Annotated in this window: 49 protein-coding genes, 1 rRNA gene and 1 pseudogene (1 of these 51 only partly in view); 38 read left to right on the forward strand and 13 right to left on the reverse strand. The window is 74.1% G+C overall.

Translation table 11 applies throughout. The features are described from left to right. The 3 genes and pseudogenes from rrf to ACZ501_RS21320 all read left to right on the forward strand — a co-directional run. Positions 1-91: ribosomal RNA gene (gene rrf / locus ACZ501_RS21310) — 5S ribosomal RNA — on the forward strand; the annotation flags it as partial. Between the two features lie 166 nt (positions 92-257). Next, a pseudogene (locus ACZ501_RS21315) lies at positions 258-1,637 on the forward strand (hypothetical protein); the annotation flags it as partial. Positions 1,638-1,736: 99 nt separating this feature from the next. Further along, positions 1,737-2,567 (forward strand): tetratricopeptide repeat protein, encoded by an 831-nt coding sequence (locus ACZ501_RS21320; protein WP_361611428.1) that lies wholly within the window; start codon positions 1,737-1,739, stop codon positions 2,565-2,567. 81 nt (positions 2,568-2,648) lie between these two features. On the opposite strand, the gene ACZ501_RS21325 is transcribed toward ACZ501_RS21320, so the two are convergent. Beyond that, on the reverse strand, positions 2,649-3,920 hold the full coding sequence (locus tag ACZ501_RS21325) for a DUF1015 domain-containing protein (protein ID WP_468797328.1): 1,272 nt from the start codon (positions 3,918-3,920) through the stop codon (positions 2,649-2,651). Between the two features lie 133 nt (positions 3,921-4,053). On the opposite strand from ACZ501_RS21325, the gene ACZ501_RS21330 reads away from it, so the two are divergent. From ACZ501_RS21330 to ACZ501_RS21345, 4 genes are read left to right on the forward strand one after another with little or no spacing between them, the layout of a single operon-like run. Further along, on the forward strand, positions 4,054-5,103 hold the full coding sequence (locus ACZ501_RS21330; RefSeq protein ID WP_361603753.1) for an HAD hydrolase-like protein: 1,050 nt from the start codon (positions 4,054-4,056) through the stop codon (positions 5,101-5,103). Between the two features lie 58 nt (positions 5,104-5,161). Next, the gene (locus tag ACZ501_RS21335) at positions 5,162-6,211 is read left to right on the forward strand and encodes a FecCD family ABC transporter permease (RefSeq protein WP_468797330.1); all 1,050 of its coding nucleotides are present in this window, start codon (positions 5,162-5,164) and stop codon (positions 6,209-6,211) included. Then, positions 6,208-7,269 carry a FecCD family ABC transporter permease gene (locus ACZ501_RS21340; RefSeq protein ID WP_468797332.1) on the forward strand — a complete coding sequence of 354 codons (1,062 nt, stop codon included), beginning with the start codon at positions 6,208-6,210 and terminating at the stop codon, positions 7,267-7,269. Before ACZ501_RS21335 ends, ACZ501_RS21340 begins: the two co-directional genes overlap by 4 nt. After that, complete coding sequence (locus ACZ501_RS21345; RefSeq protein ID WP_468797334.1) at positions 7,266-8,102, forward strand: ABC transporter ATP-binding protein; 837 nt, start codon at positions 7,266-7,268, stop codon at positions 8,100-8,102. The genes ACZ501_RS21340 and ACZ501_RS21345 overlap by 4 nt, the downstream gene beginning before the upstream one ends. 209 nt (positions 8,103-8,311) lie before the next feature. On the opposite strand, the gene ACZ501_RS21350 is transcribed toward ACZ501_RS21345, so the two are convergent. Next, a complete protein-coding gene (locus ACZ501_RS21350) occupies positions 8,312-8,659 on the reverse strand; it encodes an SCP2 sterol-binding domain-containing protein (RefSeq protein ID WP_361603741.1) in 348 nt (115 codons plus the stop codon). A 65-nt stretch (positions 8,660-8,724) separates the two neighbouring features. On the opposite strand from ACZ501_RS21350, the gene ACZ501_RS21355 reads away from it, so the two are divergent. From ACZ501_RS21355 to ACZ501_RS21375, 5 genes are all read left to right on the forward strand, one after another. Next, positions 8,725-9,003, forward strand: a complete 279-nt coding sequence (locus tag ACZ501_RS21355; protein ID WP_361603738.1) for a hypothetical protein — start codon at positions 8,725-8,727, stop codon at positions 9,001-9,003. 7 nt (positions 9,004-9,010) lie between these two features. Beyond that, positions 9,011-9,826 (forward strand): TlyA family RNA methyltransferase, encoded by an 816-nt coding sequence (locus ACZ501_RS21360; RefSeq protein WP_361603735.1) that lies wholly within the window; start codon positions 9,011-9,013, stop codon positions 9,824-9,826. Between the two features lie 38 nt (positions 9,827-9,864). Next, entirely contained in the window at positions 9,865-10,788 is a 924-nt protein-coding gene (locus ACZ501_RS21365; protein ID WP_468797336.1) for an NAD kinase, read from the forward strand. Positions 10,789-10,881: 93 nt separating this feature from the next. Then, complete coding sequence (recN, locus tag ACZ501_RS21370; RefSeq protein WP_361603758.1) at positions 10,882-12,600, forward strand: DNA repair protein RecN; 1,719 nt, start codon at positions 10,882-10,884, stop codon at positions 12,598-12,600. A gap of 161 nt (positions 12,601-12,761) precedes the next feature. Beyond that, positions 12,762-13,871 (forward strand): glycosyltransferase family 4 protein, encoded by a 1,110-nt coding sequence (locus tag ACZ501_RS21375; RefSeq protein WP_468797338.1) that lies wholly within the window; start codon positions 12,762-12,764, stop codon positions 13,869-13,871. 689 nt (positions 13,872-14,560) lie between these two features. On the opposite strand, the gene ACZ501_RS21380 is transcribed toward ACZ501_RS21375, so the two are convergent. Then, positions 14,561-16,183, reverse strand: coding sequence for a PucR family transcriptional regulator (locus ACZ501_RS21380; protein ID WP_361605856.1), 1,623 nt, complete (start codon positions 16,181-16,183; stop codon positions 14,561-14,563). Positions 16,184-16,376: 193 nt separating this feature from the next. Between ACZ501_RS21380 and ACZ501_RS21385 the strand changes: the two genes are divergently transcribed. Next, entirely contained in the window at positions 16,377-17,933 is a 1,557-nt protein-coding gene (locus tag ACZ501_RS21385; RefSeq protein ID WP_468797340.1) for an APC family permease, read from the forward strand. Between the two features lie 12 nt (positions 17,934-17,945). Continuing rightward, positions 17,946-19,580, forward strand: coding sequence for a flavin monoamine oxidase family protein (locus ACZ501_RS21390; RefSeq protein ID WP_468797342.1), 1,635 nt, complete (start codon positions 17,946-17,948; stop codon positions 19,578-19,580). A gap of 22 nt (positions 19,581-19,602) precedes the next feature. Here the strand turns inward: ACZ501_RS21390 and ACZ501_RS21395 are convergent, their stop codons facing one another. Together ACZ501_RS21395 and ACZ501_RS21400 are read right to left on the reverse strand one after the other, a co-directional pair. Beyond that, entirely contained in the window at positions 19,603-20,985 is a 1,383-nt protein-coding gene (locus ACZ501_RS21395) for an FAD-binding oxidoreductase (RefSeq protein WP_361605865.1), read from the reverse strand. 69 nt (positions 20,986-21,054) lie between these two features. After that, positions 21,055-22,884, reverse strand: coding sequence for a glycoside hydrolase family 15 protein (locus tag ACZ501_RS21400; protein WP_361605868.1), 1,830 nt, complete (start codon positions 22,882-22,884; stop codon positions 21,055-21,057). Between the two features lie 423 nt (positions 22,885-23,307). On the opposite strand from ACZ501_RS21400, the gene ACZ501_RS21405 reads away from it, so the two are divergent. From ACZ501_RS21405 to ACZ501_RS21465, 13 genes are all read left to right on the forward strand, one after another. Beyond that, positions 23,308-24,954, forward strand: a complete 1,647-nt coding sequence (locus tag ACZ501_RS21405) for a CTP synthase (protein WP_362462349.1) — start codon at positions 23,308-23,310, stop codon at positions 24,952-24,954. Between the two features lie 72 nt (positions 24,955-25,026). Then, positions 25,027-25,665 (forward strand): NUDIX hydrolase, encoded by a 639-nt coding sequence (locus ACZ501_RS21410; RefSeq protein WP_361605874.1) that lies wholly within the window; start codon positions 25,027-25,029, stop codon positions 25,663-25,665. Positions 25,666-25,863: 198 nt separating this feature from the next. After that, positions 25,864-27,834: a tetratricopeptide repeat protein gene (locus tag ACZ501_RS21415; RefSeq protein ID WP_468797344.1), complete on the forward strand. Its 1,971-nt coding sequence runs from the start codon at positions 25,864-25,866 to the stop codon at positions 27,832-27,834. 152 nt (positions 27,835-27,986) lie between these two features. Then, positions 27,987-29,102, forward strand: a complete 1,116-nt coding sequence (gene ald / locus ACZ501_RS21420; RefSeq protein WP_468797346.1) for an alanine dehydrogenase — start codon at positions 27,987-27,989, stop codon at positions 29,100-29,102. 326 nt (positions 29,103-29,428) lie between these two features. Then, positions 29,429-30,589 (forward strand): ParA family protein, encoded by a 1,161-nt coding sequence (locus tag ACZ501_RS21425; protein ID WP_125604141.1) that lies wholly within the window; start codon positions 29,429-29,431, stop codon positions 30,587-30,589. Next, complete coding sequence (locus ACZ501_RS21430; protein WP_468797348.1) at positions 30,574-31,077, forward strand: hypothetical protein; 504 nt, start codon at positions 30,574-30,576, stop codon at positions 31,075-31,077. The genes ACZ501_RS21425 and ACZ501_RS21430 overlap by 16 nt, the downstream gene beginning before the upstream one ends. 432 nt (positions 31,078-31,509) lie before the next feature. Next, on the forward strand, positions 31,510-32,712 hold the full coding sequence (locus ACZ501_RS21435; RefSeq protein ID WP_468797350.1) for a segregation and condensation protein A: 1,203 nt from the start codon (positions 31,510-31,512) through the stop codon (positions 32,710-32,712). Then, positions 32,709-33,329: an SMC-Scp complex subunit ScpB gene (gene scpB / locus ACZ501_RS21440; RefSeq protein ID WP_362462360.1), complete on the forward strand. Its 621-nt coding sequence runs from the start codon at positions 32,709-32,711 to the stop codon at positions 33,327-33,329. The genes ACZ501_RS21435 and scpB overlap by 4 nt, the downstream gene beginning before the upstream one ends. After that, positions 33,329-34,591 (forward strand): pseudouridine synthase, encoded by a 1,263-nt coding sequence (locus tag ACZ501_RS21445; protein ID WP_468797352.1) that lies wholly within the window; start codon positions 33,329-33,331, stop codon positions 34,589-34,591. Before scpB ends, ACZ501_RS21445 begins: the two co-directional genes overlap by 1 nt. 141 nt (positions 34,592-34,732) lie before the next feature. Beyond that, positions 34,733-35,341, forward strand: coding sequence for a nicotinamide riboside transporter PnuC (gene pnuC / locus ACZ501_RS21450; protein WP_468797354.1), 609 nt, complete (start codon positions 34,733-34,735; stop codon positions 35,339-35,341). Continuing rightward, positions 35,338-36,426 (forward strand): AAA family ATPase, encoded by a 1,089-nt coding sequence (locus ACZ501_RS21455; RefSeq protein ID WP_468797356.1) that lies wholly within the window; start codon positions 35,338-35,340, stop codon positions 36,424-36,426. The genes pnuC and ACZ501_RS21455 overlap by 4 nt, the downstream gene beginning before the upstream one ends. Beyond that, positions 36,423-37,190 (forward strand): NUDIX hydrolase, encoded by a 768-nt coding sequence (locus ACZ501_RS21460; RefSeq protein WP_361608042.1) that lies wholly within the window; start codon positions 36,423-36,425, stop codon positions 37,188-37,190. The genes ACZ501_RS21455 and ACZ501_RS21460 overlap by 4 nt, the downstream gene beginning before the upstream one ends. Continuing rightward, entirely contained in the window at positions 37,187-38,203 is a 1,017-nt protein-coding gene (locus tag ACZ501_RS21465) for an ADP-ribosylglycohydrolase family protein (RefSeq protein WP_468797358.1), read from the forward strand. Before ACZ501_RS21460 ends, ACZ501_RS21465 begins: the two co-directional genes overlap by 4 nt. Position 38,204: 1 nt before the next feature. Here ACZ501_RS21465 and ACZ501_RS21470 read toward each other — a convergent pair whose 3' ends face one another. From ACZ501_RS21470 to ACZ501_RS21480, 3 genes are all read right to left on the reverse strand, one after another. Then, entirely contained in the window at positions 38,205-38,885 is a 681-nt protein-coding gene (locus ACZ501_RS21470; RefSeq protein WP_361608036.1) for a nucleotidyltransferase domain-containing protein, read from the reverse strand. 28 nt (positions 38,886-38,913) lie between these two features. Beyond that, the gene (locus ACZ501_RS21475) at positions 38,914-39,372 is read right to left on the reverse strand and encodes a Rieske (2Fe-2S) protein (protein WP_361608033.1); all 459 of its coding nucleotides are present in this window, start codon (positions 39,370-39,372) and stop codon (positions 38,914-38,916) included. Between the two features lie 86 nt (positions 39,373-39,458). Then, entirely contained in the window at positions 39,459-39,794 is a 336-nt protein-coding gene (locus tag ACZ501_RS21480) for a DUF952 domain-containing protein (RefSeq protein WP_361608030.1), read from the reverse strand. 214 nt (positions 39,795-40,008) lie between these two features. On the opposite strand from ACZ501_RS21480, the gene ACZ501_RS21485 reads away from it, so the two are divergent. From ACZ501_RS21485 to der, 4 genes are all read left to right on the forward strand, one after another. After that, positions 40,009-41,097, forward strand: coding sequence for a prephenate dehydrogenase (locus tag ACZ501_RS21485; protein WP_361608027.1), 1,089 nt, complete (start codon positions 40,009-40,011; stop codon positions 41,095-41,097). Between the two features lie 153 nt (positions 41,098-41,250). Continuing rightward, entirely contained in the window at positions 41,251-41,952 is a 702-nt protein-coding gene (cmk, locus tag ACZ501_RS21490) for a (d)CMP kinase (protein WP_361608024.1), read from the forward strand. Between the two features lie 56 nt (positions 41,953-42,008). Further along, complete coding sequence (locus tag ACZ501_RS21495) at positions 42,009-42,596, forward strand: lysophospholipid acyltransferase family protein (protein WP_361608057.1); 588 nt, start codon at positions 42,009-42,011, stop codon at positions 42,594-42,596. Between the two features lie 75 nt (positions 42,597-42,671). Beyond that, positions 42,672-44,135, forward strand: a complete 1,464-nt coding sequence (der, locus tag ACZ501_RS21500) for a ribosome biogenesis GTPase Der (protein WP_361608021.1) — start codon at positions 42,672-42,674, stop codon at positions 44,133-44,135. A gap of 14 nt (positions 44,136-44,149) precedes the next feature. On the opposite strand, the gene ACZ501_RS21505 is transcribed toward der, so the two are convergent. After that, on the reverse strand, positions 44,150-44,584 hold the full coding sequence (locus ACZ501_RS21505) for a hypothetical protein (RefSeq protein WP_468797360.1): 435 nt from the start codon (positions 44,582-44,584) through the stop codon (positions 44,150-44,152). Between the two features lie 158 nt (positions 44,585-44,742). Then, on the reverse strand, positions 44,743-45,564 hold the full coding sequence (locus ACZ501_RS21510; RefSeq protein ID WP_361611792.1) for a hypothetical protein: 822 nt from the start codon (positions 45,562-45,564) through the stop codon (positions 44,743-44,745). Positions 45,565-45,865: 301 nt separating this feature from the next. Here ACZ501_RS21510 and ACZ501_RS21515 point away from each other — a divergent pair, with 301 nt between their 5' ends. Next, positions 45,866-46,666 (forward strand): LysM peptidoglycan-binding domain-containing protein, encoded by an 801-nt coding sequence (locus ACZ501_RS21515; protein WP_468797361.1) that lies wholly within the window; start codon positions 45,866-45,868, stop codon positions 46,664-46,666. A gap of 110 nt (positions 46,667-46,776) precedes the next feature. Beyond that, complete coding sequence (locus ACZ501_RS21520; RefSeq protein ID WP_468797363.1) at positions 46,777-47,748, forward strand: helix-turn-helix transcriptional regulator; 972 nt, start codon at positions 46,777-46,779, stop codon at positions 47,746-47,748. A 248-nt stretch (positions 47,749-47,996) separates the two neighbouring features. On the opposite strand, the gene ACZ501_RS21525 is transcribed toward ACZ501_RS21520, so the two are convergent. Together ACZ501_RS21525 and ACZ501_RS21530 are read right to left on the reverse strand one after the other, a co-directional pair. Then, positions 47,997-49,046 carry a phosphatase PAP2 family protein gene (locus tag ACZ501_RS21525; RefSeq protein WP_361611260.1) on the reverse strand — a complete coding sequence of 350 codons (1,050 nt, stop codon included), beginning with the start codon at positions 49,044-49,046 and terminating at the stop codon, positions 47,997-47,999. A gap of 258 nt (positions 49,047-49,304) precedes the next feature. Continuing rightward, a complete protein-coding gene (locus tag ACZ501_RS21530; RefSeq protein WP_468797365.1) occupies positions 49,305-50,444 on the reverse strand; it encodes a hypothetical protein in 1,140 nt (379 codons plus the stop codon). A 285-nt stretch (positions 50,445-50,729) separates the two neighbouring features. Here ACZ501_RS21530 and ACZ501_RS21535 point away from each other — a divergent pair, with 285 nt between their 5' ends. Further along, positions 50,730-52,454: an MFS transporter gene (locus ACZ501_RS21535; RefSeq protein ID WP_468797367.1), complete on the forward strand. Its 1,725-nt coding sequence runs from the start codon at positions 50,730-50,732 to the stop codon at positions 52,452-52,454. Between the two features lie 100 nt (positions 52,455-52,554). Continuing rightward, complete coding sequence (locus ACZ501_RS21540) at positions 52,555-53,748, forward strand: acyl-CoA dehydrogenase family protein (protein ID WP_468797369.1); 1,194 nt, start codon at positions 52,555-52,557, stop codon at positions 53,746-53,748. 24 nt (positions 53,749-53,772) lie between these two features. Here the strand turns inward: ACZ501_RS21540 and ACZ501_RS21545 are convergent, their stop codons facing one another. After that, positions 53,773-54,231 carry a cell division protein SepF gene (locus ACZ501_RS21545; protein ID WP_361610779.1) on the reverse strand — a complete coding sequence of 153 codons (459 nt, stop codon included), beginning with the start codon at positions 54,229-54,231 and terminating at the stop codon, positions 53,773-53,775. A 284-nt stretch (positions 54,232-54,515) separates the two neighbouring features. Here ACZ501_RS21545 and ACZ501_RS21550 point away from each other — a divergent pair, with 284 nt between their 5' ends. The 3 genes from ACZ501_RS21550 to ACZ501_RS21560 form a co-directional block, all read left to right on the forward strand. Further along, positions 54,516-55,790, forward strand: coding sequence for a DUF5685 family protein (locus tag ACZ501_RS21550; protein ID WP_468797371.1), 1,275 nt, complete (start codon positions 54,516-54,518; stop codon positions 55,788-55,790). A 76-nt stretch (positions 55,791-55,866) separates the two neighbouring features. After that, on the forward strand, positions 55,867-55,998 hold the full coding sequence (locus ACZ501_RS21555) for a hypothetical protein (protein WP_468797373.1): 132 nt from the start codon (positions 55,867-55,869) through the stop codon (positions 55,996-55,998). 611 nt (positions 55,999-56,609) lie between these two features. Next, positions 56,610-57,300 carry the 5' portion of a S1 family peptidase gene (locus ACZ501_RS21560; protein ID WP_362466303.1) on the forward strand. Its footprint extends 194 nt past the window's final position, so 691 of the gene's 885 nt are visible here — the first part of the coding sequence; its start codon is at positions 56,610-56,612; its stop codon lies beyond the right edge, outside the window.

Genomic DNA, 57,300 nt, shown 5'->3' on the forward strand with positions numbered 1-57,300 from the left:
GCCCGGTTACATTCCGAACCCGGAAGCTAAGCCTTTCAGCGCCGATGGTACTGCAGGGGGGACCCTGTGGGAGAGTAGGACGCCGCCGAACAATCTTTCAAAGGACCCTTGGTCCAGCGTTCAACGCTGGGCCAAGGGTCCTTTTTGTTTTTGTACATCTTTACGCCGAAGCGCGGCCATGGGTTGGTTGCGCGAGAATGACTAGCGGTACCCCGAAGACAGGAGTCACACCCATGTCCAACTCTCCCGACGATCGTCCGGAGCGCGAGCCTCGGCGCAACGACGGCGGTGACAGGGGCGGCTTCCGTCGTGACGACCGTGGTAGCGACCGTGGTGGCGACCGTCCCCCGTTCCGTCGTGACGACCGTGGTGGCAGGCCGGCCGGTGGCGGTTTCCGCCGTGACGACCGTGGCGGACGCCCGGCCGGCGGCGGCTTCCGCGGCCGTGACGACCGCGGTGGCGACCGTCCCTCCTCCCCGCGTCGTGATGACGACCGTGGTGGTTTCCGCGGCGGTCGTGACGACCGTGGCGGCGACCGCCCGTCCTTCCCGCGCCGTGACGACCGCGGTGGGGACCGCCCGTCCTTCCCGCGCCGCGACGACCGTGGTGGTGACCGTCCGTCGTTCCCGCGTCGCGATGACCGTGGCGACCGTCCGTCGTTCCGTCGTGACGACGAGCGTGGTGGCCGTCCCAGCTACCCGCGTCGTGACGACGACCGTGGTGGGCGTCCGTCCTACCCGCGTCGTGAGGACGACCGTGGTGGTTTCCGTGGCGGTCGTGACGACCGTGGTGGCGACCGTCCGTCCTTCCCGCGTCGCGATGACCGCGGTGGGGACCGTCCGTCGTTCCGTCGTGACGACGACCGTGGTGGCCGTCCGTCCTACCCCCGTCGTGACGACGACCGTGGTGGTTTCCGTGGCGGTCGTGACGACCGTGGCGGCGACCGCCCGTCCTTCCCGCGCCGTGACGACCGCGGTGGGGACCGTCCGTCGTTCCCGCGTCGCGATGACCGCGGTGGCGACCGTCCGTCGTTCCGTCGTGACGACGACCGTGGTGGCCGTCCCAGCTACCCCCGTCGCGACGATGACCGTGGTGGGCGTCCGTCCTACCCGCGTCGTGACGACGACCGTGGTGGTTTCCGTGGCGGTCGTGACGACCGCGGCGGCGACCGTCCCTCGTTCCCCCGTCGCGATGACCGCGGTGGCGACCGTCCTTCGTTCCGTCGTGACGACGACCGTGGTGGCCGTCCCAGCTACCCCCGTCGTGACGACGAGCGCGGTGGTTTCCGCGGCGGCGACCGTCCCTCGTACCCGCGTCGCGACGACCGCGGCGGCGACCGTCCGTCGTACCCGCGCCGTGACGACCGGGGTGAGCGTCCCAGCTACCCGCGCCGTGACGACGACCGTGGTGGACGTCCGTCCTACCCCCGTCGTGACGACGAGCGCGGCGGTTTCCGCGGCGGTCGTGACGACCGCGGCGGCGACCGTCCCTCCTTCCCCCGTCGCGACGACCGCGGCGGCGACCGTCCGTCCTTCCCGCGCCGCGACGACCGCGGTGACCGTGGTGGGTACCGTGGTGGCCGCGATGACCGTGGTGGCGACCGCGGCGGCTTCCGCCGTGACGACCGCGGTGAGCGGGACTACCGCGCGGACCGCGACCGGGACCCGGTCAAGCGGCTTCCGATCGACGACGACGTCACCGGCCACGAGATCGACGCCGATGTCCGCCAGGAGCTCCTGAGCCTGCCCAAGGGCCTGGCCGAGGAGGTCTCGCGCAACCTGGTCATGGTCGCCCGGCTGATCGACGAGGACCCCGAGCAGGCGTACGCGTACTCCCGCATCGCCCTGCGTCTGGCCTCCCGCGTCGCCGCCGTGCGCGAGGCCGCCGGCTTCGCCGCGTACGCGACGCAGAAGTACAGCGAGGCGCTCGCGGAGTTCCGCGCCGCCAAGCGGATGACCGGTTCCGTCGAGCTGTGGCCCGTCATGGCCGACTGCGAGCGCGGCCTGGGCCGTCCGGAGCGGGCGCTGGCCATGGCCGGTGAGCCCGAGGTGCAGAAGCTGGACAAGGCCGGCCAGGTCGAGATGCGTCTCGTCGCGGCCGGTGCCCGGCGGGACATGGGCGAGCTCGACGCCGCCATCGTGACCCTGCAGAGCCCCGAGCTGGCCTCCAGCTCCGTGCAGCCGTGGACCGCGCGTCTGCGGTACGCCTACGCCGACGCCCTGCTGGCGGCCGGTCGTGAGGACGAGGCCCGCGAGTGGTTCGCCAAGACCCTCGAGGCCGACAAGGACGGGGCCACCGACGCCTCCGACCGCCTCGCCGAGATCGACGGCGTCGAGTTCGTGGACGCCGCCGCGGCCGCCGCGGACCTCGAGGACGCCGAGTTCGAGGACGTCGAGGACGAGGACGCCGAGGACGAGGACGAGGGTCAGGACCCGGCCGAGGTGGCCGCCGCCGAGCGCGCCGCCGACCAGGCCGAGTACTACGACGAGGACGACGAGGAATACGAGCCCGTCGATGCCGACGACGCGGCCGACGCCGACGCGACCGACGGGCGCGACAAGGCGTAACCGCGACGCTCGCAGGACGGCGGAAGGGCGGCACCCCCTCGGGGGTGCCGCCCTTCCGCACGTCCGGGGCGGTGGGGGGGCTCAGTCCAGGCTGCGCAGCACCAGGCCGGTGGCCGGCTTCGGGCCGAAGGAGGTGGACTTGCGGGGCATGGTGACGCCCTGCCGGGCCAGGTTCCGTACGACCTCCTCCCGTACGGGGTGCAGCAGGACCGCGGTACCGCCGTGCCGTTCGGCCATGGCGACCGTGGCGGCGGCGTCGTGGATGTAGGAGATGTGGTCGGGGGCGTCCGGGATCTGCCACAGGGCGTCCAGCAGGGAGGCGTGCAGCACGGTCGCGTCCAGCCGGCGCCAGGCCTCGGGGCGGTCGCGCCGGACGGTGCGCTCGATGAGGGCCGGTTCCGGGTCGGTGACCAGGTGGAAGGTGCCGTCGCCGGTGAGGAGGAAGGCGTTGCCGCGCTCCGAGGCGTCCGCGAGGACCTCCAGGGCCAGGGGCAGCGGGCCCTCGACGGGGCGGATGCGGAAGGAGCCCTCGACCTTGGCCAGTGCCTCGGCGAGGGGCAGCCGGCGCAGCATCCGGTGGATGGCCCGGACCTGGAGCGGGTACCGGACGGTGTCCACGAGGAGGACCAGGCCGAAGTCCCAGGGGGTGGCCGAGCCGTGCTCCTCCTGGAGGCGCAGGTACGTCGCCCAGCGGTGGTGGCCGTCGGCGATGAGGGCCTGGCGGTGTGCCAGGTCGGCGGTGACGGCCGCCAGTTCGGCCGGGTCCGTGATGGCCCAGAGGCTGTGGCGGAAGCCGTCCTCGGTGACGGTGGACAGCAGCGGCTCGCGGGCGGCGGTGTCCTCGACGATCCCGGCCGCTCCGGTGCCGGGGCCGTCGCCGCGGTAGGTGAGGAGGAGGGGCTCCAGGTTGGCGGAGGTGGCGCGCATCAGGCCCGCCCGGTCGGTGACCACGTCCGGCATGACGTCCTCGTGGGGGAGCACCACGCCCGCCTCGGCGGGGGAGAGGGCGAGGGCGCCGATGATGCCGCGCTGCAGGAGACCCGCCCTGCGCTGCTCGTAGACGTACAGGGCGGGCTGCGGGTCGACGCCCAGGACGCCCTGCGCGAGCCAGTCGCGCAGGGTGCGGGCGGCCTGCTCGTTGCGGGCCGCCGGGGTCTCGGCCTGCGGCAGGATCAGCCGGACGATGTTGTGGGGGTCGGCGGATTCGAGGTAGTCGACTCCGTCGGGGCGTACGACCACGTCGTACGGCGGCGAGGTCACTGCCGCCAGGCTGCCGACGCGCTCCGGGACATAGCGCAGTCCGTGGAAGGGGATCAGGCGCAGCCCGTGCTCCGCGTTGCCAGGTGTGGTCATTGGTGCATGGTAAGACCCGTCTCGGGATGCGGGATGATCGGGGGAGAGACGGGGTAGCGCAAACTCGGACAAGATCGATCGTACGCATTGCGAGCCTCGAGCGTTGTTGCAACGGTTCAGAAGGAGCGGCCAGATGACCCGGCAGAGCAGGACCAGTCCCGCGGGCAGTGAGCGGAGTCTGCACCAGGCGTACGACACGGCCCTGCTGGACCTGGACGGGGTGGTGTACGCGGGCGGGCACGCCATCGCGCACGCGGTGGAGTCCCTGGCGGTGGCCCGGGAGGACGGCATGCACCTGGCCTACGTCACCAACAACGCGCTGCGCACCCCGGACGCCGTCGCTGCGCATCTGAGTGAGCTGGGGATCCCCACCGAGGCCGGTGAGGTGATCACGTCCGCGCAGGCGGTGGCCCGGCTGATCGCGGAGCAGGTGGAGCCGGGGTCGAAGGTGCTGGTGATCGGCGGTGACGGGCTGCGGGTCGCGCTGCGCGAACGCGGGCTGGTGCCGGTGGAGTCCGCGGAGGAGGAGGGGCTCGCGGCGGTCGTCCAGGGGTACGGCGGGCCCGATCTGGCGTGGGGGCGGTTCGCGGAGGCCTCGTACGCGATCAACCGGGGGGTGCCGTGGTTCGCTTCGAACACCGACCTGACGATTCCGGGGGCGCGCGGGATCGCGCCGGGCAACGGGGCGGCCGTGGAGGTCGTACGGATCGCCACGGGCGCGGAGCCGCAGGTGGCGGGGAAGCCGCTGCCCCCGATGCACCGCGAGACGGTGCTGCGGACGGGGGCGAAGCGGCCGCTGGTGGTGGGGGACCGGCTGGACACCGACATCGAGGGGGCGTTCAACGGGGACGTGGACTCGCTGTTGGTGCTGACCGGGGTGACGGACGCGGCGCAGTTGCTGCGGGCCGAGCCGCGCCACCGGCCCACATATGTGGACCGGGACCTGCGGGGGCTGCTGAGCGGGCAGCCCGAGGTGGTGGAGGACGGGGACGGCTGGCGGTGCGGCGGCTGGAACGCGGTGCACACGGACGGTTCCCTGGACGTGGTCCCGGCCGCGGAGCCGGAGCGGGCGGGTGATCCGGTCGACGGGCTGCGGGCGCTGTGCGCGGCGGCCTGGTCGCGGGCCGGGGACGGGGTGTACGGGGACGGCGTGGAGAAGGCGCTGGCGAAGCTGGGGTTCTGAGCGGGGCCGCCGTCCGGATGGTGATCGGTGGGGCGCAGGGTAGGCTAACCTAACTTGGGTGTTGGCTGAGAGTCCCCCCGAAACCGAGCGGAACGCGCCGCCGCCCGTGGCCCGTCCACGGCACGCGGTGCGCGCCGCCGGCCTGCTGATCGCCCTCGCCGTGCTGGCCCTGGTCGCGGTGGCGAGCATCGCCGTGGGTGCCAAGCCCATGCCGCTCGACCAGGTCTGGCACGGCCTGTTCCACTACGAGGGCACCACGAACGACGTGGTCGTACGGGACCTGCGGGTCCCGCGCACCGTCCTCGGCGTGCTGGTCGGGCTCGGACTCGGCCTGTCCGGCGCGGTGATGCAGGCGCTGACCCGCAACCCGCTGGCCGAGCCCGGCATCCTCGGCGTCAACGCGGGCGCGGCGGCGGCCGTCGTCTCGGCGATCAGCTTCTTCGGGGCGAGCACGCTGACCGAGTTCGTGTGGTGGGCCTTCCTCGGCGCCGCTGTCGTCTCGGTCGCCGTGTACGTCCTCGGCGGCAGCCGCAGCGCGACGCCGGTGCGCCTCGCGCTCGCCGGGACGGCGGCCAGCGCGGCGCTCGTCGGGTACATCAACGCCGTGCAGCTGATGGACACCAAGGCGCTGGACAAGCTGCGCTTCTGGACGGTGGGCTCGCTGGCCTCGGCCACCATGGACACCGTCCGCCAGGTCGCCCCGTTCCTGCTGGCCGGTGCGGTCCTCGCCCTGGTGCTGGGCCGCCCGCTCAACGCGATGGCGATGGGCGACGACACGGCGCGGGCGCTCGGCGCGCACCTGACGCGGACGCGGATCCTGGCGATGGCCGCCATCACCCTGCTGTGCGGGGCCGCGACCGCCGCGTGCGGGCCGATCGTCTTCATCGGGCTGATGATCCCGCACCTGGCCCGTCTCGTCACCGGGCCCGACATGCGCTGGGTGCTCGTGTACTCGGCCGTCCTGTCGCCCGTGCTGCTGCTCGGCGCCGACGTGATCGGACGGGTCGTCACCCGTCCCTCCGAACTCCAGGTGGGCATCGTCACGGCGCTGATCGGCGGCCCCGTCTTCATCCACCTGGTCCGGCGCAAGAGGATGGCCCAGCTGTGACCGCTCACCCCGCCGCCACGGAATCCCGGCTGCGCGCCCTGCGCGGTCCCGGCGGCACCTCGCTGCGCGTCGAGCCGCGCGCGCTGGCCACCGGGCTGGTGCTGGCCGCGGTCGCCGTGGTGCTGGCCGTCGTGCTCATCGGCACCGGCGACTTCGAGATCGCGCCCTGGGACGTCGTGCGGACCCTGCTGGGCAACGGCACCCCCGCCGACGACTTCATCGTCAACGACCTGCGGCTGCCGCGGGTCCTGGTCGCGGTGCTGGTCGGCGCGGCCCTCGGGATGGCCGGGGCGGTCTTCCAGTCCGTCTCGCGCAACCCGCTCGGCTCGCCGGACCTGCTCGGCTTCGGGTACGGGTCGGCCGTCGGTGCGCTCGTCGTGATCGTCGTCTTCAAGGGCGGGGCGGGCGAGGTGGCGCTGGGGGCGGTGGCCGGCGGCCTGCTGGCCGGCGCCGCCGTCTACCTCCTCGCGTACAAGCAGGGGATCCAGGGGTACCGGCTGGTGCTCGTGGGCATCGGGGCTTCCGCCGTCCTCGTGGCGCTCATCCAGTACCTGATCGCCAAGGCGCAGATCGTCGAGGCCACCCGGGCGATGGTGTGGCTGACCGGCTCGCTGGCCGGGCGGGACTGGGGGCAGGTGTGGCCGCTGCTGGCGGTCTGCGCGGTGCTGTTCCCGCTCGTGCTGGGGCAGAGCCGGGCCCTGCGGATGATCGAGATGGGCGACGACGCCGCGTACGCCCTGGGCGTCCCGGTGGAGCGGACCCGGATGCTGCTGATGCTGGCGGCGGTCCTGCTGACCACCGCGGCCGCGGCGGCGGCGGGACCGATCAGCTTCGTGGCGCTGGCCGCGCCGCAGCTGGCCCGGCGGCTGGCGCGCTCGCCCGGGTCGAGCCTGCTGACCGGCGCGCTGATGGGCGCCGTCCTGCTGCTGGCCTCGGACCTGGCCTCGCAGCGGGCCTTCGGCGCGGACCAGCTCCCGGTGGGCGTGGTCACCGGGCTGACCGGCGGTGTCTACCTGCTCTGGCTGCTCGTCACCGAGCGCAGGGCGGGACGTATATGAACGAGCGGACCGGAACGAGGAGCGGGCACGTGCAGAGGCTGATCGCGGAGGACGTCACCCTCGGCTACGACCAGCGGGTCATCGCGGAGAACCTGTCGGTGGAGATCCCCGACCACTCCTTCACGGTGATCGTGGGACCCAACGCCTGCGGCAAGTCGACCCTGCTGCGGGCGCTGTCGCGGATGCTCAAGCCGGCCGCCGGACGGGTGCTGCTCGACGGCCGGGCCATCTCCTCGCTGCCCGCGAAGAAGGTGGCGAAGACGCTGGGGCTGCTCCCGCAGTCCTCGGTCGCGCCGGACGGCATCACCGTCGCCGACCTGGTCGCGCGGGGCCGCTACCCGCACCAGGGGCTGCTGCGCCAGTGGTCGGCGCAGGACGAGCGGATCGTCCTGGAGTCGATGGCCGCGACCGGCGTCGCCGAGCTCGCCGGCCGGGCCGTGGACGAGCTGTCGGGCGGCCAGCGCCAGCGGGTGTGGATCGCGATGGCGCTGGCCCAGCAGACCCCGCTGCTGTTGCTGGACGAACCGACCACCTACCTCGACATCCAGCACCAGCTCGACGTGCTCGACCTGTGCGCGGAACTCCACGAGAACCAGGGCCGCACGCTCGTGGCGGTGCTGCACGACCTCAACCACGCGGCCCGCTACGCCACGCACCTGGTCGCGCTGCGCGCGGGCAGGGTCGTCGCCGAGGGGCCGCCGGCCGAGGTGGTCACCGCCGAGCTGGTGGAGGAGGTCTTCGGGGTGCGCTGCCGGATCATCGACGACCCGGAGACCGGCACGCCGCTGGTGGTCCCGGCCGCCCGGCGGGCGCGCGCGAAGGCCACCGTCTGAGGCTCGCGCCGGGACGGGCCCGCAGGCGGGCCCCCACCCGCCGGACGGAGTCCGGCGCAGCGGCGCGAAGCCGGGGAGGCCGCTCGCGGCCGAGTCGTGTGAGCGGTGCGTTGAGGGGGCAGGGCCGCTCGCGGCTGAGTCGTGCGAGCGGCGCGTCGAGAGGGCGGGGCCGCTCGCGGCCGAGGCGTGCGAGCGGCGCGTGAAGAAGGCTAAAGCAGGCTCTTGAGGCGCAGCAGGTCGCGGAAGCCGGCCTCCAGCCGGACCCGGCCGGAGGCCCAGGCCTTGGCGAACTTCAGCTCGCCGGCGACCAGCGCGACGAGGTCGTCGCCGGTCATCGCCAGCCGGATGTCGGCCTTGGTGCGGGGCGGGCCCGGCGTGAGGGCGTCCACCCGGATCCGGCCGCCCTCCAGGCGCCCGGAGAAGGTCTGGTCGAGGTCGGTGATGTGGCAGCTCAGGGAGCGGTCGAGGGCGGCCGCGCCGCGCACGTCGCCGTCGGCCGCCGCCAGGTTGCCGGAGAGTCGGTCGAGTGCGGCGCGGCACTCCTGGATCGTAGCCATGGTGATCACGACCGTACCGCAGAGCCGCCGGTGGTGGCGCCCGCGCTTCGGGGTAGCGTCGTGGCATGACCGACGAAGTGTCCGAGTGCGTTCCGGAAGACGACCACCGGGAGCCCGCGGCGGAGCCGGACGCCGAGCCCGCCGCGGCCGCGCCGCTGGGCCTCGTACGGACGCCCACCGGCCACGCAGGGGTGGACGCGCGGCTGGAGCGGCTGGCGGACGCGGACCACCTGGCGGCGGACGGGCACGCCGAGGTGTACGAGGATGTGCACAGGGGACTGCGCGAGGCGCTGGACGCGCTGGACGCACCGCCCGTCCCCGGACCTTACGAAAACAGGAGCTGAACCGAACGTGGCAGGAGTGGCACGCCGCCGCCTGGACGCCGAACTGGTACGCCGCAGCATGGCCCGCTCGCGCGAGCACGCGGCCCAGCTGATCGCCGCGGGCCGGGTGACCGTGGGCGGTACCACCGCCACCAAGGCGGCCACCCAGGTCGAGACCAGCGCGGCCCTCGTCGTCCTCAAGGACGACAGCGACCCCGACTACGTCTCCCGGGGCGGCCACAAGCTGGCCGGCGCGCTCGCCGCCTTCCGGCCCCGGGGGCTGGCCGTCGAGGGGCGGCGGGCACTGGACGCGGGTGCCTCGACGGGCGGGTTCACCGATGTGCTGCTGCGCGCGGGCGTGGCCCACGTGGTCGCCGTCGACGTCGGCTACGGGCAGCTCGCCTGGTCGCTGCAGAGCGACGAGCGGGTCACCGTCAAGGACCGTACGAACGTACGGGAGCTGACGCTCGACCTGATCGACGGCGTCCCGGCGGACCTGGTGGTGGGCGACCTGTCCTTCATCTCCATCGGGCTGGTGCTGCCCGCGCTGGTGCGGTGCACGGCGCCGGACGCCGACCTGGTGCTGATGGTGAAGCCGCAGTTCGAGGTCGGCAAGGAGCGCCTGGGCAGCGGCGGTGTGGTGCGCAGCGCCGAGCTGCGGGCCGAGGCCGTGCGGGACGTCGCGGCGCAGGCCTGGAAGCTGGGGCTGGGGGTGCTGGGGGTGACGGCGAGCCCGCTGCCGGGGCCGTCGGGCAACGTCGAGTACTTTCTGTGGCTGCGGGCGGGGGCACCGGCACTCGACCCGGGGGATGTCGACCGTGCAGTGGCGGAGGGGCCGCAGTGACAGAGGTGTCAGCAGGTTCAGCGGGTTCAGCACGTCGGGTGGAAACGGAGGGGGCCGCGGAGCCGGCGGGACCGAGGACGGTCTTCCTGGTCGCGCACACCGGACGGCCCGCCGCCATCCGCAGCGCCGAGCTGGTGGTGCAGGGGCTGTTGCGGTCGGGGATCGGGGTGCGCGTCCTGGAGGACGAGGCCCGGGACCTGCCGCTGCCGCCCGAGGTGGAGCTGGTCGCCGAGTGCACGCCCAAGGTGCTCGGCGGGTGCGAGCTGCTGATCGTGCTGGGCGGGGACGGGACCCTGCTGCGCGGTGCGGAGTTCGCCCGCGGCTCGGGCGTGCCGATGCTGGGCGTCAACCTGGGCCGGGTCGGGTTCCTCGCGGAGGCCGAGCGCGACGACCTCGACAAGGTCGTGGACCGGGTGGTCAGCCGGGACTACGAGGTCGAGGAGCGGATGACCCTCGACGTCCTCGTACGGACCAACGGGGACGTGGTGCACCGGGACTGGGCGCTGAACGAGGCCGCCGTCCAGAAGGTGTCAGCGGAGCGGATGCTGGAGGTGGTCCTGGAGATCGACGGGCGCCCGGTGACCGGCTTCGGCTGCGACGGCATCGTCTGCGCGACGCCGACGGGCTCCACGGCGTACGCCTTCTCCGCGGGCGGGCCGGTGGTCTGGCCGGAGGTGGAGGCGCTGCTGATGGTGCCGATCAGCGCGCACGCGCTGTTCGCGAAGCCGCTGGTGACCTCGCCCACCTCGGTGCTGGCCGTGGAGGTGCAGAACGGTACCCCGCACGGGGCCCTGTGGTGCGACGGGCGCAGGACGCTGGAGCTGCCCGCCGGGGCCCGGGTGGAGGTCCGCCGGGGGACGGTGCCGGTGCGGCTCGCCCGGCTGCACCACGCGTCCTTCACGGACCGGCTGGTGGCGAAGTTCGCGCTGCCGGTCCAGGGGTGGCGCGGGGCACCGCACTGACGCTCCAATAGCACACTCGTTCGAGAAGCTTCGGGCGGGTGAGGTCACATGGCACCGGTGAAACCTCGGTATCGTCGTCCCGTGCTTGAGGAGATGCGGATACGGTCGCTCGGGGTCATCGACGACGCGGTGGTCGAGCTGTCGCCCGGTTTCACCGCGGTGACCGGCGAGACCGGCGCGGGCAAGACGATGGTCGTCACCAGCCTCGGGCTGCTGCTCGGCGGCCGCGCCGACCCGGCCCTGGTACGGATCGGCGCCAAGGCGGCCGTGGTCGAGGGGCGCCTCGTCATGCGCCCCGACGCGCCCGCCGCCGTACGCGCCGGGGAGGCCGGGGCGGAACTCGACGAGGGCGCCCTGCTGATCAGCCGGACCGTGTCGGCCGAGGGGCGCTCGCGCGCCCACGTCGGAGGCCGCTCCGTGCCCGTCGGCCTGCTCGCCGAACTCGCCGACGACCTCGTCGCCGTCCACGGGCAGACCGACCAGCAGGGCCTGCTGCGGCCCGCCCGCCAGCGCCAGGCCCTCGACCGGTACGCCGGGGACTCCGTCTCCGTCCCCCTGGAGAAGTACGCCGGCGCCTACCGGCGGCTGCGGGCCGTCACCGCCGAGCTGGACACCCTGACCACCCGCGCCCGGGAGCGGGCGCAGGAGGCGGACCTGCTGCGCTTCGGGCTGGACGAGGTCGCCGCCGTCGAGCCGCTGCCCGGCGAGGACGCCGAGCTCGCGGCCGAGGCCGAACGGCTCCGGCACGCCGAGTCCCTGGCCTCCGCGGCGCAGGCCGCGCACGCGGCACTGGCCGGTGACGTCGAGGACCCCGAGGGCGTCGACGCCAACACGCTCGTCGCGGGCGCGCACCGCGCCCTGGAATCCGTACGCTCCCACGACCCGGCGCTCGGCGCGCTCGCCGACCGGATCGGGGAGCTCGGCATCCTGCTGGCCGACGTGGCCGGGGAACTGGCCGGGTACGCCGACGACCTGGACGCCGACCCGCTGCGGCTGGCCGCGGTGGAGGAGCGGCGGGCCGCGCTGACCCAGCTGACCCGCAAGTACGGCGACTCGATCGACTCCGTACTGGACTGGGCCCAGAAGGGCTCGGCGCGGCTCCTCGAGCTCGACGGCGACGACGAGCGGATCACCGGGCTGACCGCCGAACGGGACGCGCTGCGCGACGAACTGTCGGTCCTGGCCCAGGCGCTGACGGACGCGCGGACCGAGGCGGCCGAACGGTTCGCCTCCGCGGTCACCGCCGAACTGGCTTCCCTCGCCATGCCGCACGCCCGCGTCACCATCGACATCCGGCAGACCGAGGACCCCGAGGGCGTCGAGGTCGGCGGGCGCGCGGTCGCGTACGGGCCCACGGGCACGGACGAGGTCGAGCTGCTGCTGGCCCCGCACCCCGGCGCCCAGCCGCGGCCGATCGCCAAGGGCGCCTCGGGCGGTGAGCTGTCGCGCGTCATGCTGGCCGTGGAGGTCGTCTTCGCCGGGTCCGACCCGGTGCCGACGTACCTCTTCGACGAGGTGGACGCGGGCGTCGGCGGCAAGGCGGCGGTCGAGGTCGGGCGGCGGCTCGCGAAGCTCGCCAAGTCCGCGCAGGTCGTCGTCGTCACGCACCTGCCGCAGGTGGCCGCCTTCGCGGACCGCCAGCTGCTGGTGGAGAAGACCGTCGACGGCTCGGTGACCCGCTCCGGGGTGACCGTCCTCGAAGGCGAGGACCGCATCCGCGAGCTGTCGCGGATGCTGGCCGGCCAGGAGGACTCCCAGACGGCACGGGCCCACGCCGAGGAACTGCTGGCGGCGGCGCGCGCGGACGCCTGAGCGCGGGCGGCCCGCCCGCTGTTAGCCCGTGTGGGTGAGGCTGGGGGGCGTACTGCGGTATCTCGTCCCGGATCCGCACCCGTATGGTCCCGGAACGCGCGTACGGACTGGCATCCTGGGCGACGTCTCTGACCCCCCTCCTCACCCTGGAGCTACGGCCCGTGAGCAGCTCCCCGGCCTCCTTCCCGGCCCCCGCACAGCCGTACGGGCGGCCTGCGCTGCGCACCCTCCAGGTCCTCGGCGGTACGGGAGCGGGCAGCAGCGCGCACGTGCGGTCCCTGGCGACGGGGCTGGCGGCGCGCGGCGTACGGGTGACCGTGTGCGCCCCCGCGGCGGCCGAGGGGGAGTACGACTTCACCGGCGCCGGGGCGGAGTTCACCCCCGACGCGGCGGGCGCCCTGCGGGCCGCCTGCGGCCGGGCCGACGTGGTGCACGCCCACGGGGTCCGGGCCGGGATGCGCGCCGCGCTGGCGCTGCGCGGCGGCGGGCGGCGGCCGCCGCTGGTGGTGACGTGGCACGGCAGCGGGCCCGAGCCGGCGGGGCCGCTCGGACGGCTGAGCCGGCTCCTGGAGCGGCACGTGGCCCGGGCCGCGGCGGTGGTGCTGGGCTCCTCCTCCGACCAGGTGGACCTCGCGCGGCGGCGCGGGGCGCGGGACGCGCGGCTGGCGGCGGTGGCCGTGCCGGCGGCGCCGTCGCTCCCCGACGCCGGCAAGACGCGGGCGGAGCTGGGCGTGGTGGAACGGCCGCTGGTCGTCGCGGTCGGCAGCCTGGTGGCGCGGCGCGGGTACTCCGTCCTGCTGGACGCGGCGCGGGCGTGGCGGGTGCTGGAGCCGCCGCCGCTGCTGGTGATCGCGGGGGAGGGACCGCTGCGGCCCGAACTGGCGCGGCGCATCCGGGAAGAGGGGCTCCCGGTGCGGCTGCTGGGCCGGCGCGGGGACGCCGACCGGCTGCTGGCGGCGGCGGACGTGGCGGTACTGCCGAGCCGCTGGGAGGGCCGGTCCCTGCTGGCGCAGGAGGCCCTGCGGGCCGGGGTGGCCCTGGTGGCGACCGAGGTCGGGGGCGTGCCGGAGCTGGTCGGCGACGCGGCGGTGCTGGTCCCGTACGGGGACTCCGGCGCGCTGGCGGGCGCGGTGGCCGCGCTCCTGGACGACCCCGACCGGCGGGCGGCCCTCGCGGTGGCGGGCCGGGCGCAGGCGGCGACGTGGCCGACGGAGGACGACACGGTGGCGCAGGTCCTGGCGGTGTACGACGAACTGATGGACCGCCGGTAGCCTCCGGCGGTTCCAGGGCGGTGCGCGGCTGCGCCCGTTCCGCGGCGCGAGGCCGAGCCCCCTCCCCGCCCTCCACCCGTTCCCCGGGGCTGTGCCCCGGACCCCCCCCCGGGGCTGCGCCCCGAGCCCCCCGCGGGGCTGTGCCCCGGACTCCCCGGGGCTGCGCCCCGGGCCCCCCGCGGGGCTGCGCCCCGGACTCCGCGGGGCTGCGCCCCGGATCCCGCGGGGCTGCGCCCCGGATCCCGCGGGGCTGCGCCCCGGATCCCGCGGGGCTGCGCCCCGGATCCCGCGGGGCTGCGCCCCGGATCTCGCGGGGCTGTGCTCCGGATCTCGCGGGGCTGCGCCCCGGATCTCGCGGGGCTGTGCTCCGGATCTCGCGGGGCTGCGCCCGGGACACCCAGGGCACAGCCCCGGGCGGGGCTGCGCACGCTTCGGCGGGGCGCGATGCGGGGCTCCGCGCCCGCGGCCCCGCGTGCCGGCGCGGCTACCGGGGACTTCAGCCCGCAACGCCGCACGGTCCAGCCCCGCCGGCGTTCGAGGCGCGGATCCGGGCGGAGCCCGGGAGGGGATCATGCTCCGCGCAGCGGCCACCACCCGCAGGCGGCCGACGGCACCGGCCCGTGCCCGTGGCCCCGCCCCCGGGCCGAAGCCCGGGAAGCGCCCCGGCGCTGAGCGGTGCGAGGACCGCGTCAGGAAGAGGTGTGGCGGCGGGCGCGGAGGGCCAGGCTCAGGGAGAGGACCGTTTCGGGGTCGTCCAGGTCCGTGCCCAGGAGCTCCGCGATGCGGGCCAGCCGGTTGTACAGGGTCTGGCGGTTCAGGTGCAGCTCGCGCGCGGTCTCCGCCTTGCGGCCCGCGTGGGCCAGGTACGTCTCCAGGGTGGGCAGGAGCGGCGGGCGCGACGTCGTGTCGTGGGTGCGGAGCGGGCCGATCGCGCGGTCCACGAAGGCCGCCAGGTCGGGGTGTTCGCGCAGCCGCCACAGCAGCAGGTCGATGTCCAGGCGGCGGGCGTCGTACCAGGGCCGGGCCGGCAGGCCGTGCGCCGCCGTGGCCGTCTCGGCGGCGTGCCGCAGGCCGGAGGAGGCGGCCGCCCAGCCGCCGGCGACGCCCACGACCACGGCCGGCGGGGCGACGGCCCGGTCCAGGCCGGCCCGTTCGACGCCCGCCCGCAGCGCGGCGGCGACCCGGTCGGCGACGGCCGTGCGCTCCGACTCGGCGCGCAGGGACACCAGCAGCGGCACCCGCCCCTCCACCGGTCGTACGCCGAGCAGCACCGGCACCCCGACCGACGACAGCTCCTCCAGTACCGCCCGGGCCAGCACGGCCCAGTTCCCCGAGGCCCCCAGGTCCGTGGACAGCCGCATCACGATCGGCAGCAGCGGCCCCGCCCCCGGCCGGAAGCCGAGGACGCGCGCCTGCGCCGGGGCGTCCTCCGCCGAGATCCGGCCCTCCGCCAGGTCCGTCAGGAAGTCGCCCCGGCCGCGCGCGGCCAGCTCCTCCTCCTGCCGCGCCTGCATCAGGACGACCGCCAGGACCCCCGCCGTGCGCTCCGCCGCCATTCGGTGGACCGGCAGCAGCGGGCCCGCGACGCCCACCAGGACGACTCGCGCCCGGACCGACCCCGTGCCGTGGCCGCCGCCCGGTACGTCGACCACCACCGCGTTCGCCGGGGGCTCGGCCGCGCGCTGGCCGCCGCGCAGGCCCTCCCACACCTGGAGCGGGTCCGCCGCCGCCTCGCCGGCCACCGGCCCGGCGGCGTACAGCAGTTGGCCGTCCGGGGTCTCCAGGAAGACGGGGTTGCCCGTGAAGTCGGCCAGGATGCGCAGCACCTGCGGGATCCCGCCGCCGCCCAGCAGGGCCTCGGTACATCGGCGGTGGACCTCCTCGGCCCGCTGGAGCAGGGCGTAGTGGCCGTTGACGATCTCGGTGTGGACCTCCTCCGTCACCGTCACGAAGGGGACCTCGCGGTGGAGCTGGACCAGCGGCAGCCCGGCGGCCCTGGCCGTCTCGACGATCGTGGCGGGGAGCCGGGTGAAGCGCGGGCCGAGTTCCACGACCAGCGCGGCGATGCCCCGGTCCGCGAGGCGGCGTACGAAGGCGCGCTGCTCGGCGGGCCGGGTGCCCAGCCCGAGACCGGTGGTCAGCAGCAGTTCGCCGCCCTTGAGCAGCGAGGCGATGTTGGGGACCTCGCCCGCGTGCACCCAGCGCACGGTCCGTCCCAGGCGGTCGGCGCAGGCGACCACCTCCGGGAGCCCGCTGCGCAGTCCCGGCAGCTCCAGTGCCCGCTGAACCGTGATTCCGCCCTGGTCGTCCATGTCGCGGACGCTACCGGCCGGCCCGTACCGCGCGTATCACCGGGCGGTTACGGAGTCCGATATGCCCCCGTCCGGACCGACAACTCGTCGCCCCGGCACAGAGATTATCGGACCGCGTGCCGATTGTGGCGTGCGTCACGCGGGTGGAGAGTGACGGCCTTCGGCAAGACCACGAAGCAGGAACGAGGACTCCATGAGCAGAGCCAGCGCCACGCCGCCACCCGCCGCCGGGGCCGCGCCCCCGGTCCAGCGCCTCAAGGCCAACTCCGTCGGCCTGGTCGGCGTCGTCTTCATGGCGGTCGCCACCGCCGCGCCGATCACCGCGATGACCGGCAACCTGCCCATCGCGGTCGGCTTCGGCAACGGCACCGGCGCGCCCGCCGGATACCTCTTCGCGACCCTCGTCCTCACCGTCTTCGCGGTCGGCTACGTGGCCATGGCCAAGCGGATCACCGCCGCCGGCGCCTTCTACGGGTTCATCTCGCACGGCCTCGGCCGGATCGCCGGCATGGCCTCGGGGATGCTCGCCGTCCTCGCCTACATCGTCTTCGAGGCCTCGATCGTCGGCGTGTTCTCCTACTTCGCGAAGACGACCGTCCACGACCAGCTCGGCGTCGACCTGCCCTGGGTCCTCTACGCGGCCGCCATGCTCGCCGTCACCGCCGTCCTCGCGCACTTCGACATCAACCTCACCGCCAAGGCCCTCGGCGTGATGCTCGTCGCGGAGATCGCCGTCCTCTTCGCCGTCGCCACCGCCGTGCTCGTCGCGGGCGGCGGACCGGACGGCATCCCGGTGGAGCCCGTCAACCCGAAGAACGCCTTCACCGGCACCTCCGCCGGGCTCGGCCTCTTCTTCGCCTTCTGGTCCTGGGTCGGCTTCGAGTCCACCGCGATGTACGGCGAGGAGTCCCGCGACCCCAAGCGGGTCATCCCCAAGGCCACCCTCATCTCCGTCGTCGGAGTGGGCCTCTTCTACATCTACGTCTCCTGGATGACCATCGCCGGCAACGGCCTGGCCGACTCCGTCACCCTGTCCGCCTCCGCCAGCCCCCTGGACCTGTTCTTCGCCCCCACCCGGACGTTCATCGGGGGCTGGGCCGTCGACGCCTTCCAGTGGCTGCTGCTCACCGGCTCCTTCGCCTGCGGGATGGCCTTCCACCAGTGCGCCGCCCGCTACCTGTACGCCATCGGCCGCGAGGGCTTCCTGCACGCCGGACTCGGGCGCACCCACCCCCGGCACGGCTCCCCGTACGTCGCCTCCGTGGCGCAGACCGCCATCGCCACCGCCCTCGTCGCCGGCTTCTGGCTCACCGGCCAGGACCCGTACCTGCACCTGTACACGCTCCTGGCGATCCTCGGCACGATGGCGATCCTGATCGTGCAGACCCTGTGCTCCTTCGCGGTCATCGGCTACTTCCGGGCCAACCACCCAGAGGACCGGCACTGGTTCAGAACCTTCACGGCGCCGCTGCTCGGCGGGATCGGGATGACCGCCGTCGTGGTGCTGCTGGTGCTCAACATGGAGACCGCCGCGGGGGCCGCCGCCGGCTCGCTGTTCTTCAAGCTCATCCCGTGGATCGTCGGCGCGGTCTTCCTCGGCGGCCTGGCCCTCGGGTTCTGGCTGAAGGCGAAGGCCCCGGCACGCTACGAGGTCATCGGCCGGATCGTCCTGGAGGACGCCGCCGAACGCACCGACGACGCCGACGACCCCGCCGCCACCCCCTCCGGCCCCGCCGCCGCCACCGTCTGAGGAGCCCCTCCCATGGCCCGTACCCCCCTGATGCACTCCCTGCGGCAGCTCGCCGCCGAACACGCGGCCGCCCGGCGGCTGCGGATGCCCGCCGCCGAGGTCCGCGGCTCCACCCGCCGCGAACTCCTCGGCCGCGCCGCCGCGCTCGGCCTCGGCACCGCGCTCGCCTCCTCCGCGACGGCCGCCACCGCGCACGCCGCGCAGAGCGCCCCGGCCCCCAAGCGCGCCACCCCCGCCCGCGTCGCCGTCGTCGGCGCCGGCATATCCGGCCTCACCGCCGCCCTCACCCTCCAGGACGCCGGCATCCCCTGCACCCTCTACGAGGCCAACCCGGCCCGCGTCGGCGGCCGCATGTGGACCCAGCGCGCCCACTGGGCGTACGGCCAGACCTCCGAGATCGGCGGCGAGCTGATCGACACCAGCCACAAGAAGATCCTGGAGCTGTGCCGCCGCTTCAACCTGCCCACCGAGGACTTCCTCGGCGGCGGCCCCAACGGCGCGGAGGAGGTGCTCCGGTTCAACGGCGAGTACTACTCCCGCACCCAGGCCGACGAGGACTTCAAGGCCGTCTACCAGGCGCTGCACCGCGACCTCCAGGAAGCCGGGGAGGTCACCTGGAACAGCTCCACCCCCGCCGGCACCGCCCTCGACAACATGACCCTGTACGAGTGGATCGAGACCCGGATCCCCGGCGGCCACGGCTCCCAGCTCGGCCGGTTCATCGACGTCGCCTACAACGTCGAGTACGGCGCCGACACCACCGCCCAGTCCGCCCTCGCGCTGGTCCTGCTGATGGGCTACCAGCCCAACCCCGGCAACTTCAACGTCTGGGGCCTGTCCAACGAGCGCTACCACATCACCGGCGGCAACGACCGGCTCCCGAACGCCATCGCCGCCGCCCTGTCCGCCGGCACGATCGTGATGGGCCGCGAGCTGCTCGCCGTACGGGCCAACGCCGACGGCACCCAGACCCTCACGTTCGACGACTCCGGCGCCACCCGCACCACCGTCGCCGACCACACCGTCCTGTGCCTGCCGCTGCCCGTCCTCCAGCGCCTCGACACCTCGCAGGCCGGCTTCGACCCGCTGATGCGCAACCTGCTGCGCGACGCCCGCATGGGCTACTGCACCAAGCTCAACATGCAGTTCACCGCCCGGCCCTGGCGCGGCACCGGCCCGTGGCCCGGCGTCTCGGCCGGAGACTGCTTCACCGACTCCGACGTCCAGCAGACCTGGGACACCACCAAGGTCCAGCCCGGCAACGGCGGCATCCTCCTCCAGTACGGCGGCGGCAGCCTCGCCGGCTCGCTCACCCCCGCGACCCCCTTCGCCACCGAGGCCGACCCCTACGTACGGGCCCTCGCCCAGCGGATGCTGACCGGCATCGACGTCTTCTTCCCGGGCACCAAGGCCGTCTGGACCGGCCGCGCCCAGCTCTCCGCCTGGCACCGCAACCCCTACTCGCTGGGCGCGTACTCGTACTGGCCCACGGGCTACCTGCACCGCTACGCCCAGTACGAGGGCACCGCCCAGGGCAACGTCCACATCGGCGGCGAGCACTGCAGCTACGACTTCCAGGGCTTCATGGAGGGCGGCGCCACCGAGGGCGAACGGGCCGCCCGGGAGGTGATCGCCGCCCTCACCTGAGACCGGCACCGGGCCCGCGCCCCTACAGCGGCTTGATGTTGTGGTTGTAGCGGAAGACGTTGTCCGGGTCGTAGCGCCGCTTCAGCTCGCCCAGGCGCCGCATGTTGTCGGCGCCCAGGCCGGCCACGACCCGGTCCGCGCCCTCGTCCCCGGTGAAGTTGAGGTACACCGCGCCGGTGCGCCACGGCCGGACGTCGGCGCGGACGTCCCCGACCCACTGGCGGACCCGGTCGTCGTCGGCCGGGTCCTCCCACATCCCGAACGGGTGCACCGCCCAGGGGGCGTCGCGGTAGGGGACCGGGTAGTCGCCCGGGGCGGAGGCGATCGCCCCGCCCTGCGGCCACACCAGGTGCTGGGTGGCCGTCGGCACCGGCATCGAGTCGGCGCGGGCGCAGAACACGTCCACGCACGCGTCGGGCAGCCCCGTGAGGTACTCGGCCGACCAGTAGTTCCGCAGCCCCGGCGGGTCGTCGATCATGCACTGGAGGTCGGCGTACGGGATGGCCGTGACGATCTCCACCTCGTGCGGGACCGCCAGCAGCGGCTCCGCGAGCCTGCGCATCTCCTCCTCGGGGCCCGCGTACGTCAGCAGCACGCCCGCCAGCAGCAGGCCCACCAGGTGCGGCGGTACGAACTCCTCGGGCGGCGCCGTCAGGTAGAGGGCGGCGCCGCTCGCCTCCGGCGGCCCGGACTCGATGACGTCCCGGTAGGCGCGCACCGCCTCGGGCCCGCGCTCGGGCAGGTACAGCAGGAACGCGATCGACATGTGGGGCAGGTCGTGCAGCCGCAGGGTCAGCGAGGTGGCGATGCCGAAGTTCCCGCCGCCGCCGTGCAGCCCCCAGAACAGGTCCGGGTGGTCCTCCGCCGTGGCGTGCACCAGCTCGCCGTCGGCGGTGACCAGGTCCACGCCCAGCAGGTTGTCCACGGCCAGCCCGAACTTCCGGTCCAGCCAGCCCGTCCCCCCGCCCAGGACGAAGCCGCCGACGCCGGTGGTGGAGGCCCGGCCCCCGGTGGTCGCCAGCGCGTGCGGCTGGCAGGCCCGGTCCAGGTGGCTCATCGTGGCGCCGCCGCCGATGTGCGCGGCCCGCGCCGCCGGATGGACGGTCACCCCGTGCATCCGGCGCAGGTCGACGACCAGGCCCCCGTCGTTCAGGGACATCCCCGCGACGCTGTGCCCGCCCCCGCGCACCGCGACCGGCAGGTCGAGCTCCCGGGCGAAGCGCACCGCCGTGACCACGTCCGACGCGCCCTCGCACTGGGCTATCACCGCCGGCCTGCGGTCGACCATGGCGTTGAACACGGTCCTGGCCTCGTCGTACCCCGGGTCGTCCGGGGCGAAGACGTCGCCGGCCAGGTCCTCGCGGAGCGCGGCAAGGGCCGTGCCCGCCTTCGAGAGGGGCGCCATGGCGACCCCCCCTTCCCGAGAGGGGCAGGGGACCCCTACAGCGTAGGCGGGCGGCACGGGGCCCGCGCGTCAGCCGCCGTAGGCCCCGCTCGCGGTCAGCCGCAGCGCCGTGTCGATCAGCGGGACGTGGCTGAAGGCCTGCGGGAAGTTGCCGACCTGGCGCTGGAGCTTGGGGTCCCACTCCTCCGCCAGGAGCCCCAGGTCGTTGCGCAGGGCCAGCAGCTTCTCGAACAGCCGGCGCGCCTCGTCGACCCGGCCGATCATCGCGAGGTCGTCGGCCATCCAGAACGAGCACGCGAGGAAGGCCCCCTCGTCCCCCTCCAGCCCGTCCACACCGGCCTCCTCGCCGGCCGTCGGGTAGCGCAGGATGAACCCGTCCGGGGTCGACAGCTCGCGCTGGATCGCCTCGATGGTGCCGATGACCCGCTTGTCGTCCGGCGGCAGGAAGCCCATCTGCGGGATGAGCAGCAGGGAGGCGTCCAGCTCCTTCGACCCGTAGGACTGGGTGAAGGTGTTGCGCTCCGGGTCGTAGCCCTTCTCGCAGACGTCCGCGTGGATCCGGTCGCGCATCTCGCGCCAGCGGTCCAGCGGGCCGTCCGCGTCGCCGCTCTCGATCAGCTTGATCGTGCGGTCGACGGCCACCCAGGCCATCACCTTGGAGTGCACGAAGTGGCGGCGGGGGCCGCGCACCTCCCAGATGCCCTCGTCCGGCTCGTTCCAGTGGGTCTCCAGGTAGCGGATCAGCTTCAGCTGGAGCACCGAGGCGTAGTCGTTGCGGGCCAGGCCCGTCATGTGCCCGAGGTGCAGGGCCTCGGTGACCTCGCCGTACACGTCGAGCTGGAGCTGGTGCGCGGCGCCGTTGCCGACGCGCACCGGGCTGGAGTTCTCGTACCCGGGCAGCCAGTCCAGCTCGGTCTCGCCCAGCTCGCGCTCGCCGGCGATGCCGTACATGATCTGCAGGTTCTCCGGGTCGCCGGCCACCGCGCGCAGCAGCCAGTCCCGCCAGGCCGCTGCCTCGCCCCGGTAGCCGGTGCGCAGCAGCGAGGACAGGGTGATGGCGGCGTCACGCAGCCAGGTGTAGCGGTAGTCCCAGTTGCGGACCCCGCCGATCTCCTCCGGCAGGGAGGTCGTCGGCGCGGCGACGATCCCGCCCGTGGGGGCGTACGTGAGCGCCTTGAGGGTGATCAGCGAACGGATCACCGCCTCCCGGTAGGGCCCGTGGTACGTACACAGGTCCACCCACTCGCGCCAGAACTCGCTGGTCGCCTCCAGCGCCGCCTCGGCGTCCGGGGTCTCCGGGGCGCCCTTGTGGGACGGCTGCCAGCTGATGGCGAAGGCCACCCGGTCGCCCGGCCCGACCGTGAAGTCGGAGTAGGTCGTCAGGTCCTTGCCGTACGTCTGCACCTCGGTGTCCAGCCAGACCGAGTCCGGGCCGGCGACGGCCACGGTGCGCCCGTCCACCTTGTGCACCCAGGGCACGACCCGGCCGTAGCTGAAGCGCATCCGCAGCGCCGAGCGCATCGGGACGCGCCCGCTGACGCCCTCCACGATGCGGATCAGCTGCGGCGCGTGGTCCTCGCGGGGCGGCATGAAGTCGATGACGCGGACGGTCCCGCGCGGGGTGTCCCACTCCGACTCCAGCACCAGGGAGTCCCCCCGGTAGCGCCGGCGGGCGGCCCGCGGCGGCTCCGTACCCGGCGCGAACGCAGGGCCGACGCGCCAGAACCCGTGTTCATCGGTGCCCAGAAGGCTCGCGAAGACGGCATGGGAGTCGAAACGTGGCAGGCACAGCCAGTCCACCGCCCCGTCCCGGCAGACCAGCGCCGCGGTCTGCATGTCCCCGATCAGTGCGTAATCCTCGATGCGCCCGGACACGTTGCTCTCCAGTCGAACGGCCACGTCCGCCCCGTAGGGCGCTTGCAATGCGCTGTCGCGCGGTCTCCTGTGCGCAGGGATCCCCGCGTCGAGTCCTAGATTGCCGGAACTGGCGTTGTTACGCCGTCTGCCGGACTGCTCGGCGGTGATGTGCAGCGGTATCCGAGCACGCTATGAGCGCACCCTAGTGATCTCCTTAAGTATCGGGACAATGTCACTCGGCCGAATGGGTGACCTGCCGAACCGCCTGGCAGGACGGTACCGGGCCGTCGGCGCGCAGCGCGCCCGGAGGCGGACCCTCCCGGGCGCTGATAGGCTGGTACCCCGTGGACCGGTGGTCTGCCTGTGCGAATCAGGGGCCCCGAAACCGCAGCTTCGGCACCCCCGGAAACGGGAGAAGTCGCCGGACGCACCTCACCTCGCGACCACGGGAGCCCCCTCTTGGCGATGCCGCCCAAATCCATGACGACCAAGCACATCTTCGTCACCGGAGGTGTCGCTTCGTCCCTCGGCAAGGGCCTGACGGCCTCCAGCCTGGGTGCGCTGCTGAAGGCGCGCGGCCTGCGGGTCACGATGCAGAAGCTCGACCCCTACCTGAACGTCGACCCCGGCACGATGAACCCCTTCCAGCACGGTGAGGTGTTCGTCACCAACGACGGCGCCGAGACCGACCTGGACATCGGCCACTACGAGCGCTTCCTCGACGTCGACCTCGACGGCTCGGCCAACGTCACCACCGGCCAGGTCTACAACACGGTCATCGCCAAGGAGCGCCGGGGCGAGTACCTCGGTGACACCGTGCAGGTCATCCCGCACATCACCAACGAGATCAAGCACCGCATCCGCCGCATGGCGACCGAGGACGTCGACGTCGTCATCACCGAGGTCGGCGGCACGGTCGGCGACATCGAGTCGCTGCCGTTCCTGGAGACCGTCCGCCAGGTCCGCCACGAGGTCGGCCGCGACAACGTCTTCGTCGTGCACATCTCGCTGCTGCCCTACATCGGCCCCTCCGGCGAGCTGAAGACCAAGCCCACCCAGCACTCCGTCGCCGCGCTGCGCAACATCGGCATCCAGCCCGACGCCATCGTGCTGCGCGCCGACCGCGACGTCCCCATCTCCATCAAGCGCAAGATCTCGCTGATGTGCGACGTGGACGAGGCGGCCGTGGTCGCGGCGATCGACGCCAAGTCGATCTACGACATCCCGAAGGTGCTGCACACCGAGGGCCTGGACGCGTACGTCGTGCGCAAGCTCGACCTGCCCTTCCGCGACGTCGACTGGACGGTGTGGGAGGACCTGCTGGACCGGGTCCACAACCCCGACCACGAGGTCAAGGTCGCGCTCGTCGGCAAGTACATCGACCTGCCGGACGCCTACCTGTCGGTGACCGAGGCGCTGCGCGCCGGCGGCTTCGCCAACAAGGCCCGCGTCCAGATCAAGTGGGTCACCTCCGACGACTGCAAGACCCCGGCGGGCGCCGCCGCGGTGCTCGGCGACGTGGACGCGATCTGCGTGCCCGGCGGCTTCGGCGACCGCGGTGTCAACGGCAAGGTCGGCGCGATCACCTACGCCCGCGAGAAGAAGATCCCGCTGCTCGGCCTGTGCCTGGGCCTGCAGTGCGTGGTCATCGAGGCCGCGCGCAACCTCGCGGGCATCGAGGACGCGAACTCCACCGAGTTCGACGCCTCCACCCCGCACCCGGTCATCTCGACCATGGAGGAGCAGCTGGCCTTCGTCGAGGGCGCCGGCGACCTGGGCGGCACCATGCGCCTGGGCATGTACACGGCCAAGCTGGCCGAGGGCTCCATCGTGCGCGAGGTCTACGGCGACGCGTACGTCGACGAGCGCCACCGCCACCGCTACGAGGTCAACAACGCCTACCGCGGCGAGCTGGAGAAGAAGGCCGGCCTGGTCTTCTCCGGTACCTCCCCGGACAACAAGCTCGTCGAGTACGTCGAGTACCCGCGCGAGGTGCACCCCTACCTGGTGGCCACCCAGGCCCACCCGGAGCTCCGCTCCCGCCCGACCCGGCCGCACCCGCTCTTCGCGGGCCTGGTCAAGGCCGCGGTGGAGCGCCAGCAGCAGGGCTGACGCTCGGTAACGTAGGCAGCCGGGTACGGATCATCCGTACCCGGCTGTCGCACGTTGTGGAGGGCATTGGGCATGGGCAACGTCATCAAGGACACGGCCGAGACCTGGGAGACGCTGGCGCGGCGGCGGCCGTTCGAGGGGGCGAAGACGGCCGTGGCCTCCGACCAGGTGCGGATGCCGGACGGATCGGTCGTCCGGCGCGACTACCAGGTGCACCCCGGGTCGGTGTGCGTGGTGGCCCTGGACGAGCAGGAGCGCGTGCTGGTGATCCGCCAGTACCGCCACCCGGTGCGGCACCGGCTGTGGGAACTGCCGGCCGGGCTGCTGGACGTTCCCGGCGAGAACCCGCTGGGCGCGGCGCAGCGGGAGCTGTACGAGGAGGCGTACGTCAAGGCCGACGACTGGCGGGTGCTGACCGACTTCTACTCCTCGCCCGGCGGCTCCGACGAGGCGGTGCGGGTGTTCCTCGCGCGGGGCATCTCGGAGGCCGAGGGGGAGCGGTACACGGAGACCTCCTCCGAGGAGGCCGACATGGAAGTGGAGTGGGTGCCGGTCCCCGACCTGGTACGGGGCATCCTGGCGGGCGACCTCTCGAACGCGGCGCTGGTGGCGGGCGTCCTGGCCGTGGCGACGGTCCTCGCCTCGGACCCGGACTTCGCCTCCCTGCGCCCGGCCCTGGCCCCGTGGCCGGCCCGCCCGTACGAGGCCTGACCGCCTGGGCGCGCGAGGGGGCGCGGCGCGAGCGGCGCGGTGAGGAAGCCGCGGCGATGTAGCCGCGATGAGGAAGCCGCGATGATAAATAGGCCCATCCGCTGATCCGATTGGGGGATCTGTAGGCCGCGCTCCACACGGGTCGTCGCTCTGCGTGAACTACGCTCAGCACCCCGGAGGCAGGGAGAGGAGCGGATCGTGGCGGATTTCGTCGGGCGGCGGCGTGAGCTCAAGGAGCTGCGCGAGGACATCGCCCGGACCGGGCTCGACACCCTCTCGGGCCGCAAGGCGAAGGCGCCCCGCGCGCGGGTGCTGCTCGTCGCCGGGCGGCCCGGCTCCGGGCGGACCGCGCTCGCGGAGGCGTTCGTGCGCGAGGTCGCCGACCAGTACCCCGACGGCCTGCTCCGGGTGCGGCTGACCCAGCCCGGCGGGGAGCCGGTCGCCACCGAGCGCGCCGTGCGGACCCTGCTCGAAGGGCTCGGGGAACCCACCCCGCCCGGGGCCGGCGAGGACGACCTGAGCGCGGCCCTGCGGGAGGCGCTGTCCGGGCGGCGCGCGATCCTGCTCGTCGACGACGCCGCCGACCCGCACCAGGTCGACGCCCTGCTCCCCGACACCCCCGAATGCCTGGTCGTGGTCACCGCCGAAGGCCCGCTCACCGGGATCCCGGACGTCCGCCCCTGCACCCTCGGCGGCCTGGAGCCCCCCTCCGCCGTCGGCCTGCTCTCCCGGCTCATCGGCGACACCCGCGTCACCGTCGACCCCCGGGCCGCCGAGTCCCTCGCCGAGGAGTGCGGCGGGCTTCCCGCCGCCCTCGCCCTGGCCGGCGGCTGGCTCGCCGCCCACCCCAAGGCCGCCGTCGCCGACCTGGCCAAGCAGCTCCACGAGATGCCCCCCACCACCACCGGCCCGCTGGGCCGCGCCTTCCGGCTCGTCTACGAGTCCCTGCCCCAGCCCGCCCGCCGCACCCTGCACCTGCTGCCGCTCGCCCCGGCCGGGATCCTCGACTCGCACACCGTCTCCGCCCTCGCCGGCTGCTCGGTGGCCGCGGCGCAGTCCACGCTGGAGGACTTCGCCGCGCTGGGCCTCGTACGGCACGCCCCGGACGGGATGTTCCTGCTCCCCGGCTGCCTCGCGCCCTTCCTCCAGGCCCTGCTCGAAACCAAGGAGCGGGCCCCGGAGGTACAGCTGGCGCGCGCCCGGACGCTGGAGCGGACCGTCCGGCTGCTGACCTCCTGCCGGGCCGCGGCCGACCCCGGCGAGGACGACGACGAGCTGCGCGAGCACCTGGACGCGATGCCCCGCGCCCTGCGCTTCCCCGACCGGCGCGCCGCCGCCACCTGGCTGGACACCCGGCTGCCCGCGCTGACCGCCGCCGCGCAGCTGGCCGTGGCCGACGGCGGGCTGGACACCCTGGCCCGCCGCCTGGTGTCCGCCCTGGTCCGGGCGCTGGCCGCGCACCGCGGCACCGAGGCCGCCGCGCCCGAGCTGTACGGGCTGCACCGCCTCGTCCTGGACGTCGCCGAGCGCCGCGGCCTGCACCGGGAGCGGGCCGCGGCCCTGCTGAACCTGGCCGATCTGGACGCCGCGACCGGCCGGACCCGGGAGGCGCTGGGCCGCTACCGGGCCGCGCTGGTCGCGGGAAAGGCGGCGAACGACCCCTACGCGACGGGCCGCGCGATGGAATCCGTAGGGGGTGCGTACCAGGAGCTGGCGGACTGGCCGCGGGCCTCCGACTGGTTCGGCCGCGCCCTGGCCCACGCACTGGCCCGGGGGGAGCGGGAGGACGAGGCCAGGCTCTACGGCCGGCTCGGCAACGTGCACACCTACGCGGGCCGGTACGGGGAGGCCCTGCGCAGCTGGCGCGCGGCCGCCGCCGGCTACCGCCGGCTCGCCGATGTCCCGGGGCAGGCAAAGGCGTTGAGCGAGATGGCACGGGTGCAGGAGTACGCCGGCCGGCCCGAGGAATCCCTGCACACCTGCCGCGAGGCCATCGAGCTGGCGCGGCGGGCCGGGGACCAGCGACTTCAGGCCGCGCTGCAGGTGCGGTTGGCCGACACGCTGGACCGTCTCGGCGACCCGGCGGCGGCCAGGCTGCACCGGTCGGCGGCCGACAGATTGCTGGGAGACGACCCCGTAGCCTGCGAAATCCGTAGTGTGTCCGACTGAAATTATTGGTTTGCAAGGCTAGACAGAGCTTCATCCTTCATTAGACTGGCTTCACCACGTCATTCCGTGGTGCATCCCGTTGCGCGTTCTTGTGGGCGGGTATGTATGGAAGTGCCCCGTAATATCCCCTGAGCCAAGGACCGTGATCGACGATGAAGGTCGGCATCCCCCGCGAGGTCAAGAACAACGAGTTCCGGGTCGCCATCACGCCCGCCGGCGTGCATGAGCTGGTCCGCAACGGCCACCAGGTCTTCATCGAGCAGAACGCCGGTGTCGGCTCCTCGATCACGGACGCCGAGTACGTCGCCGCCGGCGCCGAGATCCTCGGTACCGCCGACGAGGTCTGGGCGACCGCGGACCTGCTGCTGAAGGTCAAGGAGCCCATCGCGGAGGAGTACCACCGCCTCCGCAAGGACCAGACCCTCTTCACCTACCTGCACCTCGCGGCCTCCCGCGAGTGCACGGACGCGCTCCTCGCCTCCGGCACCACCGCCATCGCGTACGAGACGGTCGAGCTCGCCAACCGCGCGCTGCCGCTGCTCGCCCCGATGTCCGAGGTCGCGGGCCGCCTGGCCCCGCAGGTCGGCGCCTACCACCTGATGCGCTCGGCCGGCGGCCGCGGCGTCCTGCCCGGCGGCGTCCCCGGCACCCACGCCGGCGAGTGCGTGGTCATCGGCGGCGGCGTCTCCGGCTGGAACGCCGCGCAGATCGCCATCGGCATGGGCTTCCACGTGACCCTGCTCGACCGCGACATCAACAAGCTCCGCGAGGCCGACAAGATCTTCGGCACGAAGATCAAGACGATCGTCTCCAACGCCTACGAGCTGGAGAAGGCCGTCGTCGAGGCCGACCTCGTCATCGGCGCGGTGCTGATCCCGGGTGCGAAGGCCCCGAAGCTGGTCACCAACGAGCTCGTCGCCAAGATGAAGCCCGGAAGTGTCCTTGTCGACATTGCGATCGACCAGGGCGGCTGCTTCGAGGACTCCCGTCCGACCACCCACGCCGAGCCGACCTTCCAGGTCCACAACTCGGTCTTCTACTGCGTCGCCAACATGCCGGGTGCGGTGCCGAACACCTCCACCTACGCCCTGACGAACGCGACCCTGCCCTACATCGTGCAGCTCGCGAACCTCGGCTGGGCCGAGGCGCTGCGTCGCGACGCCGCCCTCGCCCTGGGCCTCAACACCCATGACGGCAAGGTCGTTTACGGCCCCGTCGCCGAGGCCCACGGCCTCGAGTCCGTCGAGATCAGCACGCTCATCGGCTGAACCGTCAACGACTGACGTCAATCTCACGTATCCGGCCGGACCTTGCCCGCAAGGTCCGGCCGGACGCGTTCGCGGGCCGCCCGCGGAGCCCCCTCAACTCGCCTCGAACGTAACCCTTTAACCCTTTCGCACACCTGCGAAACTTCGCAGTGACAGCGCGCACGCCCTTGACAGAGTGGTGTTCGGTTGCCGACACATCGTGCCGGGTCCGGTGGATTGTGTTGCCGCTGGGCGGTGACACGCCATAGAGTCGCCAACCGTCGGCATGGTGCAACGCTGACCTATCGATAAGTGTCCTGGTCACGTCCGAGGAGGTAAGACGACTTGTGAATGAGTCGACATTTGCTCCTGGAGGTGGTCGAGCAGGGACGCCTGAGCGGGGACAGGGTCCTGCCGGGCTGGAAGCTGTCGGCTCCGTCGCGGTCCGCACCTTCGCAAACCACCAGCACATGACGACGCCTCAAAAGAGCATGGACGGCCTAGACGTGAACTCCACGGCCGGCGACCACGGTGGCGATACGCCCATTGGTTTCGCCGACTACGACCAGGTGCCCGAGGGGCACTTCTACGACCCCGACGCGGAGTACGAGCCCGACCCCGAGTACGCGGCCACCCTCGCCCCCGACGCTGCCCGCCAGCGCCGCGAGCGGATCGGCCCGACCGGACGTCCGCTGCCGTACTTCCCGATCCCGGGTCCGCTGACCGACCACGGTCCGGCGAAGATCATCGCGATGTGCAACCAGAAGGGCGGCGTCGGCAAGACCACGTCGACCATCAACCTGGGTGCCGCGCTCGCCGAGTACGGGCGCCGCGTGCTGCTCGTCGACTTCGACCCGCAGGGCGCGCTGTCCGTGGGCCTCGGCGTGAACCCGATGGAACTCGACCTGACGGTCTACAACCTGCTCATGGAGCGGGGCATGTCGGCCGACGAGGTGCTGCTCAAGACCGCGGTCCCCAACATGGACCTGCTGCCGAGCAACATCGACCTGTCCGCCGCCGAGGTGCAGCTGGTCAGCGAGGTCGCGCGCGAGTCGACGCTCCAGCGGGCGCTGAAGCCCCTGATGGCCGACTACGACTACATCGTGATCGACTGTCAGCCCTCGCTCGGCCTGCTGACCGTGAACGCCCTGACGGCGGCTCACAAGGTCATCGTCCCGCTGGAGTGCGAGTTCTTCGCGCTGCGCGGTGTGGCGCTGCTGACCGAGACCATCGAGAAGGTGCAGGAGCGGCTCAACCCGGAGCTGGAGCTCGACGGCATCCTGGCCACCATGTACGACTCCCGTACGGTGCACAGCCGCGAGGTGCTGGCGCGGGTGGTCGAGGCCTTCGACGACCACGTCTACCACACGGTCATCGGCCGGACGGTGCGCTTCCCGGAGACCACGGTCGCCGGCGAGCCGATCACCACGTACGCGTCCAACTCCGTCGGCGCCGCCGCCTACCGCCAGCTGGCCAGGGAGGTGCTCGCCCGGTGTCCCGCCGAGTGAGTCTGCCCGGAGCCGACGAACTGTTCCGTACGACCGGGGGGACGGCCCTCCAGTCGTCCTCGCCGCGGCGGGGCGCCGAGGAGGCGCCGGCGGCCGGGAGCACGGAGCACGCGGCCGCACCGGCGGACGGCACGACGCGGACCACGGGGGACGCCCGCGGCCGGGCGGCCGCCGAGCCGGCGGTGGGCACGCAGCGCAGGCCGCAGGAAGGTTCTGCCGGCGCGGCCCCTCGGGCGGGCGGCAAGGCCCAGGGCCGGGGTGCGAACCGGCGGCCGAGCGGGCGGGAGCGGCACGACGAGAAGATCACGGTCTACGTCTCCGCGGAGGAGCTCATGGACCTGGAGCACGCCCGGCTGGTGCTCCGCGGTGAGCACGGCCTCGCGGTGGACCGCGGCCGCATCGTGCGCGAGGCGGTGGCGGTGGTCCTCGCGGACCTGGAGTCCCGCGGCGACGCCAGCATCCTGGTCCGCCGTCTCCGCGGCCGCTGAGCCCCCCTTCTTGACGCGCCGCTCGCGCGACTCGGCCGCGGGCGGCCTCCCCGGCTTCGCGCCGCTGCGCCGGCCTCCGGCGGTCGGACGCGGGGGAGGGCCGGTTCGGGTGGCCGGGCCGGCAGTCCGGGTGCGGGTGGTTCTCCGCTGCGCGGGCCTGGCCCCTCCCCGCCCTTCACCCGTTCTCGCCTCAAGCGCCGGCGGGGCTGGAAGTGCGCTGCGCGCACTCCAGGCGCCGCGACAGGTCCGGGCCGGGCTCGGCGCATCCAGCCCCGCCGGCGTTTGAGGCGCGGGGTCTGGGGCGGAGCCCCAGGGAACGGGGGAAGGGCGGGTAGGGGACCGGCACCGCGCAGCGGCGTCCCCGCGGTCGGCCGCGCAGGCCCTAGGCTGCTGGTGGCCGCCCGGCCGACTCCCGTACCACCCTGGACCGCGATGCCCCCGTACGAAGACACCGCCCGCCCCGCCCGGCGGAGCCTCGGCCGGGGCCCAGGGGCGGCCCAGGAGCCCGCTGGAGCCCCTCCTGGGGCCCGCACCCCGCCGACGGGCGGGCCGGAGCCCCGCACCCCTTCCACGGACCCTGAAGCGGGCACTGCGCCCGTACCGGCTCCCACGGCCGACGGGCCCGCAGCACCCGCACCGGCCCCGGCAGCCGGCGGGGCAGACCCCGTTCCGGCCCCGGCAGCCGGGCCCGCAGAACCCGCGCCGGCCCCGGCAGTCGGTGGGGCAGGTCCCGGACCGGGCCCCGGGGCCGTCGACGGCCCGGCAGGCGTCCTATCGGCTCCGGCGGGGGTCGGTGCGGCGGCGGGTCCCGGGGCGGCGACGGCGGTGGCCGGTGCGGGTGACGGGCGGTTCACGCTGCGGCTCGACAACTTCGAGGGCCCCTTCGACCTGCTGCTCCAGCTGATCTCCCGGCACAAGCTCGACGTCACCGAGGTCGCCCTGTCCAAGGTCACCGACGAGTTCATGGCGCACATCCGCGCCATGGGCCCCGACTGGGACCTCGACCAGACCACCGAGTTCCTCGTCGTCGCCGCGACCCTGCTCGACCTGAAGACCGCCCGGCTGCTGCCCGCCGCCGAGGTCGAGGACGAGGCCGACCTGGCCCTGCTGGAGGCCCGCGACCTGCTCTTCGCCCGGCTGCTCCAGTACAAGGCGTACAAGCAGATCGCCGCGATCTTCCAGGACCGCGCCGAAGCCGAGGGGCGGCGCTTCCCGCGCACCGTCGGGCTGGAGCCGCACCACGCCGACCTGCTGCCCGACGTCGTCATCAGCATCGGCGCCGACGGCTTCGCCCGCCTCGCCGTGCGCGCCATGCAGCCCAAGGCCGCGCCGCAGGTGTATGTCGACCACATCCACGCCCCCCTCGTCAGCGTGCGGGAGCAGGCCGGGCACGTCGTACGGCTGCTGAAGACGCGCGGCGAGGCGACGTTCCAGGAGCTGACCGAGGACGCCGCGGACACCCTCACCGTCGTCGCCCGCTTCCTGGCGCTGCTGGAGCTGTACCGGGAGAAGGCCGTCACCCTCGACCAGGAAGACGCCCTGCTCACCCTCACCGTGCGCTGGTGCGGCGGGGACGGCGACGGGATGCCGAGGGTGACCGATGAGTTCGACCACGTCGTGGAGGTGGCGGGATGAGCCCGGCGGAGCTGGAGCTGAAGGGGGCGCTGGAAGCCGTCCTGATGGTGGTGGACGAGCCCGCGACCGTCGAGCACCTCGCCAAGGTGCTCGCGCGCACCCCGCGCGAGGTCGCCGGCGCCCTCGCCGCCCTCGCCGACGAGTACACCGCGCAGCGCCGCGGCTTCGAGCTGCGGCTGGTCGCCGGGGGCTGGCGGTTCTACACCCGGCCCGAGTACGCGGCCGCCGTGGAGGCCTTCGTCCTGGACGGGCAGCAGGCCCGGCTCACCCAGGCGGCCCTGGAGACGCTGGCGGTGGTCGCGTACCGCCAGCCGGTGAGCCGTTCGCGGGTCTCGGCGGTCCGCGGAGTCAACTGTGACGGGGTCATGCGGACCCTGCTCCAGCGGGGTCTGGTGGCCGAGGCGGGGACGGAACCCGAAACAGGTGCGATCCTGTACAGGACGACGAACTACTTTCTGGAGCGGATGGGCCTGCGTGGCCTGGACGAGCTCCCGGAGCTCGCGCCCTTCCTCCCCGAGGCGGACGCGATCGAAGCCGAGACGCAAGAAGGTGTGCCGTCGTTCGATCCGGACGCACCGGACACTGACGTAGACGACGACAAGACGACGGAACTTTGATGCGAAGCAGCGGCAACGGCAACGGTGGCGGCAACAGGAACAGCGGCGGCGGTGGCGGCGGACGCGGTGGCTCCCGCGGCGGCAGCTCCGGCGGCGGTGGCTACCGCGGCGGCAGCTCCTCCGGCGGAGGCGGTGGCCACCGCGGTGGCGGCTCCTCCGGCGGCGGCGGCTCCCGCGGCGGCAGCTCCTCCGGCGGGTACCAGGGCGGCGGCTCCGACGCGCGCGGCCGCGACCGGGACCGCGACCAGGCGCCCCAGCGGCCCCGCAACCCCCGCCCCGAGGAGCGCCGCTACGACGTGGGCCCCGAGGGCGAGCGCACCCGCGGCGCCCGCGGCGCGGCGGCCCGCGGCGGGGCCAAGGGCGGCCCCAAGACCTCCCGCACCCCCGGTATCGGCGGGGCCGGCGGCCCGCGCCGCGGCCCGGGCAGTCGTAGCGGCCAGTCGCGCCCCCGCGAGCTGGACGCGCGGATCGAGGAGCGCGTGCGCGACCGGTACGCCGACAAGCCCGTGATCAAGACCCCGAAGACCTTCCCGGGCGCCGAGGAGGAGGGGGAGCGCCTGCAGAAGGTGCTGGCCCGGGCGGGCATGGGTTCGCGCCGCGCCTGCGAGGAGCTCATCGAGCAGGCCCGCGTCGAGGTCAACGGCGAGATCGTGCTGGAGCAGGGCAAGCGCGTCCAGCCGAAGGACGAGATCAAGGTGGACGGCCTGACGGTCGCCACCCAGTCGTTCCTGTTCTTCGCCCTCAACAAGCCCGCCGGCGTCGTCTCCACCATGGAGGACCCGGACGGCCGCCAGTGCCTCGGTGACTACGTCACCAACCGGGAGACCCGCCTCTTCCACGTCGGCCGGCTCGACACCGAGACCGAGGGCATCATCCTCCTCACCAACCACGGTGAGCTGGCCCACCGCCTCACGCACCCCAAGTACGGCGTGAAGAAGACCTACGTCGCCGCGATCACCGGCTCGCTGCCGCGTGACATCGGCAAGCGGCTCAAGGAGGGCATCGAGCTGGAGGACGGCTGGGCCCGCGCCGACAACTTCCGCGTCCTCGACCAGGTCGGCAAGAACTACATGGTCGAGGTGACCCTGCACGAGGGCCGCAAGCACATCGTCCGCCGCATGCTGGCCGAGGCCGGTTTCCCGGTCGAGAAGCTCGTACGGACCTCCTTCGGCCCGATCGAGCTGGGCGACCAGAAGTCCGGCTGGCTGCGCCGCCTGACCAACACCGAGGTCGGCATGCTCATGCGCGAGGTCGGCCTCTAGCCGCTCCCGTCCCTCACCCGGAAGCCCGCAGTGCCCCCGGCACTGCGGGCTTCCGCGTTTCCGGCCGCTCCCACTCCCTTGCCCGACGCCGTCATCCCTGTTTATAGTCAGGATGACTATTAAAGGGAGCGGGGGGCCTTCATGGGCTGGAACACGAGCTGGACCGAGATCCTCGGCTTCGCCACGGGCGCCGTCTGCGTCTGGCTGGTGGCCCGGCAGCACATCGCCAACTGGCCGGTGGGGATCGCCAACAACCTCTTCTTCATCGTGCTGTTCGCCCAGGCGGGCCTCTACGCCGACGCCGGGCTCCAGATCGTCTTCATCGCCCTCGCCGCCTACGGCTGGTGGTCCTGGACCCACGGGGGTGGACCAGGAACCTCCGAAGCCCTGCCGGTGCGCCGCACCACCCGCGCCGAATGGGCCTGGCTGCTGGTGGCGGGGGCGGTGGGGACCGCCGCCCTCACCCTGCTGCTCGGCCGGGTCAGCGATTCCACGGTCCCGTTCTGGGACGCGCTCACCACCGGGCTCTCCCTGATGGCCACCTACGGGCAGTGCCGCAAGCTCCTGGAGTCCTGGTGGCTGTGGATCGCCGCCGACCTCGTCTACATCCCGCTCTACGCCTACAAGGGGCTCTACCTGACCTCGGTGCTCTACGCGGGCTTCCTCGCCCTGTGCGTGGCCGGGCTCGCCGGCTGGCACCGTACGCTCCCGGCACGCGGCGCCCGTACGGCCCTGGAGGCGACGGCGTGAGCGGCGGCAAGCGCTACGGCCACGGGCTGGTGCTGGGCAAGTTCTACCCGCCGCACGCCGGCCACCACCACCTGGTGCGCACCGCCCAGGACCAGTGCGAGCGGCTGACCGTGCTGGTCTGCGCCGCCTCCGTCGAGTCGGTGCCGCTCGCCGACCGGGTCGCCTGGATGCGCGAGGAGCACCCCGGCGCTCAGGTGGTCGGCGCGGTCGACGACGTCCCCGTCGACCTGCACGACCCGGGCATCTGGGAGGCGCACATGACGATCTTCCGCAGCGCGGTGGGCCGGCGCGTGGACGCCGTGTTCACCTCGGAGGAGTACGGGAGCGAACTCGCCCGCCGGTTCGGCGCCGAGGAGGTGTGCGTCGACCCGGCGCGCACCCTCTTCCCGGTGTCGGGGACCGCCGTGCGCGAGGACCCCGCCGCCCACTGGGAGTTCCTCGGGCCCGGCGTACGGGCCGCCCTGACCCGGCGGATCGTCGTCCTGGGCGCCGAGTCCACCGGCACCACCACCCTCTCGCGGGAGCTGGCCGCGCACTACCGGCGGCGCGGCGGCGTATGGGCCAAGACGGGCTGGGTCGCCGAGTACGGGCGCCGGTACAGCGAGGAGAAGCTCGCGGCGGCCCGCGCGGCCGACCCGGCGGCCTCGTGGGAGGACGTGTCCTTCACCTCGCCGGAGTTCCCCGTGATCGCCAACCGCCAGGACGAGGCGGAGGAACGGGCCGCCCGGCTCGGCTCGCCGGTGCTCTTCTGCGACACCGACTCCTTCGCCACCGGCATCTGGCACGAGCGCTACCTGGGCGGCCGCAACCCGCAGGTCGAACGGATCGCCGCCCGCCGCCCCCGGGACCTGTACCTGCTGACGGACCACGAGGGGGTGCCCTTCGAGGACGACGGGCTGCGCGACGGGCCGGAGCTCCGACCGTGGATGACCGCCCGCTTCCACCGGGAGCTCGCCCGCACCGGCAGGCGCTTCCTGCTCGTGAGGGGGGACCGGCGGGCCCGGCTGGAGACGGCCGTCGCGGCCGTCGACGGCCTGCTGGCCGAGGGCTGGCACTTCTCCGCGCCCCTCCCGGAGCGGCGGTGAGCGCGCGGCCGGGCGGCCCGGACGCCGGTGGCGGAGCCGCGCCCTACGACCCGTACGCCTTCGCCCCCTTCGCGGTGACCGTCGACCTCGCCGTCCTCACCGTGCGCGCAGGCGCCCTGCACGTCCTGCTGATCCGGCGCGGCCAGGAACCGTACGCCGGCGCCTGGGCGCTCCCCGGCGGCTTCGTCCTGCCCCGGGAGTCCGCCGAGACGGCCGCCCGCCGCGAGCTGGCCGAGGAGACCGGCCTGCCGCCCGAACTGGTCGCCGCCCTGCACCTGGAGCAGCTGCGCACCTACAGCGAACCGGACCGGGACCCCCGGATGCGGGTGGTGTCGGTGGCCTTCACCGCCCTGGTCCCCGACATGCCGGAACCGGCCGAGGCGGGCGGCGGGGACGCCGACGGGGCCCGGTGGGTGCCGGTCGGGGAGGCCGCGGAGCTCGCCTTCGACCACGGGCTGATCCTGGCGGACGCCCGGCAGCGGGTGGGCTCGAAGCTGGAGTACACCTGCCTGGCCACCGCCTTCTGCCCGCCCGAGTTCACCCTCGGCGAGCTCCAGACCGTCTACGAGACGGTCTGGGGCACCACCCTGGACCGCCCCAACTTCCGCCGCAAGGTGCTCGCCACGCCCGGCTTCGTCCAAGCCGTGCCCGGAGCCGCACGGCTGACCGGCGGCCGCGGCAAACCCGCCGCGCTCTACCGGGCCGGCCCGGCGACCACCCTCCACCCGCCCCTGCTCCGCCCCTCGGAAGGACCCCTCCTGTGACCGCCACCAAGCGCGCCGCGACGGGCGCCCTCATCGGCCTGGCCCTCGGCGACGCCCTCGGCTTCCCGACGGAGTTCCGCGACGTCCCGTCGATCCTCGCCAAGACGGGCCCGTGGCGTCAGATGCCGCTGCCCCGCCCCGCGATCGTCACCGACGACACCCAGATGACCCTGGCGCTGGCGCGCGGCATACGGACCGCCGCCGAGCGGGGCCCGGTCGGGCCGCTGCGGCTGACCCGGCCGGTCCGCGAGGAGTTCGTCGACTGGTACCACTCCCCGGAGAACAACCGCGCCCCCGGCCGCACCTGCCTGGTGGCCTGCAACCTGCTCGACGACCCGCGGCGGGACTGGCGGGACGCCAGCCAGACCGGCTCCAAGGGCTGCGGCGCCAACATGCGGGTGGTGCCGGTGGGCCTGGTCCCCGGCTGGAGCGACGAGGAGCGCGCGGGCGCCGCCCAGCTCCAGTCGGCCCTCACCCACGGCCACCCCACCGCCCTGGCCGCCTCCGACCTGACCGCGCGCGCCGTGCACCTCCTCGCGCAGGGCGCCGAGGTGACCGGCCTGGTCGGGCGGCTGCGCTCGTACGCCTTGGAGAACCGCACCCGCTACCACGAGCGCTGGCTCGGCGACCTGTGGATGCGCACCGCCTCCGACGCCTCGCCGGAGTCCTTCATCGCCCGGGGCTGGGACGAGTGCCTGGCGGTCCTGGACCGCCTCGCGGCCGCCCTGCGCGACCCCTCGCCGGAGACCGACCCCTGCCTGACCACCGGTGAGGGCTGGATCGCGGAGGAGGCCCTGGCCACGGCCCTCCAGTGCTTCCTGCTGTTCCCGGACGAACCCCTCCTGGCCCTGCGCCGCGCGGCCTGCACGGCCGGCGACTCCGACTCCCTCGCCTGCCTGGCCGGGGCCTTCGCGGGCGCCCACCTCGGGGCGGACGTCTGGCCCGGCGACTGGGAGGGCCGCATCGAGTACCGCGAGGAACTCCTGGCCTTCGGCGCCCTCTGGGACGCGTGACCTAGGTCGCCGAGGCGCGGCGGGTGCGGTGGAGGAAGTCCGTGACGCGGGCGCGGTCCGGTTCGGCGGGCAGGGGGGTGGAGGAGAGGGCCGCGTCGGCCTCCGCCGTGAGGCGGGTCATCCACGCGTCGGTCTCCTCCCAGGAGAGCTCGCCGCGCCTGACCGCGAGGAGCCGCTCGCGGTCGGGGCCCGCGTCGATCGTGAGGCGGCCCGTGCGCAGCAGGTCGCGGCAGGAGGCGAGCAGGCGCAGCAGGTGCATGGCGTGCTTCCAGCGCGGGGCGCCGTGCAGGCGGACGTCCGCGACGAGTTTGCGGTGCTGGGAGACCGCGTAGCGGCTGAAGGTGGTGTGGGCGCGGCGGGAGAGGAAGGCCCCGCGCAGCGACAGGAGTTCCTCGCCGACCGGCGTGATCCGCTCCACCAGCGGCGAGTGCAGGCACTCCAGGATGTTCGGGTTGGCCCGCAGGGCCAGCTCGCAGAAGCGCTCCAGCTCCCAGGAGAACTCCTCCTCCCGGGGCCCCTCGACATGGGTCGGCGGCTTCTCGAACCGCCAGAAGAGCGGCGTGGGGGCGAGGAAGACACCGCGCCGGTCGGTGTCGCTCGCCCCCGTGGCCAGCCCGAAGGCGCGGGAGCCCATCACACAGGCGTAGATCGTGTGGTCCCGTACCAGGGTCAGGTCGTCCATCCCGGGAGGGTAGGCGGCCGGGCGCCGGCTAGGCGAGCGAGATTTCCCCCTCCGGCGACACGGTGATCTTCTTCTCCTCGAGCGGCTTGGTCGCCGGCCCGTGGGTCACCGCCCCGTCCGTGGCCTTGAACCTGCTGCCGTGGCAGGGGCAGTCGATGGTGCCGTCCGCGACCTTGTTCACCAGGCAGCCCTGGTGCGTGCACACCGCCGTGAAGCAGCGGAAGGAGCCGGCCGTCGGCTGGGTGACCACCAGCTTCTGGTCCTTGAGGACCGTGCCGCCGCCGACCGGCACCTCCGAGGACTTCAGCAGCGGCTGCGCCGCCGTGCCCGGCGAGGAACCCCCCGTCTGCGGGGACGGGGCGGACGCGTTGCCGGACCCGGTGGAGGGTGCGTCCGTGTCGGACCCGCAGGCGGCGAGGGTGCCGCCCGCCAGGGCCGCGGCTCCGGCGGCGAGTACCGTGCGCCGGGCGGTGTGCGAATCGGTCATGCGGGGCTCCTTGCTGGGTGGCCGGGATGGCGAGGTGCATCCTGGCGTGCGGCGGGCCCCAGGAGAACCCGCCACACCGTCTCGTCTCACACCGGCTGCCAGGGGACCAGGTCCGCCGGGCCGCCGGGGCTGCGTACGACCTCCCACACGCGCACCACGGCGTCCCGGTTCAACGGCCCGTGGACGTGCGGGTACGGGTCGCCGGGACCCGTCCGGCGGACCTCCGCCGCCAGGGCGGACTCGTCGAGCTCCACGGCGAGCAGGGTGCCGGGCGTCTCCCGGTAGCGGGCCTGCGCGATGGCGAGCACGGTGGGCCGGTCCGCCGAGCAGTGCACGAAGCCCTCGGCCGCGAGCGAGCCGGGAGCGTACGGGGATCCGGGAGCGGCACTCCAGTCGGCGAGCGCGACGATGTGGAAGATCATGCCGCCGGTTCTACCGCACCCGCGCCGTACGGCCGCCCGCCGACTGGCGGCACGGGGGCGGTCCGGGCGACATTGTCATCACCGGCTCCCGGCCCCGCGGGCCCGCTCCGAGGGACCGGCGCCCGTCCACAGGGCGGACCGCCGGGGCCTCAGGGCGTACGGCTGGCTACCCTGAGTCAGGCCCAGCCGTTACGTGATCCCCTTGGAGCGCCCCGTGAGAACCGCCGTCGTCATCGGAACCGGACTGATCGGCACCTCCGCGGCGCTCGCCCTGACCGCCCGGGGGGTCCACGTGCACCTCGTCGACCACGACCCGGCGCAGGCCCGCACCGCCGCCGCCCTGGGCGCCGGCACCGACGAGGCCCCCGAGGGCCAGGTCGACCTCGCGGTCGTCGCCGTACCCCCGGCCCACGTGGCCGCCGCGCTGGCCGACGCCATCGGACGCGGGCTGGCCCGGGCCTACGTGGACGTGGCCAGCGTCAAGGGCGGCCCGCGGCGGGAGCTGGCCGCGCTGGGCGCCGACACCTCCGCCTACATCGGCACCCACCCCATGGCCGGCAAGGAGCGCTCGGGGCCGCTGGCGGCGACGGCCGACCTGTTCGAGGGGCGGCCCTGGGTGCTGACCCCGACCCGGGAGACCGACCACGAGGTGCTCAACCTCGCCCTCGAGCTCGTCGCCCTGTGCCGGGCCGTCCCCGTGGTGATGGACGCCGACGCGCACGACCGGGCGGTGGCGCTGGTCTCGCACACCCCGCAGCTGGTGTCCAGCATGGTCGCGGCCCGCCTGGAGGACGCGGACGAGACGGCCGTACGGCTGTGCGGTCAGGGCATCCGGGACGTGACCCGGATCGCGGCCTCCGACCCGCGGATGTGGGTGGAGATCCTGTCTGCCAACCCCGGGCCGGTGGCCGACGTCCTCGCCGGCATCGCAGCCGACCTGGAGGAGACCGTGGAGGCGCTGCGCGGCCTCCAGTCCGCCGACGAGGCCAAGCGCAGGGGCGGTGCGGCGGGCATCGAGGACGTCCTCAAGCGCGGCAACGCGGGCCGGGTCCGCGTCCCCGGCAAGCACGGCGCGGCGCCCATGGCGTACGAGACGGTCGGGGTGTTCATCAGCGACAAGCCGGGCGAGCTGGCGCGGATCTTCGCCGACGCCGGCCGGGCCGGGGTCAACATCGAGGACGTACGGATCGAGCACGCGACGGGCCAGCAGGCGGGCCTGGTGCAGCTCATGGTCGAGCCGAGGGCCGTCCCCGCCCTGACCGCCGAGCTGCGCGAGCGGGGCTGGGCGCTCAGGCAGCAGTGACCGGCGACCGACCGGGGCGACCCGCCGCCCGCCCGGCCGCCGGGCCCGCCGGGCGACGGCCGGGAACGGCGGGTGCCGGGGGCCGGTAACCTGGTGCGGGGGCGCTTTTGGCGCGCCCGCACACGTACGCGCAACCAGGAAGGTGCCCGCACCGTGGAAACCGCAGCTCCGTCCGCCGTGATCGTCGCCATCGACGGTCCCTCCGGCACGGGCAAGTCCAGCACCTCCAAGGCCGTGGCCGCCAAGCTCGGGCTGCGCTACCTGGACACCGGTGCCCAGTACCGGGCCATCACCTGGTGGATGATCACCAACGGCGTCGACACCGACGACCCGCAGGCGATCGCCCTCGCCGCCGGCAAGCCGGCCATCGTCTCCGGCACGGACCCGGCCGCCCCCACCATCACGGTGGACGGCCTGGACGCCTCCGGCCCGATCCGCACCCAGGAGGTCACCTCCAAGGTCAGCGCCGTCAGCGCCGTCCCCGAGGTGCGCACCCTGATCACCGGCCTCCAGCGCTCCATCGCCGCCGAGGCGGCCGAGGAGGGCGAGGGCATCGTGGTCGAGGGCCGGGACATCGGCACCACCGTCCTGCCCGACGCCGACCTCAAGATCTTCCTGACGGCCTCGCCCGAGGCCCGCGCCGCCCGCCGCAGCGGTGAGCTGCGCGGCAAGGAGGCCCGCGACCTCGCGGCCACCAAGGAGGCGCTGATCAAGCGGGACGCGGCCGACTCGGGCCGCAAGACCTCCCCGCTGGCCAAGGCCGACGACGCCGTCGAGGTCGACACCACCGAACTCACCCTCGACCAGGTGATCGAGTGCGTGGTCACCCTGGTGGAAGAGCGGCGGAGCGCGTGAGCGCCACGCCCTCCCCGAAGGGTGCGGCGGTCGGCAGGCGCATCGGCATAGGCCTCATGTACGGGCTGTGGAAGCCCCGTGTGCTGGGAGCCTGGAAGGTGCCCGCCTCCGGGCCCGTCATCCTGGCGGTGAACCACGCCCACAACATCGACGGCCCCATGGTCATGGGCACCGCGCCGCGGCCGCTGCACTTCCTGATCAAGAAAGAGGCGTACGTCGGCCCGCTCGGCCCCTTCCTGGAAGGGATCGGGCAGGTGAAGGTGGACCGCTCCGGCACCGACCGGACCGCGATCACCCGCGCCCTCGGCGTCCTCGAGAACGGCGGCGCCCTCGGGATATTCCCCGAGGGCACCCGCGGCGAGGGCGACTTCGCGTCCCTGCGCGCCGGGCTCGCCTACTTCGCCGTCCGCAGCGGCGCCCCGGTCGTGCCGGTCGCCGTGCTCGGCAGCACCGAGGCCGAGGGCCGGCTCGTCAAGGGCCTGCCGCCGCTGCGCAGCCGGGTCGACGTCGTCTTCGGCTCCGCCTTCGACGCCGGGGACGGCACGGGCCGTCGTACGCGCACCGCGCTGGACGAGGCCACCACACGCATCCAGGGCCGGCTGACCGCCCACCTGGCCGACGCCAAGCGCCTGACCGGGCGCTGAGCGAGACTTGACCTAGTAGTGGAACCGCGCTGCGCGGGTGCCACCGACCACCACGAACGACGAGGAACGGACTTCATGAACGACCAGCACGACCACGGAGCACTTGGCGACGCCGAGTACGCGGAGTTCATGGAGCTCGCCGCGGAGGAAGGCTTCGACCTCGAAGAGGTCGAGGGCGCGCTCGAGGAGGCCGGCCACGGCCCGCTCCCGGTCCTCGCCGTCGTCGGCCGCCCGAACGTGGGCAAGTCGACCCTGGTGAACCGCATCATCGGCCGCCGCGAGGCCGTCGTCGAGGACAAGCCGGGCGTCACCCGCGACCGCGTCACCTACGAGGCCGAGTGGGCCGGGCGCCGCTTCAAGGTCGTCGACACCGGCGGCTGGGAGCAGGACGTCCTCGGCATCGACGCCTCCGTCGCCGCCCAGGCCGAGTACGCCATCGAGGCCGCCGACGCGGTCGTCTTCGTCGTGGACGCCAAGGTCGGCGCCACCGACACCGACGAGGCCGTCGTCAAGCTGCTGCGCCGGGCCGGCAAGCCCGTCGTCCTGTGCGCCAACAAGGTCGACGGCCAGAGCGGCGAGGCCGACGCGGCCTCCCTGTGGTCCCTGGGCCTCGGCCAGCCGCACCCGGTCTCCTCGCTGCACGGCCGCGGCACGGGCGACATGCTCGACGCCGTCCTGGAGGCCCTGCCGGAAGCCCCGGAGCAGACCTTCGGCGGCGCCGGCGTCGGCGGACCGCGCCGCATCGCCCTCATCGGCCGCCCGAACGTCGGCAAGTCCTCCCTGCTGAACAAGGTCGCGCGCGAGGACCGGGTCGTCGTCAACGAGCTGGCCGGCACCACCCGCGACCCGGTCGACGAGCTGATCGAACTCGGCGGCGTCACCTGGAAGTTCGTCGACACCGCGGGCATCCGCAAGAAGGTCCACCTCCAGCAGGGCGCCGACTACTACGCCTCGCTGCGCACGGCCGCCGCCGTGGAGAAGGCGGAGGTGGCGGTCATCCTGATCGACACCACCGAGAACATCAGCGTCCAGGACCAGCGCATCATCACGATGGCCGTCGAGGCCGGCCGGGCGATCGTCATCGCCTACAACAAGTGGGACGAGCTGGACGAGGAGCGCCGCTACTACCTCGAGCGCGAGATCGAGACCGAGATGCAGCAGGTCTCCTGGGCGCCCCGGGTCAACGTCTCCGCGAAGACCGGCCGCCACATGGAGAAGCTGGTCCCGGCGATCGAGGCCGCGCTCGCGGGCTGGGAGACGCGCGTCCCCACCGGCCGGCTGAACGCCTTCCTCGGCGAGGTCGTCGCGGCCCACCCGCACCCGATCCGCGGCGGCAAGCAGCCCCGCATCCTGTTCGGTACCCAGGCGGGCAGCAAGCCGCCGCGGTTCGTCCTCTTCGCCTCCGGCTTCCTGGAGCACGGCTACCGGCGCTTCATCGAGCGCCGCCTGCGCGAGGAGTTCGGCTTCGAGGGCACCCCGCTCCACATCTCGGTGCGGGTGCGTGAGAAGCGCGGCGCGGCGTACAAGAAGAAGAAGTAGCGGCCGGGCCGGGGTCAGTAGCCCCGGCGCGGAGCGGGCGGCAGGGCCGCCGGGATGTGCTGCATCCCGGTCTGGTGCTGCCGCCCGCCGCCGTATCCGGAGCCGGTGCCCGCGTACGAGTACGCCGGCTGGCCCTGCGGCGGGACGTACGAGGGCTGCCAGGAGTCGGACTGCTGCTGCCACGCGGCCCCGCTCCAGCCGCTGCCGCCGCTTCCGTACGAGCTGCCCGTGCCGCTCCCGTACGAGCCCGTGGTGCCGCTCCCGTACGAGCCGGCGGTGTACCCGCTGCCGTACGAAAACGCGGTGAAGCCGAGGTCCTCCTCGCCCGTACGGTCGCCCGGCAGCGCCCGGAAGGCGCGCAGGTACTCCGAGTACAGGCTGTCGTAGATCGGGGTGGGCGAGGCGTTGCTCGCACGGAACGGGGCGCGGGAGGGGTCGTATGCATGCACGTATCAGCCAACGAAACCGGCGCCCTGCGGATGCGGGGTGACGGGGCGGAAAACGCAGATCGCCGGGGGTGCGCGGGACGGACCGCGCACCCCCGGCGCACACCGCCGGCCCCCTGGTCGGGGGCGGACGGCCGTCTCGGGTGGAGGAGGGAGAAGGCTCAGGCGGCCTGAGTGCCGGCCAGGGGCATCGAGGCGGCGACCAGCTTGCCGTTGCTCGCGGCCTTGTCGAGGGCGTCGCGCAGCAGGTCCTCGCGGGGCTGCTGGCCGATGGAGCCGACCGGGGCGGCGTAGACGAGCACGCGCTGGGTCTTGTTGACGGCGGCCCGCCAGCCGTCGGTGACGCTCAGCGCCTGGTGGGCCTGCCACCAGGCCACCTGGGGCCCGCCCTCGATGCCGGGCTGGAGCACGGCGTGCAGCTGGCCGGCCGCCAGCAGCACGGACCACCCGGTGAGGGGGGAGGGGACCTCGTCGGTGTCGGTGACCGGGATGAAGCCCTGCTCGATGAGGAGGGGGAGGAAGTCGTCGCCGGGGCCGGTGGTGCCGGGGCGGGCGATCGGCGCGGTCGGCTCGACGACCAGCGCGGGGTGCAGCTCCCCGGCGATCAGGACCAGGCCGCTGGTGATGCCGAGGACGGCCTGGCCGCCGGGGACCGCCTGCGGAACCTCGCCCGGGGCCTGCTCGGGGGCGGGGGCGGGGGCCGGGCTGTCGCCGGTGATGCTGCGGACCGCGCCCTGGAGCTGCTCCTCGGAGACCGTCACGACCTGGGAGGGGATGCAGGCGGCGTGGGCGAAGGCGAGGACGGCGGTCTCCTCGCCCACGAACAGCACGGTGCTCGTGGGGTCGGTCTCGGGGTCGCCGGGGGTGCGGCAGGAGGTGCAGTCGTAACTGCCCGGGGCGTCGTCGCCGGTGAGCAGCCTGTCGGCTTCTTCGTCACCGATCTCGGCACGTACCTCAAGACTGACGTCGAGCATGCGCGGCACGGGGTGGCTCCTCATTGGTGCGGAGGCCGGGGGGTTCCCGGCTCGCCGGGATCAACGGCGCAGTGGCGGCCGGGGTCACGCCGTTTGAGGGAACGGAATCGAACCGGCCACCCGAACGAGTGAACCGTCGGGCTGCGGCTTCGCTTTCCGGCAACTGTTGCCTCTTTGTGCGCAGTTGGTGGCTGTTCCTGTCGCCACCTGTTGTCGCGGCGGCCGGGGCCGTGTCGGCCGTCCGGGTGGGCCGCGGCGGGGCACCGCGTGGCGGGGCGGACGGCGGGCCGCGGCTCCGTAGCGTGAGCCGATGCCCGATCTGTGTATGCGGCGGGCGGCGGCCACCGCCGTGGCCGCGGCGGCCGCCGCGCTGGTACTCGCCCTCCCGTCGGGTGTCGGCGCGGCCGCCGCGCCGCCCCCGCCGGCTCCGGGCCCGGCGGGGGCCGCGCAGCCGGGCTCGCCGGGCGTGATCGGGAGCGGGGCGGGGGACTGCGGGCCGGGGGGACAGTGGCCGTGGGACTGCGTCGCGGACTGCGAGAGCAGCGGGCGGTGGGCGGTGAACACGGGCAACGGCTTCTACGGGGGGCTGCAGTTCGGGCAGCCGACCTGGGAGGAGTACGGGGGGCTGGCGTACGCGGCGCGGGCGGACCTGGCGAGCCGGGAGCAGCAGATCCGGGTCGCGGAGGAACTGGTGGCCGTGCGGGGGTGGGAGTCCTGGCCCGAGTGCGCGAAGCGGTACGGGCTGACGGGGCGGATGCACGTGGTGCGGGCGGGGGACACGCTGGAGGGGATCGCGCGCAGGCGCCGGGTGGAGGGCGGCTGGCGTTCCCTGTACGCGGCGAACCGCCGGGCGGTCGGCCCCCGCCCGTCCGCCCTGAAACCGGGCCTCCTCCTCACCCTCCCCACGCCCCCGACGCCCTCACCGACGCCGACCCCGTCGCCGACCCCGACGCCGCCGAGCCCGTCCCCGTCGGCCCCGTCCCCGTCGAGCACGACGCCGTCGCCCCAGGCCCCGTCGGCCCCGCCTGCGTCCCCGGCAGCCCCGCCGACCCCGTCCCCGGCCGTCCCGTCGCCGACGCCTGCGAGGTCGGGCCCCGTCCCGGTGCGTTGAAGCCTCACACCTCTCCGCCCCGCCCGCGGCCCCGCTGACGGAGCCCGGCGCGGCGGCGGGTCGGGGAGGGGCCGGGGCGGCGGCGCGTGCCTGCGGGCACACTGGGCGGCATGCTCGAGACCTCCGCGCGACTGCTGCGCCTGCTCTCCCTGTTGCAGGCCCACCGGGAATGGAGCGGCGCCGACCTCGCCGCACGGCTCGGGGTCACCCCGCGCACCGTGCGGCGGGACGTCGACCGACTGCGCGGGCTCGGGTACCCCGTGAACGCCAGCCCCGGCACCGGCGGCGGCTACCAGCTCGGGGCCGGGGCCGAGCTGCCGCCGCTGCTGCTGGACGACGACGAGGCCGTCGCGGTCGCCGTCGGGCTGCGCACGGCCGCCGGCCACGGCGTCGAGGGCATCGGGGAGGCCTCCGTACGGGCCCTCGCCAAGCTGGAGCAGGTACTGCCGGCACGGCTGCGCAGACGGGTCTCGGCGCTCAACGAGTTCACCGTGCCCATGCTGCGCGGCCCGGGCCCAGCCACCGTCGACGCCTCGGTGCTCACCGAGCTCGCCGCGGCCTGCCGCGACAGCGAGCGGCTCCGCTTCGGCTACCGCGACCACGGCGGCAGCGTCAGCCGGCGCGTGGTCGAGCCGCACCGGCTCGTCTGCTCCGAGCGGCGCTGGTACCTCGTCGCCTGGGACGTCGAGCGGGAGGACTGGCGGACCTTCCGCGCGGACCGGATCGAGCCCCGGCCGCCGCACGGCCCGCGTTTCGTCCCGCGCCCGGCCCCCGCCGAGGACCTCGCCGCGTACGTCTCCCAGGGCGTGGCGCACCGCGCGTACGCGGCCCGGGCGCTGGTGCGGCTGCGCGTCCCGGCCGAGGAGGCGGCGCGGATCATCGGGCCCTCCGACGGGGCGCTGGAGGCAGTCGACGAGCGGAGCTGCCTGCTGCGCACCGGGGCGGTCAACCTGGACGTCCTGCTGATTCACATCCTGCTGCTCGGCTGTGAGTTCGAGGTGGTGGAGCCGCCGGGGCTGGCCGAGCGGATCCGGGGTCTGCGGGACCTTCTGGGCCGGGCGGTGGAAGCCGCTCCGGAGTAATCCCGGGCCGTGTCCGGTGCCCCGAATTCGGCTTCTCCGGCGGAATTCGAAAGGGCCGGCTAAAGGCGGGATTCGGGCCGCGTACCGTCGACGACCCGTGACACAAGCGTGACCCGGAGCGGAGGAACATCCGCTCACCGGGGTGACGCGTCCGGCCATATGAACGCCGACGGCGGGCCGGTCAGGTGAACCGGCCCGCCGTTTTCGCGGTGTGGGGCGGGGCTGTGCGTACCGTGCCCCCGCGGCGGTCAGCCGCCGGTGGCGGGGCGGGCCGAGGCCCCCCGCGCGGCGGCCCGCTCGGTGTGCGCCGGGCGGCGGCTGCCGGCCGGGGTGAGCGGGGTGCGCTCGGAGCGGATGACGTGCTGCCGGGAGACCTGGTGCGCGGCGGGGCGCAGCGCGGGGGAGTGCCCGGCGGGGGCCTGGGCGGGGGCGGGGGTCCCGTCCTCGCCGGCGGGGGTGCGTCCGGGCTGCCACTTGCCGCCCGCGGAGAGCAGCGGGGTGAGCGCGGCGGCGACCGGTTCGGAGACCCGGCCGTCCTCCAGCCGGCGGCGCCACAGCTCGCGCAGTTCGAAGACGTAGGCCTCGGCGCGGCCGATGAGCGGCTCGAACCAGGGCAGCGCCAGCATGATGAGCAGTCCGGCGGTCCAGCCGAGGAGCACGTCGCTCACCCAGTGGGTGCCGAGGTACACGGTGGTGGCGCCGACGCTCAGCGAGACGACCGCGGAGAGCACGGACAGCACCCGGCGGGTGACGGTGGTGGAGGCCAGGTAGGCCAGGATTCCCCAGGTCACGACGGCGTTGGCGGTGTGACCCGAAGGGAATATATCGCCGCCGGCGAAGAGCTCGGCGGAGCCGATCTGGGTGGCGTAGTGCGGGCCGAGCCGGCCGAGGCCGAGCTTGACGGAGCCCACGGTGATGTTGAGCAGCAGCAGGGCCACGCCGAGGGCGATCAGCGGGCGCAGGGTGTGCTGGCGCCAGGAGCGCCAGCCGAGCCAGGCCGCGACCATCACCGCGGTGGGTCCGCGCTGTCCGAGTACGACGAGGTAGTCGAGGAACGCGTGCACCTGCGGCCACTGCTCGTAGGGCCGGAAGAACATGATCTGCCAGTCCAGGCGGACGAGCCAGGAGGTCGTCAGCACGGCCACGACGATCGCGAGGTAGAACGCGAGGGTCGCGGAGAGGAGCACGACGCGGTGCCGGCTCATCTGCGGAGTTTGCAGATGAGCCGGTCGCTCGGGTTCCCGGTCGAGCCGGGCGAACACCGGCTCCAGACGGGCAAGCATTTGGTCAGTACGCACTCAATCGACGTTACCGCGCGCCGCAGCGCAGCCCGGGCGAATCGCGCGCTTTGTGATGACCATGTGATGTGGAGTGCGTCTCACGGGGGACTTAATTCCCCTTGTTCCGCCACTTGTTGGAACTTTCCGGATTGAACTCCGGGAGTGCTGCCCCCGCAATTATCGGCATACTTACGCGCGGCTTATCGAGGCAGGTCAATTCCTTTGCGCAATCATGGATTGGAATGATCCATTCCGTGATCACCGGGGCGGGTGCGCCTAGGGCGGTCCCGAGCCGTTGAGCCAGAAGGCCCCGTACACCGCCGAGGCCAGCGCCAGCGCCGCCAGCACGCCCGCCGCCCGCCCCGTCCGCCACCGCGCCAGGGCCGCCGCCACCGGCAGCATCAGCGGGAAGGCCGGCAGCAACAGCCGCGGCTTGGAGCCGAAGTAGCCGGAGGCGCACAGCGCCAGCGCCACCACGACCCCGCAGTACACGAGGAGCGCGGCGGGCTGCCGGTCCCGTACGCACAGCCGGTACAGCCACAGCACCAGCAGCACCCCGGCGATCAGCCCGGCCCCCGCTGCGAAGGCGGGGGAGGCGAGCCGGTCCCCGATGAAGCGGGCGAACGCCCACCCGCCGTCGAAGCCGTTGCCCCAGCCCGCCTGGACGTCCAGGTACCCCAGCAGCCCGCCCCCCGTCCGCCGGCCCACCCACAGCACGTACGCCGCCGCCCCCAGCGGAGCCAGCAGCACCCCGAGCACCATCCGCCACGAGCGCTCCCCGCGCCGCAGGGCCAGGGCCGCCGCCACCCACACCGCCGCGACCACCGCCGCCCCGACCGGCCGGGTCAGCCCCGCCCCCGCGGCGAGCAGGCCGGCCGTGATCCACCGCCCGCGCAGCACCGCGTACAGGGCCCAGGCGGCCAGGGCGGTGAACGGCGACTCGCTGTACGCCATGGACTGCACGATCCCCACCGGCAGCGCCGCCCACAGCGCCACCGCCAGGACCCCGGCGCGTCGCCCGTGGAGCAGGTCGGCGACCGCGAAGATCCCCCAGGCCGCGGCGAGCCCCGCCACCGCCGAGACGACCAGGCCCGCCGAGCCGTACGAGAGTCCCGTGGGCGCCGCCACCAGCCGCTCCAGCCAGGGAAGCAGCGGGAAGAACGCCAGGCTGGAATGGACGGCCCCGCCCGGCAGGACCACCTCGTACGTGTACCCGCCGGCGGCGACCCGCGCGTACCAGAGGGAGTCCCAGCGCGCCGACAGCAGGGTGTGCGGGCTGCTGCCGGCCGCGGCGCCCCACAGCGCGAGCGCCGCCAGCCCCAGCAGCCGGACGGCGGCGAAGGCGGCGACGGCCGGCGCGGCACGGCGCGCGCCGGGGTCCTTCGCAGGGGCGGGGTCACGGGGCACAGTGGTCACGGGGACGAGTATCGACGGCGCGACCGGCGGAAACGGCACGCGGCCACGGAGCGTGAGCGGGCGTGCGCGCGGGGGGAGGACGGAACGGGGCGAGTGGCGCACACCACAGCGGGGCCGCCGCCGGGATGAGAGCTTGACCACGTGGGGGACACACGAACTCGCGTACGCTGACGCTTCACTCGCGTGTCGATGCCGGACCCCGTAGGACGCCGCACAGCGCACCACACCCGCGGCGCCCCACGACGCTGTCCGCCGAGTGCGAGGGACCACCTGGGAGGTACATGCATGTCGGGGACGAACACGGCCGACGACAGGAAGCCCTCCCTCCGGCACCGGCTCGGCCCGGTCTCCGGCGGGGCCAACCGCTGGTTCGTCCTCGCCGTTCTGTGCGTCAGCCTCGTGCTCGTCGCGCTCGACGCGACGATCCTGCACGTGGCCGTCCCCTCCGTCACCGAGGACCTGCGCCCCGGCCCGATGGAACTCCTGTGGATCGTCGACGCCTACCCGCTGGTCTGCGCCGCGCTCCTGATCCTCTTCGGCACCCTCGGCGACCGGGTCGGGCGCCGCCGGATCCTGCTCCTCGGCTACACCCTCTTCGGCGTCGCCTCCGCGATCGCCGCCCTCGCCGACAACGCCCAGGTCCTGATCGCCGCGCGCGCCCTGCTCGGCGTCGGCGGGGCGATGATCATGCCGGCCACCCTGTCGATCCTGCGCCAGGTCTTCCCCGACCGGCGGGAGCGGGCCCTGGCCATCGGCATCTGGACCGCCGTCGCCGCGATCGGCGCGGCCGGCGGCCCCGTACTCGGCGGCTTCCTCGTCCAGCACTTCTGGTGGGGTTCGGTCTTCCTCATCAACATCCCGCTGATGGCGCTGATCCTGCCGGTCGGCCGCTGGCTGCTGCCCGAATCCCGGGGCTCGGCGGACGGGCCCTGGGACGTGCTCGGCGCGCTGATGGCCGCCTGCGGCGTCCTGGGAGCGGTGCTCGGCATCAAGCGGCTCGGCGCGGAACGCCACCTCACCGACCCCGCGGCGCTGATCCCGCTGGTGCTCGGCGTGGCCCTGCTGGTCCTGTTCGTACGCCGCCAGAAGCGGCGCGAGCACCCGCTGATCGACATGCGGATGTTCTCCCGGGCCGCCTTCTCCACCTCCGTCGGCTGCATCGTGCTCGCCATGCTGGCCCTGGTCGGCCTGGAGCTGCTCGCCGTCCAGTACCTCCAGCTGGTGCTGCACCTCGGTCCGCTGGAGACCGGCCTGCGGCTGCTGCCGCTCACCTTCGCCGCCATGGCCGCGGGCGCCACCGGCTCCTACACCCTCCAGCGGGTCGGCCCGCGCACCATGGTCTCGCTGGGCTTCGTGCTCACCGCGGGCGCCGTGCTGCTGCTGACGCTGATGGGCCAGCACGACCGTCCGGTGCTGCTCACGGCCGGCTTCGTCCTGCTCGGCTTCGGGCTCCAGACCACCCTCTTCGCCGCGTACGAGTCCATGCTGAGCGAGGCTCCGGCGGAGACGGCCGGCGGCGCCGCCTCCATAGGCGAGACCTCCTACCAGCTCGGCGCGGGCATGGGCATCGCCCTGCTCGGCAGCGTGATGAACGCCGCCTACCGGCCCGGCCTCCTGAACGTCCCCGGCGTCGCCGCCGAGGACTCGGCGGGGGCCGCGAACTCCCTCGGCGAGGCCTACCAGATCGCCGCGCACCTCGGCGGCCAGGCGGGGGAGTCCCTCTTCGCGGCCGCCCGGAACTCCTTCGTGCACGGCCTGCACGTCAGCCTCGCGGTCAGCGCCTGCCTGCTGCTCGCCGGTGCCGCGATGGCGCTGAAGCTGCCGCGCACCATGGACGGCGCCGAGCCCGCCGGATGCGGCCAGGGGGACGCCGCCGGGGCCGGGGCCGCCGTACGCCTGCCCGCGCAGCCCGCCGGCCCGGACCGGCCGGCCGCCGGCCCGCGGGTCCCGGCCCCGGTCCGGCCCGAGCGCGACCCCGCGGTCGGCGGCAGGCCCGGCCGCCAGGGCTGACCCGGGCGGCCGCCCGGAGAGCCGGGGGTGGACCCGGAGCCGGGTCGGCGACAAACTTGCACCGCTAGGTTCCGCCCCACGTGCCTGCCGGGAGGCCCCCTTGTCCGCGCCGTCTGCGCCGAAGTCCCCGTTCGCCCCCACCGATCCGCTCGGCCTCGACGAGCTGCTCGGCCCCGAGGACCTCGCCGTCCGCGACACCGTCCGCTCCTGGGCCGCCGACCGGGTCCTTCCGCACATCGCCCAGTGGTACGAGGACGGCGAGCTCCCGCAGATCCGCGAGCTGGCCCGCGAACTCGGCGCCATCGGCGCGCTCGGCATGTCCCTGACCGGCTACGGGTGCGCGGGCGCGAGCGCCGTCCAGTACGGCCTGGCCTGCCTGGAGCTGGAGGCCGCCGACTCCGGGATCCGCTCGCTGGTCTCCGTACAGGGCTCGCTGGCCATGTACGCGATCTGGAAGTACGGCTCCGAGGAGCAGAAGCAGCGCTGGCTGCCCGGCATGGCGGCCGGCGAACTGATCGGCTGCTTCGCGCTGACCGAGCCGGACATCGGCTCCGACCCGGCCGCCATGCGCACGTACGCCAAGCGGGACGGCTCCGACTGGGTGCTGAACGGCCGCAAGATGTGGATCACCAACGGGTCGGTGGCCGCGGTGGCCGTCGTCTGGGCCCAGACGGACGAGGGCATCCGCGGCTTCGCCGTCCCCACCGACAGCGCCGGCTTCTCGGCTCCGGAGATCAAGCACAAGTGGTCGCTGCGCGCGTCGGTGACGAGCGAGCTGGTGCTGGACGACGTACGGCTGCCCTCGGACGCGGTGCTCCCCGACGTCACGGGGCTCAAGGGACCGCTGGGCTGTCTCAGCCACGCGCGGTACGGGATCATCTGGGGGTCCATGGGCGCGGCGCGCGCCAGTTTCGAGGCGGCGCTCGACTACGCGAAGACGCGGGAGCAGTTCGGCAGGCCGATCGGCGGCTTCCAGCTCACCCAGGCCAAGCTCGCCGACATGGCGCTCGAACTGCACAAGGGCATCCTGCTCGCCCACCACCTGGGCCGGCGCATGGACGCGGGCACCCTGCGGCCGGAGCAGATCAGCTTCGGCAAACTCAACAACGTCCGCGAGGCCATCGACATCTGCCGCACCGCGCGGACCATCCTCGGGGCCAACGGGATCTCCCTGGAGTACCCCGTCATGCGGCACGCCACCAACCTGGAGTCGGTGCTCACCTACGAGGGCACCGTGGAGATGCACCAGCTGGTCCTGGGCAAGGCGCTCACCGGGCTGGACGCCTTCCGCTAGGCCGTGGGCCGGTGAGGGCCTCGCTCAGCTCTGGTTGAAGAAGTCGCGGGAGCGGCCGCCCGCCTCGCCGCTGACGATCCGGGTGTCGGCCGGGGTCAGGAGGAAGACCCTGGTCGCCACCCGCTCGATCGACCCGCGCAGACCGAAGGTCAGGCCGGCCGCGAAGTCGACGACGCGCTTGGCGTCGGCCGGGTCCATCGACGACAGGTTCACGATCACCGGGACGCCCTCGCGGAACAGCTCGCCGATGCCGCGCGCGTCACGGAAGCCGTCCGGGGTCACGGTGGCGATCCGGCGGCCCCGCTCGACCGCGGAATCCGAGGCGACCTGCACGCGGGGGTCGGTGACCCACTGGTCGCCGGGGCCGGAGACCGAGCCCTGCTGGCGCTCCACCGCCTCCGCGTAGTCGTCGTCGTAGTACCGCTCGTCGTCGCTGTCCTCTACGAGACCCAACCAGGCACTCGCCTTGCGTACCGAACCCATGGACGCCTCCTTTCACCGTGGCCAGTCTGTCTTCTTCTCCGCTGCCCCTATGGTCGTCCATGATGCTGACAACGCGCCAAGTGGATAGCCGCCGCGCAGAGGTTTCGTGACGGGACTGGTGCAGAACATCCGTTGCACGGTCGAGGCTCCCGGACGCTACCGCTGCTGACTGAGTGAAAATACGACCGCCGCTGCTGTCCGGGTGAGGCACTGGGGCGTACGAGTGATCCGCCCGGCTGGATACGATGCCCCCGAAACACGCGTATGACACACGGGGGAAGCGGTTGTTCGGCATCGTCAGACCTTGCGCGCACCGGCTGGGCGAGCGCTTCAAGACGGAGTGGATGGCCCATCTGTGCGGCCTCTGCCTGGCACTTCGCGGTGACCACGGCCAGTTCGCCCGGATCGTCACCAACTACGACGGGCTGCTCGTCTCCGTTCTGACGGAGGCTCAGTCCGGTCCGCTGCCCGGTGCCCGGCGCACCGCCGGGCCCTGCCCGCTGCGCGGCATGCGCACCGCCCCCGTCGCCAACGGCGAGGGCGCCCGGCTCGCGGCGGCCGTCTCGCTGGTGCTGGCCTCGGCGAAGGTACGGGACCACGTGGCCGACCGGGACGGGCTGTTGGCCCGGGCCCCGATCGCCGCCGCCGCGCGCAAGGTGGCCCGGGGCTGGGACCGGGCCGGCGCCCGCACCGGCGCCTCGCTCGGCTTCGACACGGCGGTGCTCGTCGACGCCGTGGACCGCCAGGGCGGCATCGAGACCCTGGCCGGCCCGGGCACGCCCGTGCTGGTGGTCACCGAGCCGACGGAGACCGCGACCGCGGCCGCCTTCGCCCATACCGCGGTCCTCGCGGGACGGCCCGGCAACGGCCCGGCCCTCGCCGAGGCCGGCCGGTACTTCGGGCGGCTCGCCCACCTGCTGGACGCCGTCGAGGACCAGGCCGCCGACGCCCTGGCGGGCGCCTGGAACCCGCTCACGGCCACCGGCACCTCCCGCGCCGAGGCCCGCCGGCTGTGCGACGACGCGCTGCACGGGATACGGCTGGCGCTGCGCGAGGTGGAGTTCGCCGACGCGGGCCTCGCCCACCGGCTGCTGGTGCACGAGCTGCGCACCTCGGTGGACCGCGCGTTCGGGACCGCCTCGTGCGGGCACGCCGCCGCGAACTCCGCGGGCCAGGGCTACGGGCAGCCCCCGCAGGGGTACGCCGCGGGCGCGCAGGCCGGGTACGGGCACGGCGGCCCGTACGGGGGCGGCCAGGGCCACCCGTACGCGGCCCCCGGCGGGCCCGGGACGCCGCCGCCGATGGGCCCGGGAGGCCCCGGCGGGGGTGGCGGTGGCGGCGGGTTCGGCGGGCTGCCCCCGCAGAAGCCGCGCCGGGGGCTGCTGCACGGCTGCGCGGTGGCGATCGGCCTCTTCTGCACCTGTCAGATCTGCTGCACGGACTACGAGGGCCCCTGGTCCCGCCAGAAGCGCGACGCCTGGTGCGACGACTGCGGCGACGGGTGCGACTGCTGCAACTGTGACGGCTGCTGCTGCGACGGTTGCGGCTGCGACTGCTGAGACCGCGTCAGTTCCCCAGGTCCGGACGGGTTACCGGGAGGTTCCCGTCCGGCCGGTGGGGGAAGGGCTGAGCGGCATGAGCGATCACGAACCGGCCGGGGCCCGGCGGGAGCTGCACGGGCGCCGGGTGGCGTCCCGGACCACCGCGAAGGTCGACTTCCGGCCGTTCCCGGCCACCGGCGCGTCCAGGACGGCGGGTTCTTGCTGAACGCCCCCGCCGGAGAAGGCGCGGAGCACGACGGGCGGCCCCGCGCGGACGGGACCCGCCCCGCCGGCCCCCGGCCCGCGGCCGTGCGGGTGCGGCGCGCGGCGGCCGGGCGCGCGGGGCAGGGGAGCGGCCCGCCTCCACGGCCCCGCCGCCGGGGACCCGGCGGGGCTTCGCAGGCGTCGAGGTCACCGGCCGCGCCCCGGCGCCACGGCTCCCCGGGCGCCGCGGCCCGTACCCGCGGCAGCGCAGGGGCCGGGCCGGGAACGCCGCCGGGCGCGCCCGCGGGCGCGGCGGCGAGCCGAACCGCCGCCCCGACCGGGCCCGGCTCCCGCCCCGCGCCCTCGACGGCCGCCTCGACCGCCCGTTCCCGCGGCCCGGGCGCGCCCTGCCCTTCCCGGTCGCCGCCGGGGGACGACGGCTGAAAGGCGCCCTTGCCGCCGGTAACCGACGCCAGGACACTCCCGTTCAGCGTCACCCGGCGGACTTGTCAGGGCCACGTCGAATCAGCGGCTTACCCGCCGCGCGCCCGCCCTGCCCCCCACCGCCGCTCACGGGCTCCGGCATCCCCCACCCCAGCCGAAGCCCCCGACCCCCACCCGGGAGGACGTCAAGTGAGGATCAACAGCACCACCCGTCTGCGGCTGCTCGCCCTGACCGCCGGCCTGGCCGCGACGGCAGCCCTCGCCGCCCCCACCGCCGCCAGCGCCGACGACAACGGCACCGGCTTCAGCCCCGCCCGCCTCGCCGCCGCCGGGGCCTCGGTCCTGCGCGCCGACGTCGCCGGCACCGCCTGGCACACCGATCCCGCCACCGGAACCCTCGTGGTCACCGCCGATTCCACCGTCACCGCCGCCGACATCAGCAGAATCCGGCGCGAGGCCGGAGCGGACGCCGCCGCCCTGCGCATCGAGCGCACCCCCGGCAAACTCACCAAGCTGCTCTCCGGCGGCGACGCCATCTACGCCAACAGCTGGCGCTGCTCGCTCGGCTTCAACGTCCGCAGCGGAAGCACCTACTACATCCTGACCGCCGGCCACTGCACCGAGGGCGCCGGCACCTGGTGGACCAACTCCTCCCACACCACGACCGTCGGCACCACCGTCGGCTCCAGCTTCCCGACCAACGACTACGGGCTGATCAAGTACGCCAGCAACAGCCCGGTCCCGCCCGGCACCGTCGGCGGCCAGGACATCACCAGCGCCGTCAACGCCACCACCGGCATGTCCGTCACCCGCCGCGGCTCCACCACCGGCACCCACAGCGGCTCCGTGACCGGCCTCAACGCCACCGTGAACTACGGGG

The organism is Streptomyces sp. NPDC034085 (assembly GCF_055575555.1).

What these genes read in the sequence shown, in the direction of transcription:
- ACZ501_RS21325 (WP_468797328.1), bottom strand. Translation starts at nt 3,920, where the DNA reads ATGACCACACCTGGCAACGCGGAGCACGGGCTGCGCCTGATCCCCTTC.
- ACZ501_RS21330 (WP_361603753.1), top strand. Translation starts at nt 4,054, where the DNA reads ATGACCCGGCAGAGCAGGACCAGTCCCGCGGGCAGTGAGCGGAGTCTG.
- ACZ501_RS21345 (WP_468797334.1), top strand. Translation starts at nt 7,266, where the DNA reads ATGAACGAGCGGACCGGAACGAGGAGCGGGCACGTGCAGAGGCTGATC.
- ACZ501_RS21350 (WP_361603741.1), bottom strand. Translation starts at nt 8,659, where the DNA reads ATGGCTACGATCCAGGAGTGCCGCGCCGCACTCGACCGACTCTCCGGC.
- ACZ501_RS21355 (WP_361603738.1), top strand. Translation starts at nt 8,725, where the DNA reads ATGACCGACGAAGTGTCCGAGTGCGTTCCGGAAGACGACCACCGGGAG.
- recN (WP_361603758.1), top strand. Translation starts at nt 10,882, where the DNA reads ATGCGGATACGGTCGCTCGGGGTCATCGACGACGCGGTGGTCGAGCTG.
- ACZ501_RS21380 (WP_361605856.1), bottom strand. Translation starts at nt 16,183, where the DNA reads ATGGACGACCAGGGCGGAATCACGGTTCAGCGGGCACTGGAGCTGCCG.
- ACZ501_RS21385 (WP_468797340.1), top strand. Translation starts at nt 16,377, where the DNA reads ATGAGCAGAGCCAGCGCCACGCCGCCACCCGCCGCCGGGGCCGCGCCC.
- ACZ501_RS21390 (WP_468797342.1), top strand. Translation starts at nt 17,946, where the DNA reads ATGGCCCGTACCCCCCTGATGCACTCCCTGCGGCAGCTCGCCGCCGAA.
- ACZ501_RS21395 (WP_361605865.1), bottom strand. Translation starts at nt 20,985, where the DNA reads ATGGCGCCCCTCTCGAAGGCGGGCACGGCCCTTGCCGCGCTCCGCGAG.
- ACZ501_RS21405 (WP_362462349.1), top strand. Translation starts at nt 23,308, where the DNA reads ATGCCGCCCAAATCCATGACGACCAAGCACATCTTCGTCACCGGAGGT.
- ACZ501_RS21410 (WP_361605874.1), top strand. Translation starts at nt 25,027, where the DNA reads ATGGGCAACGTCATCAAGGACACGGCCGAGACCTGGGAGACGCTGGCG.
- ald (WP_468797346.1), top strand. Translation starts at nt 27,987, where the DNA reads ATGAAGGTCGGCATCCCCCGCGAGGTCAAGAACAACGAGTTCCGGGTC.
- ACZ501_RS21435 (WP_468797350.1), top strand. Translation starts at nt 31,510, where the DNA reads ATGCCCCCGTACGAAGACACCGCCCGCCCCGCCCGGCGGAGCCTCGGC.
- scpB (WP_362462360.1), top strand. Translation starts at nt 32,709, where the DNA reads ATGAGCCCGGCGGAGCTGGAGCTGAAGGGGGCGCTGGAAGCCGTCCTG.
- ACZ501_RS21445 (WP_468797352.1), top strand. Translation starts at nt 33,329, where the DNA reads ATGCGAAGCAGCGGCAACGGCAACGGTGGCGGCAACAGGAACAGCGGC.
- pnuC (WP_468797354.1), top strand. Translation starts at nt 34,733, where the DNA reads ATGGGCTGGAACACGAGCTGGACCGAGATCCTCGGCTTCGCCACGGGC.
- ACZ501_RS21470 (WP_361608036.1), bottom strand. Translation starts at nt 38,885, where the DNA reads ATGGACGACCTGACCCTGGTACGGGACCACACGATCTACGCCTGTGTG.
- ACZ501_RS21475 (WP_361608033.1), bottom strand. Translation starts at nt 39,372, where the DNA reads ATGACCGATTCGCACACCGCCCGGCGCACGGTACTCGCCGCCGGAGCC.
- ACZ501_RS21480 (WP_361608030.1), bottom strand. Translation starts at nt 39,794, where the DNA reads ATGATCTTCCACATCGTCGCGCTCGCCGACTGGAGTGCCGCTCCCGGA.
- ACZ501_RS21495 (WP_361608057.1), top strand. Translation starts at nt 42,009, where the DNA reads ATGTACGGGCTGTGGAAGCCCCGTGTGCTGGGAGCCTGGAAGGTGCCC.
- der (WP_361608021.1), top strand. Translation starts at nt 42,672, where the DNA reads ATGAACGACCAGCACGACCACGGAGCACTTGGCGACGCCGAGTACGCG.
- ACZ501_RS21515 (WP_468797361.1), top strand. Translation starts at nt 45,866, where the DNA reads ATGCCCGATCTGTGTATGCGGCGGGCGGCGGCCACCGCCGTGGCCGCG.
- ACZ501_RS21520 (WP_468797363.1), top strand. Translation starts at nt 46,777, where the DNA reads ATGCTCGAGACCTCCGCGCGACTGCTGCGCCTGCTCTCCCTGTTGCAG.
- ACZ501_RS21535 (WP_468797367.1), top strand. Translation starts at nt 50,730, where the DNA reads ATGTCGGGGACGAACACGGCCGACGACAGGAAGCCCTCCCTCCGGCAC.
- ACZ501_RS21545 (WP_361610779.1), bottom strand. Translation starts at nt 54,231, where the DNA reads ATGGGTTCGGTACGCAAGGCGAGTGCCTGGTTGGGTCTCGTAGAGGAC.
- ACZ501_RS21555 (WP_468797373.1), top strand. Translation starts at nt 55,867, where the DNA reads ATGAGCGATCACGAACCGGCCGGGGCCCGGCGGGAGCTGCACGGGCGC.